The 56,786-nt window shown below is 48.5% G+C and carries 43 protein-coding genes and 2 tRNA genes; 28 read left to right on the plus strand and 17 right to left on the minus strand.

What is annotated here, in order from left to right; translation table 11 throughout:
• Nucleotides 1–119 precede the first annotated feature (119 nt).
• The 6 genes from FWE06_05165 to FWE06_05190 form a co-directional block, all read right to left on the minus strand.
• Nucleotides 120–206 (minus strand) — tRNA-Leu (locus tag FWE06_05165).
• A gap of 168 nt (nt 207–374) precedes the next feature.
• On the minus strand, nt 375–4,280 hold the full coding sequence (locus tag FWE06_05170; protein ID MCL2546571.1) for an S-layer homology domain-containing protein: 3,906 nt from the start codon (nt 4,278–4,280) through the stop codon (nt 375–377).
• A gap of 177 nt (nt 4,281–4,457) precedes the next feature.
• Nucleotides 4,458–5,837, minus strand: a complete 1,380-nt coding sequence (locus FWE06_05175) for a glycine--tRNA ligase (protein ID MCL2546572.1) — start codon at nt 5,835–5,837, stop codon at nt 4,458–4,460.
• A gap of 81 nt (nt 5,838–5,918) precedes the next feature.
• Nucleotides 5,919–6,587 (minus strand): VanW family protein, encoded by a 669-nt coding sequence (locus FWE06_05180; GenBank protein MCL2546573.1) that lies wholly within the window; start codon nt 6,585–6,587, stop codon nt 5,919–5,921.
• On the minus strand, nt 6,584–7,726 hold the full coding sequence (locus FWE06_05185; protein MCL2546574.1) for a D-alanyl-D-alanine carboxypeptidase: 1,143 nt from the start codon (nt 7,724–7,726) through the stop codon (nt 6,584–6,586). The genes FWE06_05180 and FWE06_05185 overlap by 4 nt, the downstream gene beginning before the upstream one ends.
• 305 nt (nt 7,727–8,031) lie before the next feature.
• Nucleotides 8,032–8,265 carry an HPr family phosphocarrier protein gene (locus FWE06_05190; protein MCL2546575.1) on the minus strand — a complete coding sequence of 78 codons (234 nt, stop codon included), beginning with the start codon at nt 8,263–8,265 and terminating at the stop codon, nt 8,032–8,034.
• 89 nt (nt 8,266–8,354) lie between these two features.
• Here FWE06_05190 and FWE06_05195 point away from each other — a divergent pair, with 89 nt between their 5' ends.
• Nucleotides 8,355–9,596, plus strand: a complete 1,242-nt coding sequence (locus FWE06_05195) for a MiaB/RimO family radical SAM methylthiotransferase (protein MCL2546576.1) — start codon at nt 8,355–8,357, stop codon at nt 9,594–9,596.
• Between the two features lie 39 nt (nt 9,597–9,635).
• Here the strand turns inward: FWE06_05195 and FWE06_05200 are convergent, their stop codons facing one another.
• The 3 genes from FWE06_05200 to mgtE form a co-directional block, all read right to left on the minus strand.
• Entirely contained in the window at nt 9,636–9,881 is a 246-nt protein-coding gene (locus tag FWE06_05200) for a hypothetical protein (GenBank protein ID MCL2546577.1), read from the minus strand.
• 143 nt (nt 9,882–10,024) lie between these two features.
• Entirely contained in the window at nt 10,025–10,261 is a 237-nt protein-coding gene (gene rpmF / locus FWE06_05205) for a 50S ribosomal protein L32 (protein ID MCL2546578.1), read from the minus strand.
• Between the two features lie 96 nt (nt 10,262–10,357).
• Nucleotides 10,358–11,725: a magnesium transporter gene (mgtE, locus tag FWE06_05210; GenBank protein ID MCL2546579.1), complete on the minus strand. Its 1,368-nt coding sequence runs from the start codon at nt 11,723–11,725 to the stop codon at nt 10,358–10,360.
• Between the two features lie 342 nt (nt 11,726–12,067).
• Between mgtE and FWE06_05215 the strand changes: the two genes are divergently transcribed.
• The 6 genes from FWE06_05215 to FWE06_05240 all read left to right on the plus strand — a co-directional run bounded on the left by FWE06_05215 (nt 12,068) and on the right by FWE06_05240 (nt 15,309).
• Nucleotides 12,068–12,143, plus strand: a tRNA-Thr gene (locus FWE06_05215).
• Between the two features lie 117 nt (nt 12,144–12,260).
• A complete protein-coding gene (locus tag FWE06_05220) occupies nt 12,261–12,764 on the plus strand; it encodes a hypothetical protein (GenBank protein ID MCL2546580.1) in 504 nt (167 codons plus the stop codon).
• Between the two features lie 113 nt (nt 12,765–12,877).
• Nucleotides 12,878–13,420, plus strand: a complete 543-nt coding sequence (locus tag FWE06_05225) for a hypothetical protein (GenBank protein ID MCL2546581.1) — start codon at nt 12,878–12,880, stop codon at nt 13,418–13,420.
• Between the two features lie 123 nt (nt 13,421–13,543).
• Nucleotides 13,544–14,086 (plus strand): hypothetical protein, encoded by a 543-nt coding sequence (locus FWE06_05230; GenBank protein MCL2546582.1) that lies wholly within the window; start codon nt 13,544–13,546, stop codon nt 14,084–14,086.
• An 82-nt stretch (nt 14,087–14,168) separates the two neighbouring features.
• Nucleotides 14,169–14,387: a hypothetical protein gene (locus tag FWE06_05235; protein MCL2546583.1), complete on the plus strand. Its 219-nt coding sequence runs from the start codon at nt 14,169–14,171 to the stop codon at nt 14,385–14,387.
• Nucleotides 14,341–15,309, plus strand: a complete 969-nt coding sequence (locus FWE06_05240; protein MCL2546584.1) for a hypothetical protein — start codon at nt 14,341–14,343, stop codon at nt 15,307–15,309. Before FWE06_05235 ends, FWE06_05240 begins: the two co-directional genes overlap by 47 nt.
• A gap of 183 nt (nt 15,310–15,492) precedes the next feature.
• Here FWE06_05240 and FWE06_05245 read toward each other — a convergent pair whose 3' ends face one another.
• Genes FWE06_05245 through FWE06_05255 form a run of 3 tightly spaced genes read right to left on the minus strand, consistent with a single transcriptional unit; the run spans nt 15,493 to nt 17,396 of the window.
• A complete protein-coding gene (locus tag FWE06_05245) occupies nt 15,493–16,383 on the minus strand; it encodes a DUF4097 domain-containing protein (protein ID MCL2546585.1) in 891 nt (296 codons plus the stop codon).
• Entirely contained in the window at nt 16,380–17,057 is a 678-nt protein-coding gene (locus FWE06_05250) for a permease prefix domain 1-containing protein (GenBank protein ID MCL2546586.1), read from the minus strand. The genes FWE06_05245 and FWE06_05250 overlap by 4 nt, the downstream gene beginning before the upstream one ends.
• Nucleotides 17,058–17,060: 3 nt before the next feature.
• On the minus strand, nt 17,061–17,396 hold the full coding sequence (locus FWE06_05255) for a PadR family transcriptional regulator (GenBank protein MCL2546587.1): 336 nt from the start codon (nt 17,394–17,396) through the stop codon (nt 17,061–17,063).
• Nucleotides 17,397–17,627: 231 nt separating this feature from the next.
• On the opposite strand from FWE06_05255, the gene FWE06_05260 reads away from it, so the two are divergent.
• The gene (locus FWE06_05260; protein MCL2546588.1) at nt 17,628–19,019 is read left to right on the plus strand and encodes a UDP-glucose--hexose-1-phosphate uridylyltransferase; all 1,392 of its coding nucleotides are present in this window, start codon (nt 17,628–17,630) and stop codon (nt 19,017–19,019) included.
• A gap of 94 nt (nt 19,020–19,113) precedes the next feature.
• On the opposite strand, the gene FWE06_05265 is transcribed toward FWE06_05260, so the two are convergent.
• Entirely contained in the window at nt 19,114–20,868 is a 1,755-nt protein-coding gene (locus FWE06_05265) for a GNAT family N-acetyltransferase (protein MCL2546589.1), read from the minus strand.
• A 301-nt stretch (nt 20,869–21,169) separates the two neighbouring features.
• On the opposite strand from FWE06_05265, the gene FWE06_05270 reads away from it, so the two are divergent.
• The 19 genes from FWE06_05270 to FWE06_05360 all read left to right on the plus strand — a co-directional run bounded on the left by FWE06_05270 (nt 21,170) and on the right by FWE06_05360 (nt 42,379).
• Entirely contained in the window at nt 21,170–21,850 is a 681-nt protein-coding gene (locus FWE06_05270; protein MCL2546590.1) for a Wzz/FepE/Etk N-terminal domain-containing protein, read from the plus strand.
• 50 nt (nt 21,851–21,900) lie between these two features.
• Entirely contained in the window at nt 21,901–22,623 is a 723-nt protein-coding gene (locus FWE06_05275) for a CpsD/CapB family tyrosine-protein kinase (protein ID MCL2546591.1), read from the plus strand.
• 50 nt (nt 22,624–22,673) lie between these two features.
• Entirely contained in the window at nt 22,674–24,515 is a 1,842-nt protein-coding gene (locus FWE06_05280; GenBank protein ID MCL2546592.1) for a polysaccharide biosynthesis protein, read from the plus strand.
• Nucleotides 24,516–24,546: 31 nt separating this feature from the next.
• On the plus strand, nt 24,547–26,064 hold the full coding sequence (locus tag FWE06_05285) for an LCP family protein (protein ID MCL2546593.1): 1,518 nt from the start codon (nt 24,547–24,549) through the stop codon (nt 26,062–26,064).
• Nucleotides 26,065–26,131: 67 nt separating this feature from the next.
• Nucleotides 26,132–26,752, plus strand: a complete 621-nt coding sequence (locus tag FWE06_05290; protein MCL2546594.1) for a sugar transferase — start codon at nt 26,132–26,134, stop codon at nt 26,750–26,752.
• The gene (locus FWE06_05295) at nt 26,749–27,411 is read left to right on the plus strand and encodes an NAD-dependent epimerase/dehydratase family protein (GenBank protein MCL2546595.1); all 663 of its coding nucleotides are present in this window, start codon (nt 26,749–26,751) and stop codon (nt 27,409–27,411) included. Before FWE06_05290 ends, FWE06_05295 begins: the two co-directional genes overlap by 4 nt.
• A gap of 30 nt (nt 27,412–27,441) precedes the next feature.
• Nucleotides 27,442–28,461: a hypothetical protein gene (locus FWE06_05300; protein MCL2546596.1), complete on the plus strand. Its 1,020-nt coding sequence runs from the start codon at nt 27,442–27,444 to the stop codon at nt 28,459–28,461.
• A 32-nt stretch (nt 28,462–28,493) separates the two neighbouring features.
• Nucleotides 28,494–29,603 (plus strand): hypothetical protein, encoded by a 1,110-nt coding sequence (locus tag FWE06_05305; GenBank protein ID MCL2546597.1) that lies wholly within the window; start codon nt 28,494–28,496, stop codon nt 29,601–29,603.
• Nucleotides 29,600–30,865 carry a hypothetical protein gene (locus FWE06_05310; protein ID MCL2546598.1) on the plus strand — a complete coding sequence of 422 codons (1,266 nt, stop codon included), beginning with the start codon at nt 29,600–29,602 and terminating at the stop codon, nt 30,863–30,865. The genes FWE06_05305 and FWE06_05310 overlap by 4 nt, the downstream gene beginning before the upstream one ends.
• Nucleotides 30,850–31,668, plus strand: coding sequence for a LicD family protein (locus FWE06_05315; protein ID MCL2546599.1), 819 nt, complete (start codon nt 30,850–30,852; stop codon nt 31,666–31,668). Before FWE06_05310 ends, FWE06_05315 begins: the two co-directional genes overlap by 16 nt.
• Nucleotides 31,655–32,113, plus strand: coding sequence for an adenylyltransferase/cytidyltransferase family protein (locus tag FWE06_05320; GenBank protein MCL2546600.1), 459 nt, complete (start codon nt 31,655–31,657; stop codon nt 32,111–32,113). The genes FWE06_05315 and FWE06_05320 overlap by 14 nt, the downstream gene beginning before the upstream one ends.
• Nucleotides 32,114–32,124: 11 nt before the next feature.
• Entirely contained in the window at nt 32,125–33,360 is a 1,236-nt protein-coding gene (locus tag FWE06_05325; protein MCL2546601.1) for a glycosyltransferase, read from the plus strand.
• Nucleotides 33,357–34,826: a lipopolysaccharide biosynthesis protein gene (locus tag FWE06_05330; protein MCL2546602.1), complete on the plus strand. Its 1,470-nt coding sequence runs from the start codon at nt 33,357–33,359 to the stop codon at nt 34,824–34,826. Before FWE06_05325 ends, FWE06_05330 begins: the two co-directional genes overlap by 4 nt.
• Nucleotides 34,819–35,841 carry a polysaccharide biosynthesis protein gene (locus tag FWE06_05335; protein ID MCL2546603.1) on the plus strand — a complete coding sequence of 341 codons (1,023 nt, stop codon included), beginning with the start codon at nt 34,819–34,821 and terminating at the stop codon, nt 35,839–35,841. The genes FWE06_05330 and FWE06_05335 overlap by 8 nt, the downstream gene beginning before the upstream one ends.
• Nucleotides 35,842–36,951 (plus strand): capsular polysaccharide biosynthesis protein CapF, encoded by a 1,110-nt coding sequence (locus FWE06_05340; protein ID MCL2546604.1) that lies wholly within the window; start codon nt 35,842–35,844, stop codon nt 36,949–36,951.
• A 1-nt stretch (nt 36,952) separates the two neighbouring features.
• Nucleotides 36,953–38,080 carry a UDP-N-acetylglucosamine 2-epimerase (non-hydrolyzing) gene (wecB, locus tag FWE06_05345; protein MCL2546605.1) on the plus strand — a complete coding sequence of 376 codons (1,128 nt, stop codon included), beginning with the start codon at nt 36,953–36,955 and terminating at the stop codon, nt 38,078–38,080.
• Nucleotides 38,081–38,087: 7 nt separating this feature from the next.
• The gene (locus FWE06_05350; GenBank protein MCL2546606.1) at nt 38,088–40,190 is read left to right on the plus strand and encodes a hypothetical protein; all 2,103 of its coding nucleotides are present in this window, start codon (nt 38,088–38,090) and stop codon (nt 40,188–40,190) included.
• Complete coding sequence (locus FWE06_05355; protein MCL2546607.1) at nt 40,180–40,962, plus strand: radical SAM protein; 783 nt, start codon at nt 40,180–40,182, stop codon at nt 40,960–40,962. The genes FWE06_05350 and FWE06_05355 overlap by 11 nt, the downstream gene beginning before the upstream one ends.
• Nucleotides 40,946–42,379, plus strand: a complete 1,434-nt coding sequence (locus FWE06_05360; protein ID MCL2546608.1) for an SGNH/GDSL hydrolase family protein — start codon at nt 40,946–40,948, stop codon at nt 42,377–42,379. Before FWE06_05355 ends, FWE06_05360 begins: the two co-directional genes overlap by 17 nt.
• Nucleotides 42,380–42,443: 64 nt before the next feature.
• Here FWE06_05360 and FWE06_05365 read toward each other — a convergent pair whose 3' ends face one another.
• The 4 genes from FWE06_05365 to FWE06_05380 are packed head-to-tail and all read right to left on the minus strand — an operon-like array spanning nt 42,444 to nt 47,668.
• Complete coding sequence (locus tag FWE06_05365; protein MCL2546609.1) at nt 42,444–45,761, minus strand: Cna B-type domain-containing protein; 3,318 nt, start codon at nt 45,759–45,761, stop codon at nt 42,444–42,446.
• Nucleotides 45,762–45,782: 21 nt separating this feature from the next.
• On the minus strand, nt 45,783–45,953 hold the full coding sequence (locus FWE06_05370) for a hypothetical protein (protein ID MCL2546610.1): 171 nt from the start codon (nt 45,951–45,953) through the stop codon (nt 45,783–45,785).
• On the minus strand, nt 45,940–46,932 hold the full coding sequence (locus FWE06_05375) for a hypothetical protein (GenBank protein ID MCL2546611.1): 993 nt from the start codon (nt 46,930–46,932) through the stop codon (nt 45,940–45,942). Before FWE06_05375 ends, FWE06_05370 begins: the two co-directional genes overlap by 14 nt.
• A gap of 4 nt (nt 46,933–46,936) precedes the next feature.
• Entirely contained in the window at nt 46,937–47,668 is a 732-nt protein-coding gene (locus tag FWE06_05380) for a response regulator transcription factor (GenBank protein ID MCL2546612.1), read from the minus strand.
• A gap of 455 nt (nt 47,669–48,123) precedes the next feature.
• Between FWE06_05380 and FWE06_05385 the strand changes: the two genes are divergently transcribed.
• On the plus strand, nt 48,124–56,786 hold an 8,663-nt coding region (locus tag FWE06_05385), incomplete at its 3' end, for a hypothetical protein (GenBank protein MCL2546613.1).

Raw genomic sequence — 56,786 nt, forward strand, 5'->3', positions numbered from 1 at the left:
CCACTTGTGAGTATTCGCGGCCGAATAACAGGCTGGTTGTTGTGGCTCGGAAAGTATAAAGTTTAATTGAAAACAAAAAAGAGAATTAAAAGACATAAATCCCTTAATTCTCCCCGTTGTGGTGCGGCTAAGAGGACTTGAACCTCCATGGAATTGCTTCCACATGGACCTGAACCATGCGCGTCTGCCAGTTCCGCCATAGCCGCACGACATTTGACTTTGGCATTATACTATGATTTAACAGCCATGTCAAGGGGGCAGACGTAAATCTGCCTCCATTTTAGACGCACGATGAGAGGCTTTGCTAATGCCTTTTGTGCATGTTCTCTCTGAAAGCGAAAAGGGGCGAACACAGTCCGCCCCTCAGTGTTACACTATGCCATTGGTGGCTCACGCCATTCAACTTCCAACATCATGCGCACCATGCCGGTGAGCAGTTGTTGCGTATGAAATTCAAAGTTAGGATTAAAGATAAATGCCGGCGTACCCGGAGGCGTGCCTGCACTGGCCGTGCTTGTCATAACTCTGTGATAATACAAGAATGATACTGCGTCACGCGCCCAAGACTGGATGCCGCCCTGGCCGCCGCCGATGTGCCAATCGGCAAAGGCGGTCGCATCGGGGAAGTCCTCTGTTTCATAGCCCAATGCCGTCATCATGCGCGCCAAGCCAACGGCTGCCTCAGCACGTGTCAGCGTGTAATTTGGTCCGAAACCGAACACACCGCCAAATTCACCGCCACGCAAGATATCCATAAGCGCCAATGCTTGGATTTCAATAAACTGTGGATGAGTTGCCGGCACATCAGGGAAGAGCGGCGTAACAGGAATTGCAGGAAGATCGATGGCGTTTCTATCCGCCCAATCGGTCACAACTTGACTAATATTCTCTAAGCCTGTATACGCTACCATGTAGTCGGCCAGTAATTCGGCGATATACCAGCGCGGCGCGCCCGCACGATACAATACACCTTCAGGTAGTGTTGCACCTACAATGCCGGCGTTGCGCGCGCGCACCATATCGGAATAGGCCCAGCTGTTCGGGGTGTCTGCGGCTATGGGCGCCGTGGTGTACGCCGCTTGCGTGAATACAGGCGTGAAGGTTATCAAACCTGTTTCAGCATCGGTGATGGTGGCAAACCAGCCAATGCCGTCTGACAAGGCAGCATTGGCGCTGATTGTTGTACCACTGGCAACGCCAGTCTCTGTAACAATGGGTGGTGCAACCAAGTCAATGGCATATGCACTGAACGCATTTGTCGTCAAGCGACGGTTGGTCGGACGCCATTCAACGTCAACCGAGCCGGTGTCAACATTGGCGTGGAAGGCGTTATAGCGATCGACCCACGGCGAATATGTTGTAAAGTCCATGCCGTCGTCAGTGATGGTCATGTAGCGGAAGAAAGCGTCATGGTTGGATTGAAAGTAGCTGTTGGTGCTGGTAATCAAACGCGAAACGTCAACTGTTTGATAGTTCATCATCATTTCAAGCACCACACTGCCGTCGTCACGTGTGCGGTAATGCGTCACCGCGCCGCGGTCGTGACCGCAGAGAACAACTTGAATAGCAGGATTGGGGTTGATGATGTTATCCCAAATGCCTTGGCCAACAGCCCGCTGAGAGCCGCCGTAGCTTATGTTGAAACGTCCGCCGCCGTTGTGGCTCAGGTATTGATGAACCTGCACAATAATGTTGCGGTGACCGTATTGCTCAATCAGTCCCTCGACCCAAGTCTGCGTTGCGGCATTGGCTTCGCGCCCCATACCTAAGTTGATGAACAAGAAGTCGCGTCCGCCCATAGTAATCAAGTTGTAGCTGTGAATATTCTGGTCGTCGTGGAAGCCGTAATGATCTTGCCCCGCGAAACGTTGCGCGCCAAACCATTGCGCAAACTGTGTGTAATCGCCCATGTCGAACCATTCGCCGGGCGGCAATCCGCCCGGCGGGTTGCCGACTTCATGGTTGCCTGCGACAACGCCCCAAGGTACGCCGTATGTGTCCAAAATGCCAAATGCCTCGCTGGCGACTTCCCATTGGCCGTGACCAATCGGGCCGCTGCTGATGATGTCACCGCTGTGCGTCATGTAAGCAATGTAGCCGTCACGATAACGCCAAGCAACGTGCTGCATGAGTATGTTGTAAAGCCCGACAATGTCAGTAAAGTCATAGTTTGTCCGTGTGGCGTTGATGGTCGGCCCTCTCTCGGCTTCACGCAATGATAAGAACAGCGGTAAATGCTGTGTATCGGCAAGCCAAGCAAATGTATCGGCACCGTTGCCGACCATAACGACCTCGGCGCGCGCTCTGAGTTCACCATTTACCGCGTAAGTGCCGGCGTTGACAACAACGCTGGCATCTAAGCTGCCGCCGCGTGTGCCGACGGTCTCCCAAGTGCCGGTGTTGGGATTATATACTGAGAAGCGCACACGCTCGCCGCCTATGCTTTCGCCGCTGTAACTGAGCGCAACATCACCGGTGTAGTTGCCCACGTCGACGGTGAACTCGTGCGCGGGAATTGCCGTCGTTGTTTCTGTCGTCAAATCTACACCGAGCATGGTCAGGCCGCGTAATTGGGCATTGTTTAAGGCTTGGACGCCGCTGTCGCGTGCTGTCGTGCCACTTACCGACAGTGGCGCGACAGTGAAGATGGTAACGTCCATCGGGTCGCCGCCCGGCGATTCAACAACAAACTCAAAATTGTTGCCATCCATAGAAAAGTCACGCGCGGCGGGGAAAACCAAGTCGTTGAATACAACAAATTCGACGGTTCTCATCACATTGCCGTTTTCGCGCAGTTCAAGTGTATGACGTCCGTTAGGCAACATCGTAGTATCAAGCGTGTAGGCCGCTGACGAAACGATAGCCGATAAGTCTTGACCCGTTACATCAAAAACAATGTCAAGTACGGGCGAGGTGTTTGGCATATTGCCGTTCCAGCCGTCGCCTATGCGGGTTTGTGCACCCGGCACATAGTTGGAAGGCACTACCGTATGTGCCGTGCTGCCCTGGGCAGTGTGCGGGAATTGAATGAGTTGTGCCGGCTGAAGAATTGTGCCGGCAAGGTTTGGCAGTGTGAGAGATATATTGCGAACAAAGAAGTCTTTTAGATTGTGGGGTTCAAACCCGTTGCCAAACGGCGTTTCACCCAGGATAAACATATATGTCAGTGTGCCCGAAGCAATACGCAGCGTAACTGTATTATTCTCAACAACCAGTTGCTGGTTCAGTGGTACACTACTCGTCTCCCATCGGCCGGTAACATTGCCATCATTTGTGATGTGGCCCATAAAGTTGGTTTGCAGCACATCATTCATTAACAGACCTATATTGGGCAATCGGGTGGCATCGTGGAGTTCGCTATGCTCAAACGTCAGCCTTGCTGTTTCGGCGATCGGCATAGTGTTTAGCAGTGTTCCATTGAGTGCAAGGCTGAGTTCGCCGCTTCCGTGCGGGGCTTGGTAAAGCAAGTCAATTTCGCCGCTGAGTACGTCGTTGTCCTCGACATTGATGTCAAAGTCGGGGCGTGGCTGCACTGGGCCTGGTGTGGTGCGCGGCTGCCACGGACCGTGCGCGTCGCGCTCGGCTTGGCGGTAACGCACAATTTCGCCGTATGCATTAGTATCGCCCGGACGAGGTTGTGACGCGATGTAAATCTCGCGGAATTCTACTGAGTGATACTGGTCAACAACTGCTGTCAAGCTGATGCCGGTGATGTTGATAACGCCACCGCTTGCTAGACTGGCAAGGGTTTGGTTTGCCAAAGGGCTCCAACGGCGGAACAAGGTTTGGCGTAGGTCGACACGAACCATTTGCGAGTCGATGGCATCGGCCTCGGCCCATGAGCCTACGGCATGGAACGCCGGACTGATGTGCCAATCTTGGTTGTTGACTTCTAAAATCAAGTTCCAGTGCGGGCTGACAATGCGCCCGCCGCTTGCATGTTCGGGGATATATACATCAAGGAATAAGTAAGGCGTTTCATTGACATTGACGTTGAAATTGACTCTGGCACTGGTGCCGCGCCATCCAACGTTGTTGGCCGTGTGGAAGTGACTGTTGGTGATAATTACTGTGCCGTCGCTTTCAACTGCGACGGTGCCGACTTCCATGCCGGCCTCTACGGCCTGTGTCCCGATAATAGTGCCGGGCGTAAAGGTGCCGGGTGCAAGGAAGTTGTGTACCGCATCGCTGCCTGCCTGTGCTAACGGCGCAGACAGTCCGACAGTGCTGAGCAGTAGAGCTATCGCAAGGACGACACTGAGGATATTTTTGCGCTTCATGGTGGGTTCTCCTTTTTATATTTCTCTAGGCGTTTGGTAATAGATACAGCCATCATAGCATATTTGGACAAACAATGCAAGAAAAAATCTTTGCCCCTGGCAAAGATTTTTTGAAATACTTGTTTATATAATGGAATGCCTGTGCATGCGCCTCATATCAAGGTTAAAAGCACAAAATCAATACACCAACTTCTCCGTCAAATATGCCGTCAGTTCATCAATTTTTACGCGTTCTTGCACCATTGTGTCGCGGTCACGGACAGTGACTGCATTGTCTCCTGCCGTCTCAAAGTCAACGGTGATGCAGTATGGCGTGCCGATTTCATCCTGGCGCCGATAGCGCTTGCCAATTGAGCCGGCCTCATCATAATCGCACATAAATTTTTTGCAGAGTAACTCGTAGATAGGCGTGCACTCATCGGCCAGCTTTTTAGATAAGGGTAAGATTGCTGCTTTATATGGCGCGATGGCGTGGTGCAGGCGCAACACAACGCGCGTATCGTTCTCGGCGACGGTTTCTTCCTCATAGGCGTCAACCAGGCAGAGCAACGCCAGCCTATCTACACCGATAGCCGGCTCAATGACATAGGGAATGTACTTCTCTTCGCCCTCTTCGCCGACTTCCATCGACTGGCCTGATGCCGCTTGATGACTTTTTAAGTCAAAATCACTACGGTGGGCAACACCCCACAATTCGCCCCAGCCGAATGGGAATTTATATTCAAAGTCAGTTGTGGCTTTGGAATAGTGCGATAGCTCATCTTCACTGTGATCGCGCAGGCGCAGATTTTCTTCCTTGATGCCTAAGCCGAGCAGAAAGTCCTTGCAAAATTGTTTCCAATAGGCGAACCATTCCATATCGGTGCCGGGCTTGCAGAAGAATTCCATCTCCATTTGCTCAAATTCACGCGTACGGAACGTGAAATTGCCTGGTGTGATTTCATTGCGAAAACTTTTGCCGATTTGCGCTACACCGAATGGAACTTTGCGCCGCGTAGTGCGTTTGATGTTTTGGAAGTTGACAAAGATGCCCTGCGCCGTTTCGGGGCGCAGATACAGCTCGGTAGAGCTTTCGTCGGTCACGCCTTGGTGGGTTTTGAACATCATGTTAAACTTGCGGATTGACGTAAAATCATGTTTGCCGCAATGCGGACAGTTGATTATATATTCTTCAATAATAGCCAGCATGGCATCGTTGTCCATGCCCTCAGGCTTGATGTCGAGCTTTCTGGCTTTGGCGTAATCTTCAATTAAATGGTCGGCGCGATGGCGCATTTTGCAGCCCTTGCAGTCAATCAGCGGGTCGTTGAAGTTGACAACATGACCGCTGGCCTGCCATACCGCGCTATTCAGCAAAATCGAACTGTCCAAGCCGACATTGTAAGGACACTCCTGTACGAATTTTTGCCACCATGCCTTTTTTAAGTTGTTTTTCAGCTCAACGCCGAGCGGGCCGTAATCCCAAGAATTGGCTAAGCCGCCGTAAATCTCGCTGCCGGCATAGACGTAGCCGCGGCCCTTGCACAGTGCAACGATTTTATCCATTGTGACTGACATTACGATACCTCCGTGAATTATATGGAGGTATTATAACACAACTGTGCCGACAAGGCAAGCCGGAGTGCTCGCTTGCATCCTTTATATTTCCTCAATCTTCACAACCACTTCCCACTCCTTGATTTCAACGCTAAATTTAACCGTGCGCTGTGCTGTATTTTTTAGCTTCAAGTCAAGGTTGCCATAGTAGACTGTGGCATCTTCGCCATCCTCGATATAAGGGATTTCGTTTTCGTCATGGTCATGATATTCGACAATCTCCATGCTGAAGTCTTGGGCGGCATTATATAATGTCGTGGCAATTTGGCAGATGCCGCCGCCGTATTCGTCCACCTTTTCACCATCAACAAAAATCTTGGCTTTCTTATATCCGCGTTCGGGCGTGCGTGCGCCGACTGTTTCGTTGAATGAGAACGTTGCGCCTGGCGCAACAGTCGCAATACTGATGGACTCGGCGGCAAGCTTAAGGTTAGTGACACGACCATCTTGACGGTCAATGATAGGTGTTTTGAATGTGGCGGCTTTAAGTGGCTGGGGTGTGGGTATGGGTGGCGTAAGGCGCGGTGCTCTCATCGCGTCGCGACTTGATGAGGTAGGTGTAGGTGAAGCCTGTATGGGAGAGGTAGGGTGTAGCAACTCCGGTGTGATGTGCGTAGCAGGTGCAAGTGTGGGGGCGACGGCTCTCGATTGACCGTGACATGCCGAAAACAACATTAACACCATCGACAACATAATGGCAACACGTCTCATCGCACCGTCACAAGCTCCAGCAAGTCTTGAAAAAAGTGTTTCCACGTCTTGCGGCCGACGCTGTCTCGAGCCACGATGTCATGATTGGCCATTATTTCGCCATCAAGCGTGACAGTCAATTCGCCCAGTTTCTGGCCTTGCTCAATGGGAGCTTGTACGTCGTCGGCAATGTCAATGCTTATTTCAATGGCATTGGATTTGCTCTTCTCAACCAGTATGCGCTCACCACCTGCGACAAGAGGCATAACAGTCGCCTCCAAGCCTTGCAGGACAGGCACGGGCGAAAGTTCGCCCTCGGGCATAGTGTTTTTCAGCGCATAGTTGGCAAAGCCGAAGTCGAGTAAATCGCGTGCCGCTTTAAAGCGCAAATCCGACGTTTCGGCCGCCATGACAACGGCGATAAGCTCCAAATCATCCCGCTCGGCGCTAGCGGCAATACAGCATTTTGCCTTGCCTGTTGAGCCGGTTTTCAGACCCGACGCGCCGGGATAAAAACGGACCATCTTGTTGGTGTTATCAAGCCCGAACATGCCGTCGCGCAACGTATCTTGCCAGATGGTGGTGTACTCCTTCACCCCGGGGTGATATTTGAGCAGCGCGGCACTCATCAAGGCGATGTCGTGCGCGGTCGTGATGTGGTCGTCGGCGTCCAGTCCGCAGCAGTTGACAAAGTGCGTGTTACTCATGCCAAGTTCGTGAGCACGGCCGTTCATCTTGCCGACAAAACTACTCTCGGCACCGCTGATATGCTCGGCCAACGCAACCGAGGCATCATTGCCTGAGGCGATAACCATGCCTTTCATCAAGTCATGGACGGTGTACTGTTCGCCCTCTTCTAAGAACACTTGGCTGCCGCCCATGCTCTGTGCGTGGGCACTGATGGTGACTTTGTCGTCGCGATTAATCAGCCCGCTGTCGAGAGCCTCCATAACAAGCAGCATGGTCATAACTTTAGTGACGCTGGCAGGCGCGAGTTTTTCATGGGAATTTTGTTCGTAGATGATTTTGCCCGTTTCTTTTTCAATCAGGCAGACAGACGGAGCATCAACCGACGGCGGCACAGGTGCAGACATTGCCGTGACGCCTAAAAGTAGCAATATGCACAAAATGAGCGATAAGCTGGATTTCAAAAATTTCATGTCATTTCTCCTTGTGGTGGTGTCATGCAATAGCGTTTGAAAAATTGTGACATTGCATACAAGGAAAAAATCAACAAAAAGCCTCACAAAGATAGAGATGTTCTATCAAGTGAGGCTTTTGTGCTTATTTAAATTTCAAAACATCTGTGTGTGAAAGAATCTGCCTTGATTTAGGATATAAAGCCCATCTAAACGCTGGGTGAACGTCCCAATCATAGCCAAAATCAGAATAACTTGCGGTTAAATATTTGTTTTCTTCAAAGCGTTTTCTGTCAATGAAGCCGCCCCTACGAAGCTTTTGTCAACTAAACTACGAATTGTTTGATCTGCGCGTAGAACTCGGCACCTTCTTCATCGGTGCCTTGTACGCTGACTTTGACCGGCTTGGTCAGGTCTATGCTGAACAGACCCATGATGCTCTTGGCGTCAATGACGTAGCGACCGCTGACAATGTCAATGTCGAACATCTGCGCTGCCGCCGTGTTGACAAACAACTTGACATCGTTGATGGAGTTGAGGAGTACATTAAATTCTTTCATAGATAGACCCTTCCTTCTTGCCAAAATTTGGTACGCTGTGATATGCTTAGTGTACACCACTTCGAATAAAAATGCAAGGGGAATTTTTTATGTTATTTGCCATTTTGACAATAGGCTGCAAAGCCAATCAGTCGGAGTCAGCTGTTTTGGCAGCCGAAATGGTGGCGCGAGGACATACACAGGTCAATTGGCATGATGCCGCCGATGCTTATGTTATCAACACTTGCACTGTTACGGCAAGCAGTGATAGTAAGTGCCGCGCAGCGATTCGGAAAGTCAAAATGACGCGTTCCGACGCGGTGGTTGCCGTGATGGGCTGTCTTTCACAACTGGAGGATTTATCCGAACTGAGCGTGGATGTGGCGCTGGGAACGGACAATCGGGGAGACATGGTTGAACAGTTGGAAGCGGAAATTGCGTGTAGGGGCGGCACCATTCTACCCGTAATTGTTGCTGCACGCGGCAAAATGCCGTCTCTACAACGTACGCGGCATCTGCTTAAGATCCAAGATGGCTGCGACAACCATTGCTCGTATTGCATTATTCCGACAGCGCGGGGGCAATCATGGTCAATGTCGCAAGATGAGATTTTAGTGCAACTGCGCAGCTTAGAAGATGTAAAAGAAGTTGTCGTCACCGGCATTGAGATTGCCTCGTATGAACCCTCGCTGTCGGCGCTGATTGCCGCAATGTGTCAAACGCGTCCCGATATTCGTTTTCGTCTTGGCTCGCTTGAACCACGCATCATTACCGACGCATTTTTGAATATAATGGATGGTTTGCCGAATGTTTGTCGCCATTTTCATGTGCCGCTGCAAAGCGGTTGTGGCGCAACGTTGGCGCGCATGAACCGGCAATACACAACGACGCAATTTTCCGATTGCCTGGCAAACATCCGAATGCGGTGGGATGACGCGGCGATTACAACGGATTTTATTGTCGGATTTCCTGGCGAAAGTGAGGCAGAATGGGAAGATTCTTTAGCGTTTTTTAAGTCATGCGGGTTCGCCAAGGCGCATGTTTTTCCCTATTCGCAGCGAGCGGGCACGCTGGCTGCAAGTATGGACGAGCAGGTCACGATAGCTGTTAAAAAAACGCGTGCAAAAGAGGCGGGTGGCTGTGCCGAGAAAATGTCGGAAGAATATGCGCGCCAATGGGTTAACAAGAAAGTCGAGGTGTTGTTGGAAGTCAAAAAAGACGGCTTATGGCAAGGGTATGCTGAAAATTATTGTTTGGCAAAAGTGGATATGGGCGCGGGAGATTTTAAAAATCAGATAGTGCGGGGCATTGTAGTAAGTGTTGAAGGGAAAGTATTGAAAGTGAGAGTGTAGAAGTGCGTACTTTACCCTTGCGGCCAACACAGTTCGGCTCTACTTTGTCCGCAATTTCTCTAAGACTGGCAAGATACGCGCTTCTGCCATCTCTTTTGGTGCAAGTTCATCAACGGCACGGAATACAGTTTTTTCATCAATCATAGTCAGGTTTTGTGATTGTATCCATGTAGTAATCGCGTTGAGAATAACACTGCGAAACAAGAATGGCGTGCCGTCAACTATGGCATCGAGCATGGCACGGCTGTTGCCTTGCCAAATCAGCGTGTTAAAAAAATGATTCATGTCATGTTCCTCCTTGGCAACAGTATATGCGCCAAAAAAAGGCGAGTTGCCCCGCCCTAGGTGTAGTTTCTTGTCGGACAGCGGGCAATAAGATGAGAATATTATCCCAATGTTGCCCGGATATTGTCCGCAGCTACATGCTGCTATTCGTCGTCAGTGCCAGTAGACTCCGAGCGCGCTTTACGTACAGCCGTTATGCCGTTTTCCATTTCAATAACAGTGCGCCCGTTGTATAAGCCGCATGAGCTGCACATACGATGGGCAAGACGATATTCGCCGCAACGGGTGCAAACCAACAAGTGTGGTGTCGCCAATTTCCAATGCGAACTGCGGCGCTTATTGCGCCGTTGTTTTGATACCTTACTCTTAGGGACTGCCATATGATTAACCTCCAAATTTGACCACAGTACAAGATAGTATATATCAAACTTTGCGGCTTGTCAAGCCTTTTTATCAAGGCTGCTAAAAAATGAGTTTTACAGCAAATGGCTGAGAAAAATGCTCACCGACACAAAATAAATCAGCAATCCGGCGATGTCTTTGATAGATGTGATAATTGGTGCCGAGCCTGCCGCTTGATCGATGCCCAGTTTAATGAGCAAAAACGGTACTAAGAAACCTAGCAATGCCGCCAATGTCATGGTGATGACTAATGAAAGTCCGACGGCTAAGCCGAGCATGACTTCGCCTTGCCAAATTGTTGCGACAGCGCCTGAAAGTATGCCGACGACAACGCCTAAACTGAAACCAATGCCGACTTCTTTGATAAAATGTTTGAAAAAATGGCTGACATTAACGTGTCCCAGCACGACGCCGCGCGCAAAGACAGTCGATGACTGTGTGCCGACATTGCCGCCCATATCCATAATTAACGGAATAAAAATCGCCACCGCCGCAATCGATTCAAGCACATCCTCAAAACCCTCAATCACAAAGCCGGCTAATACGCCGGCAACAAGCGTGATAAACAAAAAGGGAAGACGCACTTTCCAGATGCTCAAAAGACTGCCGCTGATGAGGACTTCGCTGCGATTGGCTTCTTTTTTTGCAAGAATACCGGCTTGCGTAAACATATCTTCAGTAGCTTCTTCCTCCAAGATATCCATAGCATCGTCAACAGTGATAATACCGACCAGGCGGTTCTCCTTATCGACGACAGGCACGGCCAGCCAGTCGAGCTTTTGCAACAGCCGCGCCACTTCTTCTTGGTCTGTATCCGTTGAAACACTGGCCGAAACATCTTTCATAATGTCTTCGATTTTTTCGTTGGGGTCGGCAATTAGCAACCCGCGCAACGACAAAGCACCTTCCAATTTTCGGGCGTGGTCGGTGATATAGAGTGTGTAGATAGTTTCTTTATCCTTGGCGTTATGTTTGACTTTTTCCAATGCTTCGGCAGCCGTCATATCACGGCTGATACGTACATATTCCGGCGTCATAATGCGTCCTGCCGTCTGCGCCTCATAACCCATGAGTAAGTTAGTCATTTGGCGTTCTTGCGGCGAGAGCGCGGCAATCATTTTCTTGGCAACCGTTGCCGGCAACTCATCAAGCAGGCGCACACGATCGTCAGGCGTGAGTTCTTCGATGGCCTCAATGGCGGCCTCGTCGGTAAAAGAGTGAATGAGTGCCAGTTGGTCGTCGGTATCAAGTTGCTCAAAGACAAACAAAGCCTTGTCTTTGGGTAATAACCGATAGACAATGACTTGGTGTTTCGCCGGTAATTCCAACATCGTATCGAGGATATCGACTTCGTTGGCGTTAGTGAGCAGGTCTTTGAGCGAGGGCATGTCATTTTGTTTGAGATGCTCTCTGACCAATGCCTGAAAGGTAGTTGGGGTCATGATAATCCCTCCTTAGCGTATTTAGAATATTGGTAATGCAGACACGACTGCCGTCCGGATCCATGAGCCCACCTCCTCTTTCGATTGTAATGATTATGATTATATCTCATTTTTGCATAAGTTGTCAATGGTGGGGTCTTAAGAATTTAAAGTCCATAGTTTACACGGCGAAGCCAGCAAATTAGTCGGTACAAAATGCTTGACAAACTAATATTCGCGTGTTATAATTAGCTTTGTAAACTACCAAACTAATCAGATGCTCGATGATTACAAAATTGATTGTCAGATAGTTATTTTTTAGTATTTGCAAGACATACACGAATTTCAACAATTCGTAATTGCGCTGGTATAGCTCAGTTGGTAGAGCAGCTGATTTGTAATCAGCAGGTCGTCGGTTCGAGTCCGACTCCCAGCTCCAGTCTATGCCCCTTATGAGGGTTCGCGAGGTGCGAACCCTCATAAGGGGCATAGTATATATCTTAGCAAGATAGTGTGATGTCACGAATTTATATTTTGGGCATAAGAGGTGAAGAAAATGTCAGATTGTAAGTATACGAAAATCGAAGATAACATTAACGATGTTTTGGTTGGTGAACGGCAAAAACTTGCGTTGGATTTTGTTGATTTCCTTCGCACAAACGATATGCCCATTGAATTGAATATTTTTTGGCATCAAGGAAGTAAAGGCCACTTTTGGTTTGCCAACTACAAAGAAACGGAAGCCGTTTGCTTTATTCTTATTGATGGCGACCCCAATATCCCTAACTCATGGGAGATATTCACCGGCGAAAACGAAAAAAGTGCGCCGGAGTGTACTACCGACGATGAGAAATTAAAAGAAATGGCGTGGCAACACATAAACTTCTGCGGCAAAGATTGCGGCGGCAGTTGTAAGCCGGGCAAAAGTAGAATAATACTTGGAAAGAATTTTGATAATGTCTGCGGCTCTGCAATGAACTTTCCCAATCCCGATGGGGAAACGTTGAACTATGCTAAAAAGCTGATAACGCTTACAATCAATACGATTGACAAGGCATAGTTCTGTTGTGCAAAATAAGCAAAACCAACCATATCAACGGCGTATCAAAATAATAGCGAAATTTATATTATCTGCGAAAATAAACAAAATAAAAAAATCAGGAGGGAACAGCAATGTCAATTAACAAAACGATTGAAATTGATTTAAAATCAATGGTAAAAAAGGAGGTCAGACCTCATTCAAATATTTCTTTATCTTATGAGGACGGTTTTATGATAATGAAAGCCGGAGAGAACGATGGTGATGCGTGTATGATGACACAACAACAATTCACCGTACCTATAAAAATTGAATTACGCGCAAAAACAGACAAAACAGACATTAATTTGGAGTTTGCTCAAATTTGTATAGCATATAACCACGATAAAGTCCGAAACGAATATTTCATTATGGATAATGAGAACGGAAAACATAAGTTCGCAGCCCTGACAGAAACACCTAAGGTCAACGAGTTCGTCGACATTGAATGGATAATTGAAAAAGAAACAATGATTGTCAAAGTAAACGGACAAATACAACATCAAAGCAGCGATTACAAATATATACAAATGTATAAGGAATCTCCCGAATACAATTTTTCGTCGGAGATTACCATTAATACATACAACGGGTCGACTTTAACTGTAGAAAGTTTGCGCGTAACAGATATGAGTTAAGGCAACCACCATATAGGCTTCACCGGATCAAACGCCGAAGCGGTGGAATGTGCGAAAAAGTTGATGGATATGAGAAAACACGCCATCGACAGAGGAGAATAATGCTTGTAGGAGGAAATGCGAATGTCAGAAATCACTACTTTGGCATATCAAAAGGAACACAAGCCGAAAATTGAAGAAGTAATTCCTGCAATGTTGAAAAACAATTCTGAAAAGATTGCGTTAGATTTTGTAGCCTTTCTGCGTGAAAGCAAAATAAATCCTACATGGACTCTTCACAACGCATGGAAAGTTATGAATAAGGGCAAACCTATTTGCTATATAAGGTTGGGTTGTTGTTTTTGGAGGAGTAAACATAGCGATGATGGTAGGTGGGAAGTTACGCCATATCTCAATCATATGAGCGAATATGAAAATGCCGTACTTGACGAAGGGTTGCAAGATTTAATTTGGGATAATTTGTGCTATTGCAAGTCTTGCGGAAATAATTGTGCAGGAAGTGTAAACAAAACAATTCTCGGCAAAGAAATTGAGAATATCTGCGGTGGAAACATCGGCTATCGTTTCCCTGTTCCGATTACAAACCCGGATGATACAGAAATCGACGGTATAAAAAGGTTGCTTGAATTAGAGAAAAAAGCAAGAGCAAAGGGTAGTCCAAAATAAGCAGTTTTGGCATTGCCAAGTCGGTGGCTGCTAATAATTATAATCAATATTAATCAATATTAGGTACAAGGAGGAGGGTAACATGACAAACTTTGAAGAAATCGCAAAGCAATCAGCAAAAATACGACGGGAAAGCATAAAACTTATTCCCGGAAATTGTAAAATCAATCCGCAATGTCTTGGTTCTATGACGAACGAGGTGTTTGTTGCGGCATTTCGTGAAATGCAACAGCTGTTTATTGACATTTATACTGATGCTGAAAAAGCCCCCTTTGATTGGGGGTATCCGGCAAAAAAATAACTCGATAGAACTTTGGAGTACGGCTTACAACCGTATTCCAGACTTCTTTTGCGGAATATCAAGGATGAGTACGTTTTCTGACGGCAAGTTGATTGTTTGCTCACAAACCGGCTTAAAACCGTATGACCCTATGAGTGGCTTTAGGTCTGATACAAATAGTCATAAAAAAATAGATTTAATATTTTACAAGCTGACAGACTTCGGGTTTGAGTTTGATGGTTACGATAAAAAAGCGGATTCATTTACTGTTTCCTATAATAAAAACCCTATGGTTCTTTATGTTTTACATATGTACGCAAAGTCAATCGATTACAGTCCTCAAACCGGAGCCGGGGATGTTAAGTTCAACAGTTTTTCCTACCGTTGGGTTGAAAATCCAAGCGAACAAAAACATGAGCCGATATTTCTTGTGAAAATGGATATGTCACCGAGAGAATTGCAAGACATTCAGTATTGGCTTTACGATAAAGCGAAAGAATATGGTTATGCTATCGACAAGAAAAAGCCGTTTGATAAGAACGCGATAAATTACAAAAAAGGGTCAAAGCAGTTTATGCTTGCCGGAGAAAAACATTTTGGCGAGGAATATTTGGGTAACACCAATAAAATATTTACCAAAGTTATATTCCGCAATATATTTGGCTCACATCCAGAAAAAGTTGCGGCATTGGCAAAAAAATGTCCCGGCGTGTTCGGGGAAAGCAGCGCAAATTGCGACCCAAATTGTAAGGGATTTAATATAAATCATTGCAAAGGCGAAAATAAATACAAGCCGTGCAGCATGAGAATTTTATATTCATTTGACGAAAAAGATTTTGCAAACTGCGCTTATAAGTCGTTTTGGTTTTTCAACCCGACATTAGACAGTTTCAAGGATATTTTTGAGTTGTTTGTGATTGAGAATAAGGTTAAAGTGATGTAGCGAATAAGCATTTTGTAAACATTGCTTACGGCTGCAACTCGCATGGTTGTAGTGTTTTTCTATGCCCCTTATGAGGGTTCGCACCATAATGCCGTACACAAGGCTCGAATACCATCGGTGCGCAAAAACAAAATCCGCAAGCAATTTACTTGCGGATTTTTGCTATTCTATCTTAAATAATAATTAGCGGCGCAATTCGTAAATCGAAATCCGGCCAGTCGTTGTTGTCAGCCTAAATTGTGCGTCGGCACTGCTATGCGTGACAATCGGAATATCGCTTGAAAAGCGGCCGGTCGTTGTTGATTGTTGTACCGTGACAGGCTCGCCGCCATTTGGCACGACCACACTAATGCGGCCGGTCGTCGCACGCGCAACGATGCTGTTGGGCACCGTTGTGCTGGTTAGTTCAATTCTACCTGTCGTACTTCGCGCATCAATTGCACCAAATGTGCCGGAAATCTCATGCCTGCCTGTTGTCGTATGCGTCTGAATGGCCTGTACCTCAGTGTTGAATGCCTCAACACGTCCCGTTGTCGTACGCAAATTGATGATGTCGGCATAGACGGCATTAAGTTCAACACGCCCTGTCGTTGTGCGGGCGCTCAACTCGCTCGCGTGGATATTGTCGATGGTTATGCGTCCGGTAGTTGTTGTAATGTTAAGTTGGTTAAGCCCTTGGCTGAGGGCACGTGGAATCAGTATTTCCAGTCGTTTGGCTGGCATATGTCGGCGTCTTGCACCATCGGCACGAAAGTTGATGTTTAATATATTGTTATCAACTCTGTAGTCAAGCTGCTGTCCTTCGCGTAATGCACGGCGCGAAAATTCGGTGATGCGAATGTAGTTGCTGTCGTGTATGTCAACGCTGACAGCTCCGGTCGTCCAGCTGATTGTTAAGTTGTCAATGTCGTTGGCAGATACGCTATACATCACAGACTCGTTCATCGGACCGAAACTAAACCAATCACCATCCAAGCCAATGATGCCGCTGAAAATAAACCATACGCTCAACCCCAGCAATGCCAATGCACTGATGCACCGACATGCAATCGTTACAATTCTTGTCTTGCTCAATGTCTTTCCCCCCTGTCTTTCTTGATTGAGAAAAAGAGATTAATCAGTGCCTCGACAGCCCCGCCAACGGGGAAGATAATCCACGTAATGTGCCATGCGAAGGTGGAGAAGCTAATGACAAAATACAGCACGAGGATGATCGACCACAAGGTCGAGGAAATAGCTTTGCGCATTTGTTTGTACTCTTGAGTTGATGCTTGCCACTCTTTGAATTCTTCGACTACGGTATCGTCCTCTTTGTGATATTGTGGTTTTGTCATACTGTTGTAAATGAGTAACCCTGTTGCTGCGGCCGCGCCGATGAACAAAAAGGACAACCCAATAGCGTCGGCATACGCGACCTCCAATTCGCTCAAAATAATCAACGGCAACACGCAAAGAATGTACATCATTACTGCTACGGCGGTTAGCATTGCCGATTTGCGGCGCATAGCTTCACTTTCCTGCGAGCCGCCTTTGGCGTCGTCTTCCAGTTGTCGCAATAGTGCGCTCACGTCACCAATGCCCGCGACAGCGATGTTAAATGCTGCTTCAGGCGACTTTCCATCGGAGAATAGATCATTGTATTTATCCCCGAGGTTTTGAATCATCTCTTCTTTTAGTTCGACGGTTTTTTTGGTCTGAGGCGCGTCTTCAAACAGCCCCTCGATATAGTTGCGTAGTTTGTCTTGCATGGCTTAAGTTTCCTCCGTTTCAATTAGTTTATCAATGGTAGCTTTGGCCTCGCGCCATTCGTTAATCAGCGCGCGGTGGGTTGCACGTCCCGTATCGGTGATGGTATAATACCGTCGGCGTGCGCCGGTTTGCTCATCGCCCCAATACGAGGAGATGCAGCCCGATTGCTCGAGCCGCCGAAATGCGGAATAGAGTGTAGCTTCTTTCAGTTCATATTGCCCGCCGGTTCGCTGATGGATGGATTTGTTGATTTCGTAGCCATAATTGTCGCTGTCCGCCAGACAGGCAAGAATGATGGCATCAGTGTGGCCGCGAATAAGATCAGACGCAATTGGCATACCATACCTCCTTTCTATACGATACATCGAATTTGACGTATATAACAATAACACATAATACTTCGCCTGTCAAGGTATATTTTTTGATAAAGTAAAAAATATTTGACAAGTGCGATGGTGAGGGATATACTAGTCGTGCATGTAGGGCACGTTATTCGCTTGCAGGTGAGTTTCTCGCTAAGCGGACACGGGCGGTTGATAATCGCCTCTACAATATTATGGAGGCTAACCATGATTTCTGCCAATATTGAAAAATTGCTTTCTTATGGACAAGACAACGGTTTGCTGTCGCAACACGACGTTATTGTCGCGCGCAACGCCCTGCTCGACTTGTTCAGACTCACGATGCCGCACGAGCAGGCTATATCCAATGACGCATCGAGCATCAGTGCTTTGCTTGCACCCATGCTCGATTATGCTGTAGAAACAGGATTAATTGCCAACGATACCATCGACGAGCGCGATTTGTTTGTCGCCAAGATTATGGGTTTGTTAACGCCGCGCGCTGGCGAGGTTGTCGAGAGATTTTACAGCCGGCTGCGGCACGACGCTGCACTGGCAACCGATTGGTTCTATCAATTCAGTAAGGCGACCAACTACATACAAACCGAGCGCATTGCTAAAAACCATTGCTGGACAGCTGATACGGACTTTGGCAATGTTGAAATGACAGTCAATTTGACCAAGCCGGAAAAGACAACCGCTGAAGTCATGGCGGCGGCGAAAGCACCCGCGAGTGGGTACCCAAAGTGTTTGCTTTGTGCTGAAAATGCCGGTTACGTAGGGAATTTGCGCCATCCCGGACGGCAAAACCATCGCATTATTCCCATCGAGCTGTGCGATGAACTGTGGTATTTCCAATTTTCGCCGTACTCATATTATAACGAGCATTGTATTGTCTTATCCGAGCAGCATGTCCCTATGAATGTCAATGCTTTGACATTTAAGCGGCTGCTCGATTTTGTGCAGCAGTTTCCGCATTATTTTTTGGGCTCTAACGCAGGATTGCCCATTGTCGGCGGCTCGATTTTGAGCCATGAGCATTACCAAGGCGGACGGCATACTTTTGCCATTGACAATGCCGAAATACTGGCGGAATACACGCACCCCGATTATGAGGGGTTGATGTTGGAACTTGTCAAATGGCCGACAAGCGCTGTGCGTTTGCGTTGTGAGTCACCGCAGACGCTGGCGGCGGCCTGTGGGGCGATGTTGGCAATATGGGAGCAGTACGATGACGAAGAGCGCGATATCGTGTCGTTTATGGGCGATGCGCCGCACAACACGGTAACACCTATTGCGCGGAAACGGCACGGCACTTATGAAATGACCATTGCCCTGCGCAACAACCGTACAACGGAACAGTACCCCATGGGCATTTTTCATCCGCACGAGCAATGGCACCATATTAAAAAGGAAAATATTGGGCTGATTGAAGTCATGGGCTTAGCGGTCCTACCGCCGCGGCTAATGCGTGAATATCCGGACGACGTGGCATTGCACGCTGAGGCTGATCGCGTCTTTGTCGAAGTGCTGAAAGACACCGGCGTATTCAAGCAGACCTCTCACGGGTTGGAGGGTTTTGCTAAATTTTTAGATGTATGCGGATATTCAAAATCGTAGGGCGCAGTGATCCAACACGCCGTGTTGATGGCAAATGCAAGGCGTGCATTGTCGCAACCGCTTCAAAAAATGCCGTTGGATTTTCCAACAGCATTTACAATGGTTTCTCAAACACTTTACTCGTATACTTTCTCTTGCCCATATCTGTCCGAATTTCCTTCCCTGTTTCCAAGAACCCGCGCGCTTCGAAGAAGCGAATTGCCCGCGCATTGTTTTCCAACACCACCATCGTGCAATTGAGAAAACCACGGTCTTTTAGCTCGGTTTCAATCGCGGCGTAAAAAGCGCTGCCGATTTTTTTGCCGATTTTGTCGGGATGAAGATACATTGATGTCAGCGTCACCTCGTGATTACTGTCGCCTTTACCTAAAATTGCGGCGCCGACAATCTCATGGTTGTGTTCAGCAACCATACAGAAAATGCTGTCCTCACACAGTCCGTCCATCAAAAAATCAACCCAGTGGTCGTCTTTAAGCGCGTCAAGGTAGTCATCATGCACAATGCCGCGATAGGCCGATTTATGGCTGCATGCCAAAATTGAGCTGATGTCGTCAACATCTTTGAGTTTCGATACGCGGACGTTAACCCGATTGCGCCGCAATGCCACAATGATCGGCACCATAAAAATGACGACAAACCCGCCGGCAAAGCCATTGTTGTAGAGGTTGAGCCCGCCGTTGAGCAGCCCGACAAAACTGGCGATATTGACGTGAATAAACCCTGCGACAATGCCCCAAAAAATGCCAAACTGCCCTGCCAGCGGCGCAATGCCGGTGCCGAACAGAATGGCCAACATATTCGATGGTGAGGTAATGGGGCTATCATTCCAAAAGGCACTGATGACAGCACCGATGATAATCGGCACAACATTGCGCAAGTTTTTGCCCAGCGCACCGAAGCCGACGATACAGAAAATGCCGCCCATCGTCGCGCCATTGATGGCACCGCCGACGACTAAAACCACCGTCGTCGCCAACGCGCAAAGAATACCCATATTGAGGTAAGTTACGTCGCCGTAAAGTTCGTAAAAATCAGTGACAAGACGGCCCGAATGGCTGTTGATTTTACGCATTTTGCGCCATTGTCCCTGACCGCCTTTGATCAGCCCCAACACAATAAAGGTGGCCGATATAAGATACATCATGATGCTGAGCGGCAACGTATAGTCGGTACTCCAAATATTCATAGTGACAATGTCGAATCCGGCGCTGCGCAATAAACTGACGGCAAATGTAGCAATAATGCCGCCGACAAAGCCAGCGTTGTAGAGTAAATAGCCGCCGTGGACTTTATTCATCGCTGCGCCCAACGGCGCGAAAATAAACCCGATAAAAACACCAATTGCGCCGCCTGCCAAGATACTCATCAATGACGGGAATCCCGCCAGGTAGGCAACCTCAGACACGATAGGTGAGACCGACGCGCACATCATGGTTGTGACAGCGACATCGCGGAACGGCATGCGCTTATACTTGGCAAAAGCGAATACGCCCAGTGTCAGCGGAATGGTGTTGAATAAATTTTTGCCAAAGAAACCGAAGCCCAAAATCAGCCAAAGCCCCATCAGTGTGCCGCCATTGGCCTTTACGCCGCCGAGGATCAATGTTGTCATTGAGAAGACGCCTACAATGACTGAACTGACCAGCATGGCGCCGACACCGCCAATGGCGGCGTAGTCGGTGACAAGTAAACTGCGAGACGTTAAAATGCGCAGCAGTCCGTGCCAAATATCATACGGCGTGTCAAAAACAAAGGCAACAATAAGTAAAGCGGCATACAGTGCAAGCATGACGCGATAAGGTCCTTCTATTCGGTTGAGAACGCGTCTAAATGCCCCGCGTTTGGCCATAGAAAAATCTCCTCGCTGTCAAAAGTAAGTGTTGCCATTGTGCCACTCATATACGAGTCGAGGGGAGAATATCGGCAATCGTTTTCTGTCTGCACTCATTTTAACATAAAACGTTGACGTTGGCAACCGCCATGCAAGTGAGAGGGTGGATACACAACACATAGCGAAAACAATTTAAGTGAAATTTCATGCCGTTTCTCAATGATACGACGCCAGATAATACCACATACAAAAACTTGCAATGTTCACAATTCCATGTTATAATACATCGGTATGTTGAAAATGTCGAAGGAGAGTTTTTGTGGGTAATTTTTCCGAAATCAATTTGGTGCGGATACTTCTCGCATTGAAGAAAAAATTGTGGTTGCTTCTTTTGTTGTCGTTGTTGGCCGGCAGTGCTTTTTTTGTCTATACACGTTACGCTGTCACTCCATTATATCGCGCATCGGTATCGCTGTTCGTGGATAATTCCGGTGAAGGTGGTACGCAAACTTTAGCAGATATCAACGCTGCGCGGCAACTTGTAAACACATACATTGCCATGGCTTCGAGTAATACTGTACTCAACCAAGTGGCCGAAGAAATTGATAACGCATATTCTGCCGGCGATATTCGGGCAATGATAACGACATCTATCATTACAAACACAGAGATATTCAGAATAGAAATAACAAACGCCTCTCCGGGCAAGGCGGCATTAATTGCCAATGTTATAGCTGATGTGGCTACTGTTGAACTCCCTAATTTCATTGAAGGCAGCTCTATTCGGGTTGTCGACAGTGCGCAAGCGCCGCGCACGCCGTTCAGCCCAAGCGTTCCCCGAAATACTGTGCTTGGCACTATGTTCGGCTTTCTTCTGGCCGCGGGTATTGTGATATTACTGGATATTCGGAGCGATAAGGTTGAGACTGTTGAAAAAACCGATATGCTGTTTGGTGTGCCGATTTTAGGAGAAATTCCAAGCTTCAAAAATCACCAGTAACCTGTTGTTGCGCGTACAAGCCAATTAAAGAAAGCGAGAATGAGATAAAAATGTCAGTATTCAACTCAAAATCCGAGAGAGGAGGCGAGCGGCCGAAAGGACACGTGTTAAACGAGGTGTCGCCGTTTGCTATCAAAGAAAATTATAATATACTCCGTGCCAACATTGTCTCGGCGCTGCCGACGGATAAATGCAATTTAATCGGCGTCACAAGCCCCTCACAATCGGAAGGCAAGAGCACCAATTGTTTAAATTTGGCAATCAGTTTTGCGACTGCGGGCAACAAGGTTTTGCTTATGGATTTCGATCTCAGACTGCCAAGCATCTTCCGCCTGTTAAATTTGCCGATAGGCCCCGGAGTATCCGATATCCTCATCGGGGCGTCACATAGAAATGAAGAGTTATTTAAAAGAACAAACATTGAAAACCTCCGCATTATAACATCGGGTGAGGTGCCGCAAAATCCCTCTGTGTTGCTCGAATCGCCAAAAATGGGCGACTTGTTTGACATGCTGGCATCGCGGTATGACTATATTTTGATAGACATGCCGCCTGTCAATGTTGTTGCTGACGCAGGCATTCTTTCCAAATACATGGCCGGCGTCGTTCTTGTCGTGCGCCAAAATCGCACAAAAAATCAAGACGTAAAGCAAGCTATTTCTCAACTCAATTTTGCCGGAGTCAACATATTGGGCGTTTTGCTCAATGACGTCAAAGAAAGACAAGAGAAATACGGTTACGGCGGCTATGAGTATGCCGCGAAAGAAGAGTAAGCGAGTTGACACAACAGCTTGTTACCGTGCATGTATAGCTGAGGAAAAATATGAGAAAAGACAGAAGCCTGCTCAAAAAAATATCACTACTGGTTTATGATATTATTATTATCCATCTGGCGTTGCTGCTGGCGTTGTGGGTCGAATTCCGCATACTCAGTTTGCCGCCAAGATATAATTTTGTTGTGCCGTATTCCATGCTCAATACACTGTTTACGCTGCTTCTGTTTTGGCGCTTTAGGTTATACAGCAGTATGTGGGCATTCTTTGGGTTTAGAGAGCTGTCAAGGATATTTGCGGCCTGCTTTTTCTCAGCGACAGGTATCATGATCGGCATTGTTATATTCAACTCGTCGCGTGCGGTCAATTACTCCATATTATACGCTGTATTTTTAATGCTCGGCGTGTCTGTTCCGCGTGTGATTGCTTATCTAAGCCGCAATGTCGGGCAGCGCAAGTCAAAAAGAGGCGGAAACGTCAGGCGACTTATGGTCATTGGTGCTGGCGTCGCGGGCAGTGCCATCATCAAAGAAATCATGGACAACTACTATTCCAACAGCCGGGTTGTTTGCTGCGTTGATGACGATCTCGCCAAAAAAGGAAAATACATACACGGCATAGAGATTATTGGTGGTAGAGAGTTGATTGCGCAAGCTGCCGAAACGTATATGGTCGATGAAATCATTATCACTATGCCTTCAGTGTCTGCTGCGACAATTGGCGATATTTTAGAGATTTGCAAAAACACTCTTTGCAGTGTAAAGACACTGCCCGGTCTCTATCAATTGCTCAGCGGAGAATACACTGTGTCAAAGTTGCGTGATGTAGAGGTCAGCGACTTGCTGGTGCGTGAGCCAATAACCATCGATTTGGATGAAGTCATGGATTACGTCGTGCAAAAAACCGTGCTGGTGACCGGTGGCGGTGGGTCAATCGGAAGCGAGCTATGCCGCCAAATTGCCAACTACAACCCCGCGAAACTCATCATTTTAGACATCTATGAAAACAACGTATATGACCTCCAACAGGATTTGAAAAAAAGATATCCTGACTTAAATCTTGAAGTGCTTATCGGCTCCGTGCGTGACTATAAACGTATGGAGAGCATTTGCCAGCAACATCGTCCCGACATCGTATACCACGCAGCAGCGCACAAACATGTGCCGTTTATGGAAAGCAGTCCCAACGAAGCCATCAAAAATAACGTATTCGGTACGCTCAATATCGCTAAAGCTGCTGTCGCAAGCGGTGCCAAGCGGTTTGTTCTCATTTCCAGCGACAAGGCTGTCAACCCATCCAGTATTATGGGCGCGACAAAACGGTTATGTGAAATGGTCATTCAAATGATGGATGGAATGCACGACACAGAGTTTACGGCCGTGCGATTTGGCAATGTGCTGAACAGCGCGGGCAGCGTATTCCCGCTGTTCAAGAAACAAATTGAGGAGGGCGGCCCCGTCACAATTACCCACAAAGATATTATTCGCTATTTTATGACGATTTCAGAAGCCGTTTCGCTTGTTTTGCAGGCGGGATGTTACGCCAAGGGCGGAGAAATTTTTGTGCTGGATATGGGCGATCCTGTTCGTATTGATGATATGGCTCGAAATCTCATCCAATTGTCCGGTTATATTCCCGATGTTGACATTGAAGTTATCTATACAGGCCTTAGACCCGGCGAAAAACTATTTGAAGAAATTCTTATGGACGAAGAGGGGCTTAGAAAAACGAACAATAAACTGATATATGTCGCCAATCCGATTGTCTTTGACAAAGAGAAATTTTTAACTGATTGCGACGCGCTTGGTCAATTGGCCGAAAATAACAGCGTCAATGCATTGGCAAAGGTCCAAGAAATGGTGGTTACGTATAAAACGCCGGAAAGCCGGTAGCCGTATAGCCTAAACAGGGAGGAAAATAACTATGTATGCAACAGATAACAAAAAGCCGAAAAAAGCAAAAGAGGGAAACGTAAAAGAACGTAAAGTGAGCAAGGCAAAAATTGTCGGTCTTGTGATGTGCGCGATACAGCTGTTGGCAACAATGGTTTTTATCATTACTTTGCTAATGCTCAATGTGTTGCCGATGAACCTTTTGCTGCCGGCGCTGATTGTGCCGATTATACTGTGGCTGATTCCCCTTATTATTCATCTCATTGCCAAAAAGAAAGCGATTTTCACAAAAATTATCAGCGTCTTCATGTCGGTTATCATGATTATTGGCTCGGTGTATATTATTCAGGGTAGAGTTGCCTTGGGCAGAATTGCCGGCGGTCGCACCATTGTGATGATAGACACGATGGTGGTCGTCGTATTATACGATGATCCGGCAGAGACGCTGCAAGATGCTGCGGACTATACCTTTGGCGTTCAGCGCGTTACTGACAGCGATAACGTTGAGGCAACGGTGACACATATCAACAATCAGCTGGATACAACGATTACAGAAGTCGAATATGACAACTTACTTGGCGCGGCGCAAGACTTGCTCAACGGCGAAGTGGGGGCAATAATTTACAATGCTGCCCTTACCGAGCTTATCGAAGAAGCATATGAAGGATTTTCAAATGCCGTCAGAGTCATTTATTCGTTTAAAATCAGACGTGAGATTGATAACCCGTCTCGCGATGTCAGCGTGAGGGACGACTCGTTCGCGATTTTCATCAGCGGCATTGACACACATGGACCAATTCAAGCTACGGCACTCAGTGATGTCAATCTGCTGATGGTAATTAACCCGACGACGCATCAAATCCTATCGATTACGACACCGCGGGATTATTTTGTCAGATTCCCCGGTGTTACCGGCGAGCAGAGAGACAAGCTGACCCACGCCGGCGCCTTTGGTATTGATGTATCGGTAGCGACGATTGCTGCGCTATATGACATTGACATACCCTTCTATGTCAGAATGAATTTCACATCATTTGTGCGGATTATTGATGCCTTGGGCGGCATTGATGTATATTCAACACAAGCCTTCAATACCCAAGCCGGCACGTCGGTGAGACGGGGAATGAACCGGTTTAACGGCGCACAGGCGTTGGCGTTCTCGCGTGAAAGAAACAACGTCACAGGCGGTGACTTCCAGCGCGGACGCAATCACCAGGCCGTGCTGACCGCTACGCTCAACAGAATGATGTCGCCGGCAATTCTGACCGGATTTGGCACGATCATGGACAGCGTCGGCGAAAATGTAGACACAAATATGACACTCTCGCAAATTCAATCATTGGTGCGCGGGCAATTGGACGGCGGTGCGTCGTGGAATATCAAGTCCATGGATGCACGGGGAACCGGCATATTTGACTATGGATTCGCAATGCCGGGCGTGCGCCTCTATTTTGTGCGCCCCGACATGGATTCTATCAATGAAATCAAAGAACAAATCGCAGTGGTGCAGCGAGGCGGCATCCTCGTTGATGCCGATGTCATAGAATAAGAGGACATGTAATCGCACAGTAATTTTTGGAGGGTGAATCGTTTTGTACATAAAGTTCGGAAAACGAATGATTGATGTTGTGCTTGCTTTATTGGGTTTGGTCATATTCTCGCCTTTGTTTTTGGCGTTGGCGGTAATCATTAAGTTAGATTCGCCTGGCCCCGTGTTTTTTAAGCAAAAGCGAATCGGCATGCATAAAGCTTGCTTTAACATGTTAAAATTCCGCACTATGCGCACTGATACGCCCAAAGATACACCGACGCATTTGCTGGAAAACCCAGAACAGTGGATCAGCAGAACGGGCAAGGTCATGCGCAAGCTGAGCTTAGACGAGTTGCCGCAAATCTGGAATATTCTCACAGCGAAAATGAGCATCATCGGGCCGCGCCCGGCGCTTTGGAACCAAGGCGATTTGATTGCTGAGCGGGACAAATATGGCGCCAACGATGTGCGCCCCGGCTTGACCGGTTGGGCACAAATCAACGGCCGCGATGAGCTGCCCATTGTTGTTAAAGCAAAGTTAGACGGCGATTACGTGAAGAACATGAGCTTTTGCATGGACTGCAAGTGCTTTTTCGGAACAGTCAAGAGCGTGTTGAAACGTGATGGCGTCGTGGAGGGCGGCATTGCCGAGAAAGCCGAAACAGTAGAAAATTTCGCTGAACGCGAGGAGACTGCTGTAAGATGAAAAAGATATTGATTACGGGTGCCGACAGTTATATAGGCACTTCATTTGAAAATTGGGTTGGCCAATACCCTGGTGAATACGCCGTCGAAACAATAGATATGATCGATGGTTCGTGGCGAGAGAGGGATTTTTTTGGTTTTGATGTCGTGTTTCATGTGGCCGGCATCGCGCATATCAAGGAAACAAAGGGAAACGAAAACCTGTACTATGATGTCAATAGAGATTTGGCAGTTGAAACAGCAAGGCTGGCAAAGGATGCCGGTGCTGCGCAATTTATATTTCTCAGCACGATGAGTGTATACGGACTGGGTAGCGGTAGTATCACATCCGACACAAACCCTAATCCGAAGAATCATTACGGAAAGTTAAAGCTTGAAGCAGAAAAATTGATTCAAGCGTTGGATGACGAAACATTCAAAACAGCGATCATACGTCCGCCAATGGTGTATGGAAAAGATTGCAAAGGGAATTATGCGGCACTTTCAAGAATGGCAAAAAAAATGCCGATGTTTCCGCGGATTGACAACAAACGAAGTATGATTTATATCGACAACTTATGTGAGTTTGTACGGCTGTTGATAGAGAAAAGCAATGGCGGATTGTTTTTGCCGCAAAATAACGAGTATGTCTGCACAAGTTTGAAGAGAGTATACTGTTAAGTGAAAATATGTAAGGAGCAAGAGATTGAAATGGAAAATATATCTTGCAGAAAAAAGGTGCTATATATTGCTTCGCCTTTTTTTAATATCTATCGACATATCATCAACGAGTTTGAGCACCAAGGCTATGAAGTTGACTATTACAATGACAGGCCAAGCGAAAATTCTTTTTTGAAAGGCATAACAAAAATTAAAAAAAGCCTTGTCCATTCAATCGTTGAGCGGTATTTCAACAACATGATTGCTGAAACCAAAGACAAAGACTATGACTTAGTCTTTATCATGAATGACAAAGTCATTACGCCTAAGATAATGGATAAGTTGAAAGACAGCCAAAAGAACGCCAAGTTTGTGCTGTATATGTGGGATCCGATTCAGCTATACCCGCAGGCAAATAAAATTATATCTTACTTTGACGTGGCTTTTTCGTTTGATTCCGCCGATTGCGCTGAAAACAGTGCGCTGCAATTTCTTCCTTTATTTTACAGCAAATCGTACGAGGAAATTGATTGTGTGAAAAGAAACGATATAAAATACGATTTGGTAAGTATATGTACCGTACATCCGAACAGATATAAAATTATCAAGGAACTATTCCCCGCCTTAGAGGCAGATGGTGTCAATATCTACTCATATATGTTTATCAATAGATTGCAATATGTGTATAATAAGTTTTTTGTCAAGGCCTTTAAGAAAGCCAAAAAGAACGAGTTTACGTTTACGCCTTTGCCCGAGCAAGAAAATATACGTATGACCGGCAGCACTAACGCCATTTTTGATATTCCGCACGACAAACAAAGCGGGCTTACAATACGGACAATGGAGGCGCTCGGTGCAAAAAAGAAATTGGTTACGACAAATGCCAATATTAAAAACTATGACTTTTATAACGAGAATAATATATATGTTTTAGATGAGAACAATCGAAATGGCATCAAGGCGTTCTTACAACGCGAATACGAAGCGATAGATGATGGCATTTACAAGAAATACAGTTTGCGCAGCTGGCTACGCGTTATATTGAATGCGGTAGGATTAGAATCATTTTAGATCATTGTACACAGAAAAGCTGGGAGGAAAAAATGAAAATTCTCATTGTCGGCTTCACAAAAATTAAATATATGCCGTATATGAACTTCTATCTCGGCAATATTGACACATCGGAAAATGATGTTCATCTGCTGTACTGGAATCGTGATTTGCAGGATGAAAGCACAGATGCCTTGCAAGGCATCACGCTGCATGAATTTAGGCATTACCAAGAAGACGATGTCTCAAAACTCGCCAAATTCCGCAGCTTTGCTGAATACAGAAAATTTGCCTTACGGTTGCTTAAGCAAGAGACCTTTGACGTTGTCATTGTTCTGCACTCACTGCCGGGCGTTTTGATTGGTAAGATTTTGAAAAGACAATATGACGGGAAATACATATTTGACTATCGTGATTCGACCTATGAAGCGTTTCCCCCCTTCAAAAAAGCCGTCGGAAATCTGGTGAAACGTTCATATGCTACCTTTGTCAGTAGTGACGCGTTTCGGGTCTTTCTGCCGAAATCAGAAAAAGATAAGATTTACACCTCGCACAACATACTCGTTGACTCGCTGGCCCATAGAGAAGAGAAAGAAGCATACGGCACCCCCTCGGATAAAATTCGTATTGCGTACTGGGGCTTTATCCGTCATGAGGAAATCAATCGTGAAATCATTCGGAAAATCGCTGCCGACAGCCGCTTTGAACTTTACTACTACGGCAGAGAGCAGCAAGTTGCGCTAAATCTGAAACAATATGTTAAAGACAACGGCATCGGCAATGTTTTTTTTCATGGCGAATACAAACCCGAAGAACGCTATCAGTTTGTGCGTAAAACAGATATTATTCACAATATTTACTATGACAACAACACAATGCTCGCCATGGGCAACAAATACTATGACGGCGTGATATTTAGAATTCCGCAGATTTGTATGCGCGGTTCATTTATGGCAGGAAAAGCGGCCGAGAGTGGCGTTGGCTTTGCCTGCGACCCGCGCGAGGAGGACTTTGCCGAAAGAATATTCCAATATTATACAAACATCAACATTCAAACATTTAGAGAAAAATGCGATGCCGAAACTGAGCGGGTATATGCTGAATTTCAAGCCGGGAGCCAAATCATCAAAAAGATTAGTAAGAGCGATGGGTTAACGTCATGACAGATACATCTATGAACCAACCAACCAATGGCGTATCACCGAAAACACAAAAATATTTTTCTGTTTTTTTGGCCATGTATCCGATTCTGTGTGTGTACAGAGCGTTCTTTCGCTTTACTGTCGGAGATATCATTTTAATGGCGTTTTTTATGATGTCGCTTAAGTATCCGATACAGAAAGACAAAAGATTGACAGTTGCCGCTATATTTTGCGGCTACGCGCTTTTCATGTTGTTCATTAACTTGCTCTTTTCTCCGATAGCAGCTACACAGGTGACATCGGCACTCATATTTAGAATGATTCGATTTATTTTTTACATATTGTGTGTATTTACTTGCGGCAGGCGATATTTTAATATAGAGGTTTTTCGAAAAGCGCTATTCACAATTGCGACGGCAGCCTGCTTCTTTTTGTTTTTTCAATATATCATGTTTCATATGTATGGGCAGGTAGTCCTGGGGTGGATTCCGGGGTTGCTGTATTTAGAAGACGTCGCATTGATTGATTTTGCCGGGCGTTTTTACTGGCAATTTCGCCCCGGTTCATTTTTCTTAGAACCAGCTCATTTTAGCCGCTTTGTCATTGTCGCTCTGATATTGGCTTTGTTTACAAATAACTTGTCAAAGAAGTTACGTGTCTTCCTCATTTTCTTATTTACCATTGGCATTTTGATGAGTACGGCAGGACAAGGCGTGTTGAATTTGATTATTGTCTATGCTGTGTTTGGATTTAGGGGGATAAAAAATAAGGGTGCCGCGCTATTCTTTTTCATTCTGGCAGTCATTGTTGCTCTGGCTAGTTATAATAATATTGAAGTTGTACGAGATTCTGTTGACCGATTGCTATTTAACGAACAAGCTGCTGACGCTCGGCTTAGCGGTTATGAATATGTTTTTGGTATGCGTTTTATTCCTTCGTTTTTTGGTCATGGATATGGTGTGGTGCCTGATAATGCGTGGATGCCGGGTGCGGCGTATGTATGGTACGGAACTGGGCTTATCGGTTTGATTTTATCATTTGGCATATTCGGGGCCTTTTATTGGCAAGGGAACAATATGATTGCAAAAACGATTTGCCTTATCTTCCTTGCTTCATTCTTTGGTTCAGGCACTTTCTATTCTCATCCGCTTTTTTGGTTCCTCGCGATAACTTTATGTACATCAAGTCTCAAAAAATCGGACGATGAAAGAGTCTTGGAAAATAAAATGTATGTCAATGGCACTGCCTTAGAAAACGGGGGTACAATATGTCAAAATACTTAATCTGTGGCTATGACATTGAAGATGTTCAAAGTGTGATGTTGGATATAGCCCTCGAAATAGACAGAATTTGCGTAAAACATGACATTAATTATATTTTGGATGGCGGCTCTATGCTCGGCGCCGTTCGGCACAGTGGATTTATTCCTTGGGACGACGATTTGGACATTGCTATGCTTCGCGAGGACTATGACAGGTTTGTTGCTGTTTGCCAAGATGAGCTTGACGAAAAGTTCTTCCTTCAAACAAATATCTCGGAACTTGAGTATCCGACTGACTTTGCGAAAATGAAGCGAAACAATACTGTCTATGTAGAAAGAGATTTGGCGAGGTACAATATCCATCATGGCGTGTATGTTGACGTTTTTCCCATAGACAATATAAAAATGAGAACCTATAAATGCCAGGGCAAATTATTGTCATTTATCAGAAACGCAAGATGGAATAAACTGAAATTCCCTCACGGCACCCTAAAAAAAATTGTTGTATGGCCGCTATCCCTTTTGAATATCCGCCGAATAAACCGCTTGGCGGAAAAAGTGATGCGCTTCTACAACAAAAAGCCGACGGAATACACATACAAAGTTTGTCATCCGACAAAAACAAGACCGGCGTATAAACGCGAAATATATACCGAGTTGATACGGGTTGATTTTTGTGGGCACAAGCTGTGCATTCCCAAGGACTACGAGATTTTTCTCCACGAAATGTACGGCGATTATATGAAACTGCCGCCTAAGGATAAACAAAAGCCGGCTCATCACATTATACGATGCAAATTGGAGGATGACTATGGAAAAGTCTAGAGTTGGTTATACTACAGGCGTTTTTGATTTATTTCATATAGGACACCTAAATATCTTAAAAAAAGCCAAAGAGCAGTGTGACTACTTGATTGTGGGCGTAAGTACTGATGAGCTGGTAAAAGAGTACAAAAACAAAGTGCCGATTATACCGTACGCCGAACGCGTCGCCATTGTCGAAGCAATCAGATATGTAGATAAAGTTGTGCCGCAGATTAACCGCGATAAATTGGCCGCATATCACGAAATTAAATTTGATGTCATGTTTGTTGGCGACGATTGGAAAAACTCATCGATATTTTCAGAAACAGAAAAAGAGTTAAATAAGCTTGGCGCCGGCGTCGTGTATTTCCCCTACACCAACAGCAAATCGACAACGTCGATTGTCCGCTTTATCAGAGGCGAGAGCGACAACATAGGACATGTAATGCAACAGAATAAGAATTGAGGTTACGCCGCGTGAAAAATATTCTATTTTTGACAGGCCGCTATTTGCCGCGTCCGAGCCCCAATGGCATATGCGTGCAAAACGTCATCGAAGCCATGTCGCCGGACGAATACGATGTCACCTGCATTTGTTACGACGATAAGCAGTCCGCTGACACCAAACATGTCGATGTTCACAAAATAAGCAGAGGTCTTATTCAAACACTTATTTACCGCACCGAAGGCAGACAAACTGGATGCTGTAAGCTGTTGAGAAAAATATTGCTGATTCTAAAAAAAATAAAAGACGTGCCCTTTCTGTTGACATGGCCGTGGAGTGACCCCATTTTCACCCGCAAAGCCTATCGTAAAGCCTTGCGACTGCATAAAGTCAAAAAATTCGACGTCATTGTTGCCGTGCACCTGCCGTTTTCCGCGCTTATTGTCGGGCATAAGATGAAAAAAAAATATCCCGAAATCAAATACGTGCCCTATCTTTTGGACACATTATCCGGTGGAATGCCGTTTAATACAAAGCTTGTTCCTAAGAAATGGATGTTTAAAAAGAAGTTGAAATGGGAGTGTAAGCTTTTTGCCAATGCCGACACCGTCGTAGCGATGGAGTCCAGCCGCAAACATCATGAGCAATATAATTCGGAAAATCATTTTTATGATAAGATTACGTTTCTGGGCATACCGCTGCTCAAAAAAAGTGAAGTAGAAACAGCGTGTGACGTCATCGGAAAGACAAACATGATGTTTTGTGGGACGGCACACTATCCCATGAGAAATGTACCGTATTTTATGTCGGTACTCAACGTAATCAAGAATGATGACATTGCATTTACTCTTATCGGCGACTGCAATTGCACACAACTGTTTGGCAATATGAAAAAAGATTCAGTCAAGGTAAAGCATCTTCCGCGGGTGTCGCATGCCGAAATGGAACGGTTCTACCAGCGCGCAGACATACTCGTCAACTTGGGCAACAAGGAAGCGGCTGTTATCCCCAGCAAGATTTTTGAGTATATGTCATACGGCAAGCCAATCATATCCACATACGCCATCGACAACGATGCTTGTATACCTTACCTCGAAAAATACCCTCTGTCATTGCTGCTGGATGAGCGCGAAACAGATTTAGAAGAGCAGGCGAAACGCTTGGAAAGTTTTATCATAAGCACAAACGATAAACATGTTGATTTTGAAGAGATACAGAGTGCATTCAAACATAATCGGCCTGAAACATTCGTGGAGGAAATTTTGTGACAGACAGACAACCCGTATCACGCAAAAGTGTCGCCACGAACCTTGCTTGGAAGTTTTTCGAACGTGGCGGCGTACAAATTGCACAGTTCATCACCTCTATTGTTATTGCCCGCATTCTAAGTCCCGAAGAGTTCGGCGTCGTCGCTCTGTTGACTGTCTTTATCGCCATAGCCACAATTTTTGTGCAATCAGGACTCAACACTGCGCTGATACAAAAGAAAGACGCCGACGAAACAGATTCATCCTCCGTTTTCTACTGTAGCCTTATGTTGGCCGCGTTGTTATACTTGCTACTATTTTTCAGCGCGCCGTGGATTGCGCGGTTCTACCATATGCCGGAGCTGACGTCAACCTTGCGTGTGATGGCCGTTATGCTCTTTCCCGGCGCTTTCAATTCTGTACAAAACGCCGTTGTCGCCAAGAATATGCAATTCAAAAAGCAATTTTATGCCGGCATGGTAGCTGTTGTGTTGTCAGGCGTGGCCGGCATTGCACTGGCGTTATACAATTTCGGTGCTTGGGCGCTGGTCTATCAGCAATTGCTTTTTCAAATCATCACTTGCGTCGTCCTGTGGTTTGCTGTCAAGTGGCGACCTACCTTGTCCTTTTCTTTTACAAGGGCAAAAAGCCTTTTCCGATACGGAAGCAAGTTGCTCGGTGCACGACTCATCGACTCCACCTACCACAACATAGTTAGCCTGGTTATTGGACGGCAGTTTTCAGCTGAAACGTTGGCCTTTCATAATAAGGGCAAAATGTTTCCCTTTATACTCAATAACAATATCGATGGCTCCATTCAATCGGTCATGCTGCCCGCGTATTCGGCGCATCAAGATGACATGATTCGTGTAAAAGCGATGGTGCGGCGAACTGTTACACTAAGCACATACCTTGTCTTTCCGGCCATGTTGGGACTGGCCGCTATGGGAGAAACGCTGATTGCCGTTGTGCTGGGCGCGCAGTGGAACGGTGCGGTTCCATTTTTGCAATTGTATTGCCTCGTCGTGCTGCTGATACCGTTACAGACCGCGAGTTTGCAAGCCATTAACGCTGTTGGCAGGAGTGATATATTCTTCAAACTGATGGTTATTAAACGAATTGTAAGCATAGTGCTTCTCGCTGTTGCCGTGATATTTTTTCAAAATGTATTTGTCATTGTCATCGCCGGCTTAATGATAGAAATGCTTGCCACTGCCATCAACATCATCCCCAACAAGCGTATCTTGCATTATTCGGCAAGTGAGTTGCTGAAAGATATAGGCCCCAATATCGTCATTGCCTTGTTCATGGGCGGGCTTATGTACGCACTGTTGTACATTCCCATCCACCCCATATTTGTACTGGGCATGCAAGGCATCGTCGGTGTAGTGCTGTACGCCCTGTTATCGGCGGCATTCAAAAACCCCAGTTTCTCATATCTTTGCGATATATGGAAACAAAAAAGGAGGACTAAAGAAAGTGTTTAAGAACAAAACTCTGCTCATCACCGGTGGCACCGGCTCGTTCGGCAATGCCGTACTTGACCGTTTCTTGGCTACCGATATCGGTGAAATCCGCATATTTTCCCGCGATGAAAAAAAGCAGGACGATATGCGAAAGGCGTACAACTCAGACAAAATCAAACTCTACATCGGTGATGTGCGCAGCGAGAGCAGTATTCGTAACGCCATGCACGGTGTCGACTACGTATTCCACGCCGCCGCACTTAAACAAGTGCCATCCTGTGAGTTTTTTCCGCTGGAAGCAGTAAAAACCAACGTGCTGGGCAGCGAAAACGTCCTGAATGCCGCCGTCGCCGAGGGTGTCAAAAAAGTCATCTGCTTGTCGACAGACAAAGCGGCTTATCCCGTTAACGCCATGGGCACATCAAAAGCGATGATGGAAAAAGTTGTAGTTGCAAAATCACGTGTCGTTACGCCGGACAAGACGCTCATCTGCGTCACGCGGTACGGTAACGTCATGTGTTCCCGCGGCTCAGTCATCCCACTCTTTATTGAGCAAATCAAGGCCGGCAAACAACTGACCATCACCGAGCCATCTATGACCCGTTTCATCATGAGCCTTGAGGAGGCCGTCGAGTTAGTGCTGTTCGCGTTTACAAATGCCGAAACAGGTGATATAATGGTACATAAAGCACCAGCCTGCACCATCGGCATTTTGGCACAGGCTGTCAAAGCGTTGTTTGATGTTAGCAATGAAATCAAAATCATCGGCATCCGCCACGGCGAAAAGATGTATGAAACGCTGCTGACCAACGAAGAGTGCGCCAATGCCATAGATATGGGCGACTTCTACCGCGTCCCGGCTGACAAGCGCGGCCTCAATTACGACAAATATTTTAACCAAGGTGAAGTACAGCGGACGCAGCTCTCCGAGTTCAACTCCAACAACACAGCGCTCCTCAACATTGAAGAAGTAAAGGAAAAGTTGCTGACATTGGCATATATCAGGGATGAAGTTGCCGCGTGGAAAGGACGTTAAATGAAAATACTAGTGACAGGTGCCAAAGGATTTGTCGGCAAAAATTTGATCCATGGCCTTAAAAACAGGGGGTATGCCGATATTTTTGAGTACGACACAGACAATGCTTTGGCAGAGTTAGAACAATTCTGCGCTGAGTGTAACTTTGTATTTCATCTTGCAGGCATCAATCGTCCGCAAAATGAGAATCAATTTATGGAAGGAAACTTCGGTTTCACCTCGCAACTCCTTGACACGCTCAAAGCCCGCGGCAACAAATCTCCCATACTTATTACCTCCTCAACGCAAGCCGTGTTGGACAACCCCTACGGAAAATCAAAGAAAGCCGGCGAGGACTTACTCTTTCAATATGGCCGTGATAACGGCGTCAAAGTGCTGGTGTATCGCCTTCCCAATGTCTTTGGCAAGTGGTGCAGACCAAACTACAACAGCGCTGTCGCCACTTTCTGTCATAACATCGCCAACGGGCTTGATATCAAGATAAACGACCCCAATATCGACATGAAACTCGTCTATATCGACGATGTTGTCAACGAACTCATCAACGCACTCGACGGCAGAGAAACCAAATCCGCCGACTACTGCGCCGTGCCAATTGTCCATGAAGTAAAGCTAGGCACCATCGCTGAGCTGCTGTATGCTTTCAAGCAGAGCCGCAGTGACCTCTCCATCCCCGATCAAGGCAATGTGTTCAGCAAGAAATTATATGCCACATATCTAAGCTACCTGCCAAAAGACGAGTTCAGCTACCCGCTAAAAATGAATATCGACAACCGCGGCTCCTTCACCGAACTTTTGAAAACAGACGACTGCGGGCAGGTGTCTGTCAATATCTCCAAGCCGCATATCACTAAAGGAAACCACTGGCACAACACAAAGAATGAGAAGTTTTTGGTCGTTAGCGGGCGTGGTGTCATCCGCTTTCGCCAACCGGATAGCAATGAAGTCATCGAATACTTTGTCAGTGGTGATAAGCTGGAAGTTGTAGACATTCCGACAGGATACACACACAACATCGAAAACCTGGGCGAAATTGATATGGTGACCATTATGTGGGCCAATGAGAAGTTTGATTCTGCCAATCCCGACACCTATTTTCTGGAGGTCTGAAATGGAAAAGCTCAAGGTAATGACAATGCTTGGCACACGCCCTGAAATCATCCGACTTTCAGCGTGTATCAAGGCTTGCGACAAATATTTCAACCACATATTGGTGCACACGGGGCAGAACTGGGATTACACGTTAAACCAAGTGTTTTTTGAGGATTTGCAACTCAGAGAGCCCGACCATTATTTGGACAGTGCCGGCGAAAATCTGGGTGAAACGATGGGAAATATTCTCGCCAAATCTTACACTGTGATGGCGCAAGAAAAGCCCGACGCACTACTGGTGCTGGGTGATACAAATTCAGCCCTCTCAGCCATTTGTGCCAAACGGTTGAAAATTCCCATCTTCCACATGGAAGCCGGCAACCGCTGTTGGGACTGGAATGTGCCCGAAATGATCAACCGCAAAATCGTTGACCATATCGCCGACATCAATCTGCCATATACCGAAAACTCGCGGCGGTATCTGTTAAGTGAAGGCATCGACGGAAAAACCGTCTTTGTCACCGGCTCGCCTATGAAAGAAGTGTTGGACGCGCATAAAATTGGCATTGATAACAGCAACATTTTAGCGCAGCTAAACATCAAGCAAGGGCAGTATATCATGATATCGGCGCACCGCGAGGAGAACATCGACAATGAGCAAAACTTTATGACGTTGATGACAGCCATCAACAACATTGCCGAAAAATATCAAATGCCGGTTATCTATTCGACACACCCGAGAAGCGAGAAATTCATCCAAACACGAAACTTCAAATTCCACGAGCTGGTGCAAAATATAAAACCGTTTGGCTTCTTGGATTACAACAAACTGCAACAAAACAGTTATTGTGTCTTGTCCGACAGCGGAACGCTGTCAGAAGAGAGCGCGATTTTAGGATTTCCCGGCGTGTTGATCAGAACCTCGACTGAGCGCCCCGAAGTGTTAGACAAAGGCACTGTCGTCATTGGTGGCATCAATGGAAAAGATGTTGAACAGGCTATAGCACTGGCTGTCACAATGGCGCAAAACGGCGATAAAGGCTATCTGCCCCACGATTATCAAGACGACAATGTATCAACCAAAGTCGTCAAGCTGCTCCAAAGCTACACCCATATTGTCAACAAGGCGACTTGGCACAAAGGCTGATAAGTTCATGGTCTTTACAACAAATCATAACATAGCACGCCCGGTACGATTGTCGGAGACAACGCGCCGGTTTGCCTGGAAATCACAACAAGGCAAATATGGTGACGAGGCATTGGGGCATAATTTCGTGCGTGTCGAGTGCGACGACTTTGACAAACTCTCGTCGTTGGAAAAATACGACTTGTACATCAAAATCATCGCTGAGCAAGCGCCCATTCGCATCTGCGACGGCGAATTGGTGAGCGGTGCGGCGACTCTGGGTATGGCCATGGCGCATGCGTTGCCGGCCAAATGCAGCGAGGAAATCATTCCTGGTGTAAGCCATGTCACACTGGGTTTCGACCGCGTGCTGCAGATAGGACTCAACGGTATTGAGCGGGAACTGGACAACTGTGTTGCTGCCAAAGGAAACAGCCCGTTTTATACGAGTTTGAAAAACACAATCACGTCATTTCGCACATGGCATAAGCGATATTTGAACGCGGTAGATGGCGTTGTGCGGCAAAACTTAGAGCGCGTGCCTTTTGAGCCGCCGCGAAATTTCCACGAAGCCGTGCAGTCGTTGTGGTTCACCTTTGCCTTTACACGGTTATGCGGCAACTGGCCCGGCATCGGTCGCATTGACGAAATGTTGGGCGACTATCTGATACAGGATTTGCAGGATGGCAGATTGACGTTGCTGCAAGCGCGAGAGATTTTGGCGCACTTTTTCATCAAAGGCTGCGAATGGATTACCTCAACCGCGCCCGAGCGTTACAGTGGCGGCGACGGACAGCATTATCAGAATATTATCTTGGCCGGCATTGATCGTGAAGGACGAGAGGTTGCCAACGAGGTGACGTATCTCGCGCTGGACATTATCGAAGAGCTGAATATCAGCGATTTCCCCGTCAGTGTGCGACTCAATGAGGTAACGTCAGAATTGTTGTTGCGGCGTTGTGCCGAGGTAGCGCGCCATGGCGGCGGTATCATTGCCTTTTACAACGAGCCGCTGATCATTCAAGCATTGATACGGCAGGGATATACTGAGGCAGAAGCCCGCACTTTTGCCAATGACGGGTGTTGGGAAATGCAAATTCCGGGCAAGACATGGTTCCAATATATTCCGTTTGATTTACTAAAACTGTTGACCGACGACACGCTGGGCATCAACGGACAGTTGAAGTCGTACGATACCTTCGAAGCACTTTATGATGCATTCAAAGCCACGGTACGAGCGGCAATTGGTGGGTTGTACGACGACTATATCGTCAACTTATTGCCCAAAGAGGGCGACGCACTGCCAAGGCGCGGTCCGTGTTCGGTGGTGTCTTTGCTGACCAAACCCTGTATCGAGCGCGGCGCGAGTTACTACGATGGCGGCGCGACGTATACCGTCTGCTCACCGCACGCCGGTGGCACGGCTGACGTGGGCAATAGCCTACATGCTATATGGCGACTGGTCTATCAAGAGCAAAAGGTATCATTGTGTGAACTGCTGGCGATTGTGCAAGATGACTGGGCAGGTTATGAAACGCTGCGCGAATACGTGGCGAACTTTACATATTACGGCAATGACTGCGATCAAGCTGATGCCTTTACAGTGCAAGTGCTCAATGACTTTGCCGACATCTGCGCGTCGTTCCACAATCGATGCGGGGTGTTGACACCGTCGGGTGTATCGACGTTTGGGCGGCAAATCGAGTGGACGGCGCATCGGACGGCAACGCCATTCGGACGCAAGCGTGGCGAGATTCTGTCCGGCAATGCCTCACCAACGCCGGGGACCGACAAAGAGGGTGCCACAGCCATCATAAAATCATATTGCAAAGCCGATTTGACCAAGCAGGGCAGCGGCGCGGCACTTGACTTGCAATTGCATCAATCAACCGTTGAGGGCGACAACGGCATAGCCGTTATCATAGGATTATTGCGTGGATTTGTCGCGTTAGGCGGATCGTTTATGCAGATTGACGTGCCGAATATCGATCTGCTGCGCCAAGCGCAGGAAAACCCCGCAGCGTACAAGACGCTGGCGGTACGAGTCAGCGGCTGGAACGCGCGGTTTGTCACTCTGGACAAAAAATGGCAGCAGATGATCATTGAACGGAGCGGGAACGGTGTTAGCTAGAAAGCAAGCAGAAAAACAACGCGACACGCAGCTGCCGGTGGTGAAAATCCAACGCTTTTCAACGCATGACGGTCCCGGAATCCGGACAACTGTGTTTTTAAAAGGCTGTCCGCTGAACTGCCGTTGGTGCCACAACCCCGAAATGCTGTCGGCAGTACCTGAGGAAGCCAGTGGTATTGTCGAAATGAGCGTTGATGAAATCCTACGTGAGGTCAAAAAAGATGCTGCATTTTACCAAAATGACGGTGGGCTGACCATTTCAGGCGGCGAGCCGCTATTGCATGAGGCGACATTGGCACTCATTGCCGCGGCAAAAGGGCAAGGGGTCCATGTCGTTGTACAGACGAGCGGGCACTTTGTCTCCGAATACCTGCAAGGTTTAACAGTCGCCGACCTGGTGATGTGGGACATAAAAGATACCGACGATGCGCGGCACGAGCGCAATACCGGTGTTTCGAACAAACAAATTTTAGAGAACTTACGCGCCTTTGACAACTTGGGCGGCACAACGCTACTGCGTTGTCTGCTCGTGCGCGGCGAAACACTGGATGCAGCGCACATTGAAACCGTTGCCGCGTTGCGGTGTGAGCTGCAGCATTGTAAGGGGGTTGCGTTTTTGGCGTGTCATTGTTATAGTGAGGGTAAGTATCGAGAGCTTGGACTGCCGTGGCGCAGTGGGGTTGAGGATGTGCCGTCACATCAAGACATGGCGTGGGCGGCAGACATATATGGCAAGATACGAAAGGGAGAACCGTATGAAACGCATAGGTAATTTATTATTGACACTGATTTTATTGACGGGGGTGTTCTTCATGGACGCAATGGCAACCGAGCCTGAATCTCCGGTATTGGACGGCGCGACGCTTGTCACCTTCGGTGACAGCTTGACGGCATCCAGCGAGTGGTCGCGACAATTGGCGGCACAATTAAACATGCGGCTTATCAACGCCGGTGTCGGCGGCGACACGACGGCAATGGCACGTGTTCGCTTTGAGCGCGACGTATTGGGGCGCAACCCCGACTTTGTGACCATTGCCTTTGGCACCAACGACTTTTTTCGCCCAGATCGCAGAGGGCCGTACGTGTCGCTGGATGATTTCCGAGACAATTTGCGCTATTTCATCGAGCGGGTTCGCCAAGTCGGTGCCGTACCCATTTTACTGACCATTCCCTATATGGTGTCGTGGGGCGAGTTCGATAGGAATTACGCCAACGATGGCGGCGTAATGGCCGTCCTTGACACCTACAACGATGTCATCCGCCAATTGGCCGCCGAACACAATGTGCCTCTCGCCGATATACGGGCGGCCTGTGACGACCACGATATCAATGAATTTCTCAGCGAAGACGGCATACATCTTGCTGCGCTGGGTCAACAAGTCTATGCTGAAACGGTCGCAGCGGTGATGATAACATATTTTGAGCAAGAGCCCAATGCCTCGCGTGTCTTTCAGGGCCCGCGCCCCGCGATTATACGTGGCGCGCAGTCTGTGCCGCTGATTTCCCTTCAACCTGCTGACTGGATGTCGGCAGCTGACGGCGCAGTGGTCTTCAATGAAGCCCAAGACGGTGCGCTTACTATGCATAACACCACCGGGGAATGGCCGGTTGCGCATTACCAATTGCCCGACGACGGCATTGCCGTGCCGCTTGACGGCACGCGCATCGAATACGATATCACACTGGGGCGCGGCGTCGGCGCAAACATTATCCTTGTGTTTGGCGGTGCGTCAAGTTTTGCTGTGGCGTGGGACTTGCATGAGTCGCTGAACCCGCACTTCCAAGATGCACGGTTCGACGGCGATGACTTGGCAGCGAATCAGACCTTGACAGGTTCATTCGCCCTATCTGACCTGGAAATTATCCATCGCCATGCCGACGATGACGGGTTTGTCACCCTCAACGGCATACGATTATTTGTCGTCGGCGGTGCCAATCAAGAAATCACATTCCGCCGCTTCGATATCACCACTGACGGCGGCGGCCACAAGGAATATTTGCCCTACGAGCCAGAATATCAGGGCGAGAGCACTGAGACGGAGCCGGGAAACCAAGGAGAGGATGCGGATATATCGGCGGGGCAAGACAAAGAAAACAACATTGTGCTATGGGTCATCGGCGGCATCGCCGCTTTGGTTGCTCTTGCTGTTGGTGCGGCGGTCGGCATAATCGTTAAAAAAAAGAAATAGATACGAAAACGAAAAGAACCGCAGCGGGCATTTGTCACCGCAGCGGTTCTTTTGTTATGTCTGCCTAAGGCCGTTTGATGTGCTTTAAGGACAATATCGAAAGAGCAACGATGCCCGAAGTCCCGACGCCGAACAGCACAATAAAGCCCGGCAGATGGTTACTGTCGCTGGTTCTCGGATTTGAGCCGACGGAATTTGCGTTCTCTGAGTTTACACCCCTTGAATTTATTCCTCCAAATTGCCCGGAACGGTCAGGCCTGCCAGAGGCACTTGGGTCAAAGGTGTTGGTAATGTCAAAACCATTGATTGTCGTAGTATATCCCGGTACTGGCAGTTCCTCAATCATATACACAATCTCATTGCCGTCAGCGTCATATTTATCCAACATAAAAGCCCAACTCCAATGGTCGCTGCTCGTTATCACTCGTTGCAAAACGATTTGGCCGTCGGCCCTGATAACAATCGTGATAGAATTTGGATGGTAACGAGGTGAAAGAGAACCGTGTTCCCACGTTTTGGCGCCTTGTATTACAACGGTTTCACGGCTCGGCTCGGGAGACGGAGCAGGGGAGGGCATAGGAGGCGGTGTCGGAGATGGCATGGGAGACGGTACAGGAGATGGCATGGGAGACGGTACGGGGGAAGGCACAGGAGATGGCATGGGAGACGGTACAGGAGAAGGCACAGGAGATGGCATGGGGGATGGTATAGGCGACGGTGCAGGTGTCGGCGTGCCAATCTCGAAGGAAAAATTAATATCGAAGTTGTTGAGTGGATGATCAAACGCGCTGACAGGCATTACAAAGAGAATATTCGACACGATTGCGGCATTTGCGTTACGCGGCGGCATGAATGACCCGTTGCCCGCCGTATTACCGCTGAACACCGTGTTGGCATTGAGTGTGATATTTTGATAATATATCGCCGTGCCGGCTGCAGTTGTCAACACATGCGCGTATTCATAATCTGTCGTGAATATACCGCCGCCGTCTTGACGCGCATGGTTATCCGTGAAGCTCACATTATTCGCGTCAGCAGTCATATGCATCTGCCCGCTCACATGTACGCCGCCGCCGTAGCCAGCCTCGTTGCCTGCAATGACCTTGGCGTCTGTACCACGTAGATTGAATGCTGCGCTCGCATACACACCGCCGCCGCGATGCCCGGCATCATTGCCCTCAATGATGCCGCCGTATAGATTGAAATTGGCCGCTGAGCCCTGTACAAATACACCCCCGCCATCGTGCCCGGCACGGTTGGCGGCAATCGATGCGCTGCCGTTCATGGTAAATGTGCCGCCGCCTATAAATATGCCGCCGCCGCGTTGGGGTGTGGTCGCCGAAACAACGTTGCCGATATGCACCACGTTGGCCAGTGTGTTGTTGTGAATGCCGGCCGTGTCGTGCATCTCAAATGTGCCGCCTATCATACGCACGCCGATGCCGTGCCCTGCGCCGGGGTTGACCGAATTGTTGTGAATGGCCGATCGTCCGCGCATTTGTACTGTGCCGCCCGTCATACCGATGCCCCCGCCGTGATAACCGCCGATATTGTTGGAAATATGTGCGGCATCATACATCCTTAGCTCGCCGTTGTTCACAAACACGCCGCCGCCGCTGTTATTGTTGCCGATTCTGATGTTGTTAAATGTGATGCCTGCCGTGTCGTGCATATTCAGCACAGCGTTGTTATGTACAACGGCGCCCGCGCCCATCCCACCGCGCACAAACGTATTTTGTTGCGCAAAATTGTCGCCGCCAATCACGCTGTCATTGCGCATATTCAGTATTGCGTCATTGGTAATAAATACGCCGCCGCCGCCGCTGATGCCGCCCTGTGCGTTGGCGGTGTTATTATGGATTTGACCGAAGTGCATTTCAAAGCGTGTATCTGCGCCCGTGACAAACACGCCACCGCCGCTGCCGGAGGCACGGGCAGACATTATTCGCCGATGACTGACGATATATTCCCATCGTTCTTCTGTAGGCTCTGCCGGGCCTGATGGGTTGTAATGCAATAGGCTGACATTCGTGCGGTTATTGCCAATGCGGACATTGGCGTGGAAAATTTCAAACACCGCGCCGCCTTCGAGAAACACGCCGCCGCCATGGGCATTGTTATCGGCGATGGCGTTGCTGCCGATGCCCTTATTTTCCAAAATAACTGACGTTTGGTTGGCATCGATCCGCGTATTGTCGTTCATGCCAAATGTGCCGCCTGTCATAAATACCCCGCCGCCGTGACCCACATTGTCAAAGTTGGTGAAAAAGGGTGCTGCCGGCGGAATAAAAAATGGATTCTCCGGGTCAAACACCGGCAAATTCTCCGGTATGCGGTGATTTATGTAGCTACCAAATGTATCATTATCGGTTATCCGTGCGCTGTCGTTCATGCTGACATGGCTATCGGTCATATAGACGCCGCCGCCCAAACCGATACGCTGTGCTTGCGCCGTGTCGGCAAATGGAGCCTCCGGCGCGTTTGCTTGCGCGCGGTTGCTCTCAATGCGGGCATCGCCGAACATATAAAGGGTGCTGTCGGTTAAGTGTACCCCGCCGCCATTAATGGCACGGTTATGCCTGATAACACTGCCTCTTTGCATTGTCAAATGCCCGCTAACGGCCTCTATACCGCCGCGGTGTGTGTCCGCGGGCGGCATAGCCCCTGTCATGTCACGTCCGTCAAGGATAATATTGACCAGCATCAAGCGTGCGCCGCCGCTGAGCGTAAAATGCCGCCCCTCGCTGCCGTGGCGCAACTCAAATGCGGCAGGAGTCGCATCAGGAACGGGAGTATTGCTCGCGCTCAAATCAGTTCCTGCCGTTGTCAGTATGATGTTGGCGTTTGGAACGTCCACATTGATTGTGCCGTCAAGCGCAAATGAAGCGTCAATGGGAATGGCATGAAAGACATCGGCTGCCGCATTCGGTGGTGCAGCGTCAATCCGCGCGGCAAGCTCGGCATGATTTGAAACCGGCGTCGCCCAATTCACTGTCGACCCCGCAGGGATATTCATTGACGCAAAGTCGTTATTTTGTTTGTGGTGGGCATTATCAGACAGCAATAGAGTGTTGCCTTCACTTTTCGCGTCATTTTCTATGCTTTTGTAGAGTACTTGGTGGGGTGGGACTTCGCTCTCTTTTGCAGGTGCCTGAGCATACTTTGTATATATACAGTCATTGTGCTCACCTTGGTTGCCAAAACCATCATACTCACGGTCGCCGTAGACAAATTCATATGCCGAGGCATCAATATGGCCGTGTGTCGTGTCGACCAAATTCACGAGCGAAACGGTTGCAGCTGCCGTCGAAGCAATCAAAATACAAAGCAAAATCCATAGAGCCGGGCATCGCCCACGCCGCAAGTGATGTAAGTAACGCATAGCACTCCTCCGTGTCAACGATCAATGATTGTCTTCATCCTCTGGCTCAGAGGAAATGATGCCCATAAATCCGTCCAAGTTACGCAATTTTATCTTGTAATAGATATTTAATCCGATGCTGACAAGCAGAATGATGCCCACTGCACCGATGCTGAGCCAATTCATAAGAGTCATACAATTAATGAAAGCCATATTTTTTGTCCTCCAATTGCGCAAGCTGTTTTCGCTTTAGATAGGCCTTATAGGCGACTTTTTCTCTCGATATAGTGATGATGCAAGGCAATAACAGAAAGAGAGAAATGATGAGCAGGGAAAGACTGATGCCGCCGGCTACCGCATCAATTTCATTAAATAGAGGCGTCTGATATTGATAAAGGGCGGGAATGGCGCGCTCTTCTCGCCGCCCGCAATGGACGCAAGCGCGGACTTCTAGGCCATAATGCCCTATCTCAGCCGGAACGTCTATGTGCCATTCGCCAAAACTGTGACCAATAGCCGGTTGGCCGGGCTCTGCATATGTATAGCCGCAACGGACACAAGTATATGTTTTTGTTCCAGCCTCTCCACAGATAGGCTCTTGTGCGGTTAGGACAAAATCGTGACCCAACGCGGATCCGCCCGGTGCTGTGCGAGTGCTATCGCAGCGGGTGCAGATATAAGTGCGCAGCCCGTTCTCTGTGCAGGTTGGATACCGAGCCGTTAGCTCGTAATCGTGCCCCAATGCCGGTTCGCCCGGCTCGGTGCGTATGTAACCGCAGCGAGTGCATGTGTAGACTTGCAGTCCGGCAGCCTCACAAGTGGGCTCTTGGGTTGACAAAACAAAGTCATGGCCCAACGGCGGGAGTTCTTCTATCTCATCGTGAGGCGTGTGGGTGGTGCAGGTGCGTCGCCGTTGCCCCGGCTCTGTACAAGTAGATTGTCTGTCAATGCGCCATGCGCTCCAAATATGTGCTGTGGCAAATAAAATTGCGGTATACTCTCGGCCGCATAGTTCACACTGAAATGTCTCAAAGCCGTTTTGGGTTTCGGTGGGCGGCACGCGCTCTGCTAAGATATCCCTGTGCCGGCCTTCCGCGCAATAGTACGGCTGTGCTTGGGTGCCTACATTAAATAGGAAGAGGCAGAGTATCGTAGACATTATAATGCCGATATATCGTCTCGTTTTTTTCATGCCGTTAGGTTGCTCTCTTGTCTAACGCGCTTTTGAGTGCCGGATAATATTTTCGCCCGACAAGAATGTTGGTGCCGTCTTGCATGAGCACATTTGTATAGGTGAGTTTCTCGACAGCATCCAACGAAATAAGATGGAAACGAGAGGCACGCGCAAACGGCCGCCCCTTTAGGTTGTTCTCTATTTTGGCCAATGGGGTGACAAATGTGAAAGATTCCCCCTCACCATAGTGGACAACTAAAGCGCGCTGCTGTACCTCGAAATATTGAATGTCATTGATATCGATTTGTCGTATTTCACCACCATAAGATACGGACAGTTTCTCGTTGTGTTTTTTTGCGACATCCCTGGCCGCGTTTTGGAGTATGTGCTCAAATCGATCCAAATGCTCTTGGGTGCGGCTCTTTTGTACGAAATTATAGGCATCAGTATCAAACAATTGCTCATATGGCAGGATCATCTCTGCTCCGCCAATAAAGACGATTAAGTTGATATAGCCGGTGTTACGGATAAAATCGGGAATTTCCAAATTATCTTTGGCAAGGGCGAAAAAAATGACGTCTAATGCTTTGCGAAACTCAGGACTGTCCAAATCGGACAACAGTGAGTCCGTGGTATGATACAGCTTTAATTCTACCGGTATATTATTTTTTTGCGCAGTTTCTCGGCATAAGGACTTGTAAAATTCCGTTTCGGCAGCGTCGTTATCAAATATAGCAATGCGCATTTTTTTCATAAAATACCTCCTGGTTTTAGGCACAAAACTATTCATAGTATAACACGCTTTTGAAGGCTAGACAAGCCCCCAAAAGCGGAAATACTGCATTTTAGACGTTTAAAACTGCCTTTTAGACATTCTGACGGTCACAGTGAGAAAATGTGTGCTATATTATCCTAGGTTATTTTATAGCATGTAAATAGTAAAGTTTTTTAGGATGACATGATTGTGGATGTGCAGCATAAGCTTACTGTATGTTTTTTAAACTATATAAACCATACTTGACATATGTCCTATACTAACTTTATGAACATTTTGTTAATTCTTTGGAAAATATATTGACAATTGGTAAAGTATTATGGTAAAGTCGAAAACAGTGTATTTATTACTGTATATTGTGCTGTTGTTGAAAAATAACAACAAAATAGAGGTAAATGTTGACAAGCGTTAGCATACTGCTCAGGGAGGGTAATATGAAATCTACTTATCTGCGTGACAATCAATCGAACAGAACGATTTCGGTTCTGCTGATTTTGCTGAGCGCGTTGGCCGTCTTTGCGGCTGTCGCGTTTATTGGCACGACCTACGGCGACAACGAGCCCGGCGATGCCACCGGCTATTATGGGACCGAATATCCTGAGGGCATCCACGTTGAAATGGACGCCGACGGCAATATTGTTGTGACGCCGTCCGACGTGACCTATGACGTGGAAGAGGAAGACGACGTTATTCGCATCATTTTGCCGGCGCAAGCTGACGAAAATGATGTTTTTGTCAACCTTTTGGACGGTTGGACGTATGAGATTGAAGCTTTCGACGGCGAGGCGACCGTTGATACAGATACAGGCGTTGAGACAAACGATTCGTTAGATGGTGATGCATTGGATACCGAATTGCCGGAACTGACAAGCGACGAGTCGGAGTCGGACGATGAGGACGGCGAAGCCGGTGAAAACGGATACATAATTATTACCATCACGCCCCCTGTGGACGGCGAAGATGGCTACGAAGCAAGTGGCCAAGAAGAGAACCAAAACACACAAGAAGCAAATAACAACGCTGAAGAAGTTGCGGCAAATGGAAACGGCTATGTCGGCATCACGCCATTCAATCTTACACCACCTGAGGTGAATTTACCGTCAGGCATCGCAATTCATAATGTTACGCACGGCGGCACCACTGCCGGCGGTTTGCGTTGGGCTATGTCTCAGTCCTCGCCCAGAGCTATACGCCTGATGAATAATATTACTATCGACGGAACAGCTATAGCTGCTGCCGGGACGACACACATTTTTAGTGATACAGACGATATAGAAGAAGCGTTTAGCATTACTCGTAACGGCGGCACGGCACGGCACTTTACCTTAACCGGCACAATGCACATATGGAATGCTACGGTGAGGTCGGATCTGCCTGCCGGTACCGGTGCTCGTGGTGGTATTGCAATTACAGCAGCGGCAGGACGTCTTCATTTAGAAATCGGCAGCACCATAAGCCATAACCGGGCATCCAGAGGGGGCGGCGTGCTGGTAACAACCGGCCAACTAACCATGCGTGCCGGTGCTACAATTAGCCACAACATCTCTACAATCACAGGCACAGGCGCCGGCGGCGGCGGCGGTGTGCATATTTCTCGCTCCTCCGGCGCCGATAACAGTATTATGCACATGCATGGCGGGACTATATCTCACAACACTGCAGCCCACGGCGGTGCCGGCATTCAGCTTGCCGCATCCGGCGAGAGCGGCCATGCGACATTGCATATGCACGGCGGTACCATAGAATACAATACCGCAGGAAACACAGGCGGCGGCCTTCACGCAAACTCGGACACTACAGTTACCATGCAAGGCGAAATAATCATTCATGGTAATGAGGCAGCCACATCCGGCGGCGGTATCAGAATTTTTAACACCGATGGCATGACAATAAACCTCTCGGCGGGCAGCCGGATTACCGATAACACCGCAGGTACTTTTGGCGGCGGAATATCTTTGCTGTCTTCAAACCATGGTATTCATGCAAATGGTGTTACATTTGACGGAAATACAGCCGGCGGGAACGGCGGCGCAATTCATGTAGAAGCGATATTAAGTAATGCTAACTCTGGCAACCCTGCCACTCGCAGAGCGGTTGTTGTTCATAACAGCACCTTTACAAATAACAGAGCAACTAATGGTGGTGCGATTTATATGGCGGTAGGAAATCTGCCGGCAGGCGCAGCGTCAACAACACTGGTCCTTGGTCAGAATGTTACCTTTAATAATAACTCAGCTTCGCATGGTATGCGTGTTGATGATAACTTGGAATGGCGCAATAGGAGCGTGGTGCATCCCGGCGTTGCCGCCGGCTCAGGCGCTCTCCAAAGTGCAAGCTTAGAGTGGATTGGTGTAAACCCGGGTGTTGCCAATCCCCCTGCCGGTCAATCTCCTGTAGTCGCAATGCGCAGGCATGTATTTAACAACTACGACATAAATGCAAGAGACTGGAATTATCTTCGTGAAGTAACGTATGAAGTAATCGGTACGGCGGCATCCGACTGCAATATGACAGCAACGCTTACTCAATTAACTCGTCCTCGCAGCATTAGCGGTACCGGTGCGTTTACCGGCGCTGCAATACCTGCCAATCTTCAGGCAATAGAAAGCGGAACGCTGGTAGTTGTCGGCTTTACAGGAACTGCCTCTCAAACTCAAGTGAGCTATGATGTAACACGCCCCACTGATTCCATTGTCGTAAACTGGTATATAAATGCTCCGGCTACATTGAGCACGATACCATTAAGCCCAGTCAGAAGAGACGACTTTCACCCGGCGCGCGTAATCGCAAACCCTGCTGCGCCTATTGCGGCCAACGGCTATGTCCCTATTCCCGACATAGTACAAGTCAGAATTGATGATGCCACCGACTGGATGCGGCTGAATCATGCCATTAACACCTTGGATCCGCAAACCATTGTCATCCATCCGAGTTTTGCCATTTCCGGTCAGACTGAGGGTATGGTAGGTTCGACCTTCAACTTAGTAATCACCGACCCGGGTGATGGGTACACGATTACCACTGTGCCGATTGGTGCAACCCTTCCGGCGCCGGCAAACAGCGCCCACGCGATTAGCGTGACCCGTTTAGTCAACGTACAAGCGGCGGCAGGAGCTGATATCGTATTGCGTATGCCTTATCCCGGTATGCTTACTCAACCGGGAGGAACGGTGATGGGCGCGCCGTGGGTGACTACGGTTAACAATCTAAGCCGACACTTCCATGTGGAAGGCAGCGGTGATTTTACCATAGGTGCACTTGCGGGCGGTACACTTACGATTGACGGCAACGCGGATGCGTTTGCGGGAAACCGTGGTGGTATCCGAGTAAGTGGCGCGACAGCCGAGCTTGCCATGACCGGCGGTAGTGTAGTATACAATAACCGTGCAGTCATCGGCGGCGGGCTTTTCGTGCAAAACGCTACTGTAACCATGAGCGGCAACGCCAGCATTGAGAGCAATCATGCCACGACTACGGTATCCGACACTGATATTAATCATCCGAGCACCGGTCGTCTTGACGCTCACGGTGGCGGCGTGTTTTTGCAGAACGCCAATCTCACTATGAATGACACTGCACGGATTATTAACAATGAAGTTAGAATTCGGTTTATAAACGAGACGCGTTTATCGACACCGACGCCGACCATTCCGATACCTGCTGCCAACGTCAACGCCAACGGCAACTTGCAGGGTGCGATGCCTTTCGGTATGCCACACATTGCCTTTGGCATTGAGCGCAGCGGCAACGGCGGCGGCGTACATATGCAGGGCAATAGTAGTGTTCTGACAATGAACAACAACTCACGGATTGATGGCAACGGTGCCATTGCGCAGTACACAAACAGAGTGCCTGGCAGCAGGCTAAACGGACATACCAGTGCATTGGGCGGCGGTGTGTTTGTGTCGTTCAGCAATGCTACTGGTGTGGGTACGGCAGGTGCCATCCACATGAACCAAAATGCCAGCATAAGCAACAACTTTACCAGTATTGTCAATGCTGAAGGGTCAGATCCGTTGACAAGTGATACGTATAATCCGACGAATCCGGTGCAAACGCCGCCTCTTCCGCCGGCACAACGTCCGTTCACGCCTGAGTATATAGCGCAAAACCGGCGTACAGTTACACATGAGAATGTGGGAAGCGGTGCGGGTGTTTATTTGGAAGACGGCGCGCAGTTGATGATGAATAACTCCAGCCGTATTGCGGGTAACCGCTCAACGGCGCGTACCAGCGTGACATCGGGCGGCGCGGGCATATATGTGCACGACGCGACGGTTGAAATGCGCAACAACGCGGTTGTTGGCGGCGACAGCTTTGCCGAACGCAATACATTCCACGAGGGCAGCTCTGCACACGGCGCCGGTATCTTGGTACGCGGAGCGGCAGCGCGTGTCAGAATGTTTAATGAATCGCGCGTGTCTTTCAACCATGTGGGCGCGAGCAATACGTCGGGTGGCGGCGGTATAGCAGTCACAGCAGGCAACACGCTCAATATCGTAGGCGACGCGGCTTTGGCCAACGCCAATTTATTGGTTACCGACGATGCGCGTATTCACAGCAATTCGGGCGGCGGCCAAGGCGGTGGCTTGAGTTTGGGCGGCGGCACGGTGGTCATACAAGGCAATGCCATTGTTGAAAGAAACATGGTAACACAATCGGGTGCCGGTGCAGGTATATCGGTAGGCGGCGGTGAGCTGCGTGTGCGCGGCAATGCCAGCGTGCGCAATCATAACGTAATGCGCGGCACCGGAGCCAGCAGCTATGATATGCCGCCGGCGGCGGGTGCGCGTAATGCCAACAACAACGGTTCGGGTATTTTGGTGTCACCTCCCAACCCGGGAGCAGGAAACCCGGGCGGAAATGCGGCTGTGGTTCATATGTACGGCAATGCCCAGCTTTACGGTAACCTTGCGCGCTGGAACGGCGGCGGTGTTCAAGTCAACGGTGTCAATGCCACATTTAATATGAGCGGCAATGCGCAAATCCGCAACAATGATGCGCAAGGCTTTGACGGTTTTGGCGGCGGCGGCGTTTGGCTGCAAAACGGTATATTTAACATGGACGGCGGCTTTATTCACAGCAACCGTGCCTTAGGTACGACCGGCCAATATGGCGGCGGCGGTGTTATGATTAACAGCGCGGGCTCTAATGCGCCTGCGTTCGCGCCTGCCAATCCGCGCTTTAATCTCAACAGCGGTGAAATCGGCGGCCATACGCCTCTAAATATTTTTGGTACACCAACCCCACGCGTTGCCAACCGTGCAGAGCGCGGCGGCGGTGTGCGGATCAATGCCGGTACATTTAATATGAATGGCGGTTTGATTACAAGCCATAGATATGGTGGTCCAACCGGCATGGGTGCTATCCAAGAGGGCGGCGGCGTGCACATGTCTGGCGAAGAGGCCAATTTCAACTTCCGCGGCGGTATGATTGGCGACCCCACCTATGTCTCTGCCAATCACGCTCACAGCGGCGGCGGTGTGTGGGTTGGCAACGGTGCGACGTTTGAGATGAATGCAGGCAGCACCGGCAGCGGTGTGATTGCAGGGAATTTCGGGTCCCTCAGTGGCGGCGGCGTGCATGTTGTTGATGCAGAATTTACCATGAACGCTGGCTGGATTTATAGAAACTCTGCGTTTCATGGCGGCGGCGTGTATGTGACCGGCGGAGATGCAGAATTTACCATGACCGGCGGAACAATTGGCGGTGACTTTGACCAGGGCGAAGGCAACGCTGCCACCTACGGCGGTGGCGTGTTTATTACACGTAGTGCCGAGTTTGAAATGATTGACGGCAAAATTAACGGCAATACAGGCAACGGCGGCAGCGGAGCCGGCGTACATGTACGCGGCGGGGCCGATTTTGTCATGCGCGATGGTGAAATTAATGAAAACTATGCTACCGATGCCGGCGGTGGCGGCGTAGCTGTTGGTCGCTATACAAATTTTCCCCAAGATGGGTTTGGACCTATTATCACCGGCATCAGCAGCTTTACTATGTACGATGGCGAAATTGTTGGCAACGCATCTATTGTCGGTGGTGGTGTGTTGGCGTATATGAATGGTATCTTTACCATGGAAGGCGGCCTTATAGAGCAAAATGAGATTACATTCAGTGCCTTCTTCCCCATGGCATTGGGCGGTGGCGGTGTGGCAATTTTTGCCGACAGCTTCTTTTACATGGAAGACGGCATAATCCGTGACCACGACATTTTGAACGAAGGCAGCGGCCTGTGGGTCGGCCATCTGCACGAAGGCAGTTACAGCATTGCTACGATGAACGGCGGTCGAATTTATGATAACAAAGGCAGTCGAGGCGGTGGTGTGTATGTACACGGCTTACGGCCAGTTGCCGCTGCTGCGGCATTGAGCGCAGCATTGGATGATGATGATTATGCGTGGATGGCTCTTGTGCTTGATAGTGCCGATGATTCAAGCAATGGCATAGTACCCCTGTCTATTTCCAGAAATACATTTGTCATGACGGGCGGGTACATTGAAGAAAACGAAGCCCGGTTAAGCGGCGGCGGTGTGTATGTTGAACAAGACGGCGATTTCTTGATGTCCGGCGGATATATCCGCGACAACCAGGCAACTGTCAACGGCGGCGGCGTTAATATTACCGACGAAGGCACAACTTTTGTCATGACAGGCGGCATGATTGGCCACGAAGACCCAAATTACGGCAACACAGCGGCCGGCGGTGGCGGTGTATGGGTCGGCAACGATGCAACATTTGAAATGCGTATTGCGGTGTCCGGCAGCGGACTGAGCCAAGCGATAAGCGGGTTTGCCAACGAGCTAAGCGGCATTATGCCGTTGAGTGGTGATGTAAGCGTTATCACAGGCAATACGGCTATTAACGGCGGCGGTGTGTTTGTGGATAACACAACATTTGATATGTACGCAGGCAGGATCTGCAACAACACGGCGACGGAAACCGGCGGCGGTGTGTTTGTCACCGGTGGAGACGGCGAGTTTACCATGGCCGGCGGTACGATTGGTCATACCACGAACGCGACGCTCGGCAATACAGCCGTCAGCGGCGGCGGTGTGACTGCGCGTGCGGGTGCAAGCTTTGTGATGGAACAGAGCGGTACTGCGCCGAATTTGAGCAGCGGCACGATTGTGAACAATGTGGCCAGCGGCACAAATTTCTCAGAAGGCGGCGGCGGTGTTTGGATAGGCGGCATTGATACTACATTTGACATGACCGGCGGTTTGATTGAAAGAAATACTGCTGTATCAGGCGGCGGCGTAGCTGTGGTCGGCGGCGCGTTGTTTGAGATGAACTTGGGTTCGGGCGACAGCTCCGGCACCATTCAGAACAACACAGCCACGGGTGCCGGAATTGTTTTGCCTGTACGCCCTTATGACGTAGGCGGCGGCGGCGTATACTTGGCCAGTGATGTAGCGGCCAACCCCAGTAGGTTTATATTAAACGCGGGCGTTATCGGCAGCGAAACTGTGGGCTATGGAAACTATACCCCTAGACATGGCGGTGGCATCTTCGTCCGTCGAAATGCGACTTTTGAAATGAATGGTGGTTATATCGTAGGAAATGAAGCTGGTCAATGCGGCGGCGGTGTAAACGTAGGCATGGATGACGGCAACTTTATGACCATGAACGATGGCATGATTGGCGGCGCTGAGCCGGGTTCCGGCAATGTGGCGGGCACAGCCGGCGGCGGCGTTCGCCTAGGCGCCAACACATCTTTCATGACAGGTGGTTATATCGTAGGTAATCTAGCACCCGAAGGCGGCGGCGTCCGCATAGATGGTGATACCGCAACGACCTTTATGATGACAGATGGTACAATAGAGCAAAACCGAGCCAACTTTGGCGGCGGTGTGTCGGTAACTCGTATTTTTGACATGATGGGCGGTGTGATTGAAAATAATCGCCGCAACCGATTGGATAATAATGCCGTTACAGCCGGCGGCGGCGTATGGGTAAACGGCGAGGGCGCATCATTTTCGATGACCGGCGGTGTGATTGGCGATGAAGATCGCGACTACGGCAACCGTGCTCTCAACGGCGGTGGTGTATGGGTTGGCGCCGGATCGAGCTTTGCAATGGGAAACGGTACAATTCTTGGCAACGAGGCCACTTCAGATGGCGGTGGTGTACATGTTACCGGCAGTGCGACGGTTTCGGGCAATGTTGTTCCGTCAAGCTTTAATATGACCGGCGGCACCATCGGCGGCGACCCCGAAGAAGACGAAGGTAACACAGCTCAAAACGGCGGCGGTGTATGGGTTGGCGACGGCGCGAGCTTTGATATGCGTCAGCCTATTATGATGATGTCTGACAACGAAGCCGGCAGTCTGCGAGATTTGCTGCGCGGCGCACGGTCAATGGCCGGCGGTACGATCGTGGGCAATGTGGCGACCAGCGCAGTGACCAACGCGGGCGGCGGCGGTGTGTTTGTAACGGGACGCGATTCTACATTTGATATGCTTGCCGGGTTTATTAGAGAAAATAATGCTCTCAACGGCGGCGGTGTGAATTTGACAAGTGGCGGCAGAATGGATCTGTTAAGCGGTCAAATCCATAGAAATGATGCGACTGTAAATGGCGGCGGTGTGTTTGTAAGTTCTCCTGTACCCGTAGTTTCCGGCGATCTTGCGAGGATACCTGCTACTCTCAATATGTCCGGAGGAACCATTGGCGGAGATAGCCCGGCCGAAAGAAACACAGCGAATCGCGGTGCCGGTGCGCTTGCCGGCAATGGCGGAAGAATTGAGATGACCGGCGGCACCATCAGTCATAATGCATCAAGGACGACCGGCGGCGGTATAGAGATAGCTGGCGGGGCAACGGGGACTGGTGGCCTCCCCGGGATTGACAGCACCTTTGTTATGAGAAGTGGCCTCATCGCTAATAATACAGCTGTTACAAATGGCGGCGGCGTACTTCAAAGCGGCATTTTCCATATGTACGGCGGTACGATCGGCGGCGTCGGCCAAGCTAACGAAGCTATACGCGGCGGTGGCGTACATGTAGTGATGGGAACGTTTGACATCCGCGGGAGTGACTCGAAGGAGATTTCAAACAACGAAGCGCATTACGGGGGCGGCGTGTATGTCGTGAC

It is taken from the genome of Oscillospiraceae bacterium, assembly GCA_009780275.1.
GTDB lineage: Bacteria > Bacillota > Clostridia > Oscillospirales > UBA929 > WRAI01.

Coding starts and splice junctions, on each gene's coding strand:
- FWE06_05275 (MCL2546591.1), top strand. CDS start 21,901: ATGTCAGTATTCAACTCAAAATCCGAGAGAGGAGGCGAGCGGCCGAAA.
- FWE06_05295 (MCL2546595.1), top strand. CDS start 26,749: ATGAAAAAGATATTGATTACGGGTGCCGACAGTTATATAGGCACTTCA.
- FWE06_05175 (MCL2546572.1), bottom strand. CDS start 5,837: ATGTCAGTCACAATGGATAAAATCGTTGCACTGTGCAAGGGCCGCGGC.
- FWE06_05260 (MCL2546588.1), top strand. CDS start 17,628: ATGATTTCTGCCAATATTGAAAAATTGCTTTCTTATGGACAAGACAAC.
- FWE06_05200 (MCL2546577.1), bottom strand. CDS start 9,881: ATGAATCATTTTTTTAACACGCTGATTTGGCAAGGCAACAGCCGTGCC.
- FWE06_05320 (MCL2546600.1), top strand. CDS start 31,655: ATGGAAAAGTCTAGAGTTGGTTATACTACAGGCGTTTTTGATTTATTT.
- FWE06_05310 (MCL2546598.1), top strand. CDS start 29,600: ATGACAGATACATCTATGAACCAACCAACCAATGGCGTATCACCGAAA.
- FWE06_05340 (MCL2546604.1), top strand. CDS start 35,842: ATGAAAATACTAGTGACAGGTGCCAAAGGATTTGTCGGCAAAAATTTG.
- FWE06_05305 (MCL2546597.1), top strand. CDS start 28,494: ATGAAAATTCTCATTGTCGGCTTCACAAAAATTAAATATATGCCGTAT.
- FWE06_05230 (MCL2546582.1), top strand. CDS start 13,544: ATGTCAGAAATCACTACTTTGGCATATCAAAAGGAACACAAGCCGAAA.
- FWE06_05375 (MCL2546611.1), bottom strand. CDS start 46,932: ATGAAAAAAACGAGACGATATATCGGCATTATAATGTCTACGATACTC.
- mgtE (MCL2546579.1), bottom strand. CDS start 11,725: ATGACCCCAACTACCTTTCAGGCATTGGTCAGAGAGCATCTCAAACAA.
- FWE06_05285 (MCL2546593.1), top strand. CDS start 24,547: ATGTATGCAACAGATAACAAAAAGCCGAAAAAAGCAAAAGAGGGAAAC.
- FWE06_05300 (MCL2546596.1), top strand. CDS start 27,442: ATGGAAAATATATCTTGCAGAAAAAAGGTGCTATATATTGCTTCGCCT.
- FWE06_05220 (MCL2546580.1), top strand. CDS start 12,261: ATGTCAGATTGTAAGTATACGAAAATCGAAGATAACATTAACGATGTT.
- FWE06_05195 (MCL2546576.1), top strand. CDS start 8,355: ATGTTATTTGCCATTTTGACAATAGGCTGCAAAGCCAATCAGTCGGAG.
- wecB (MCL2546605.1), top strand. CDS start 36,953: ATGGAAAAGCTCAAGGTAATGACAATGCTTGGCACACGCCCTGAAATC.
- FWE06_05170 (MCL2546571.1), bottom strand. CDS start 4,280: ATGAAGCGCAAAAATATCCTCAGTGTCGTCCTTGCGATAGCTCTACTG.
- FWE06_05290 (MCL2546594.1), top strand. CDS start 26,132: ATGATTGATGTTGTGCTTGCTTTATTGGGTTTGGTCATATTCTCGCCT.
- FWE06_05185 (MCL2546574.1), bottom strand. CDS start 7,726: ATGAAATTTTTGAAATCCAGCTTATCGCTCATTTTGTGCATATTGCTA.
- FWE06_05370 (MCL2546610.1), bottom strand. CDS start 45,953: ATGGCTTTCATTAATTGTATGACTCTTATGAATTGGCTCAGCATCGGT.
- FWE06_05315 (MCL2546599.1), top strand. CDS start 30,850: ATGTCAAAATACTTAATCTGTGGCTATGACATTGAAGATGTTCAAAGT.
- FWE06_05225 (MCL2546581.1), top strand. CDS start 12,878: ATGTCAATTAACAAAACGATTGAAATTGATTTAAAATCAATGGTAAAA.
- FWE06_05190 (MCL2546575.1), bottom strand. CDS start 8,265: ATGAAAGAATTTAATGTACTCCTCAACTCCATCAACGATGTCAAGTTG.
- FWE06_05250 (MCL2546586.1), bottom strand. CDS start 17,057: ATGCAAGACAAACTACGCAACTATATCGAGGGGCTGTTTGAAGACGCG.
- FWE06_05255 (MCL2546587.1), bottom strand. CDS start 17,396: ATGCCAATTGCGTCTGATCTTATTCGCGGCCACACTGATGCCATCATT.
- FWE06_05365 (MCL2546609.1), bottom strand. CDS start 45,761: ATGCGTTACTTACATCACTTGCGGCGTGGGCGATGCCCGGCTCTATGG.
- FWE06_05265 (MCL2546589.1), bottom strand. CDS start 20,868: ATGGCCAAACGCGGGGCATTTAGACGCGTTCTCAACCGAATAGAAGGA.
- FWE06_05360 (MCL2546608.1), top strand. CDS start 40,946: ATGAAACGCATAGGTAATTTATTATTGACACTGATTTTATTGACGGGG.
- FWE06_05380 (MCL2546612.1), bottom strand. CDS start 47,668: ATGAAAAAAATGCGCATTGCTATATTTGATAACGACGCTGCCGAAACG.
- FWE06_05235 (MCL2546583.1), top strand. CDS start 14,169: ATGACAAACTTTGAAGAAATCGCAAAGCAATCAGCAAAAATACGACGG.
- FWE06_05180 (MCL2546573.1), bottom strand. CDS start 6,587: ATGAGACGTGTTGCCATTATGTTGTCGATGGTGTTAATGTTGTTTTCG.
- rpmF (MCL2546578.1), bottom strand. CDS start 10,261: ATGGCAGTCCCTAAGAGTAAGGTATCAAAACAACGGCGCAATAAGCGC.
- FWE06_05280 (MCL2546592.1), top strand. CDS start 22,674: ATGAGAAAAGACAGAAGCCTGCTCAAAAAAATATCACTACTGGTTTAT.
- FWE06_05350 (MCL2546606.1), top strand. CDS start 38,088: ATGGTCTTTACAACAAATCATAACATAGCACGCCCGGTACGATTGTCG.
- FWE06_05240 (MCL2546584.1), top strand. CDS start 14,341: ATGCTGAAAAAGCCCCCTTTGATTGGGGGTATCCGGCAAAAAAATAAC.